Here is a 57,671-nt window from a genome sequence, read left to right on the forward strand (position 1 = left end):
AAATGACCCACACCAGCGGCGGCAAGATATTGACTTGCCGCACAGCCTAAACCGCCCAGACCGACAATTAACATTCGGCTGTCTTTCAGCTTTTCTTGCCCGTCAAAATCAACCGCTTTTAAGATGATTTGGCGGTTATAGCGTAGTTCTTCGTCGTAGCTTAATTCAGCCATTATTGCCCCAATAGGTGATTAAACGGTTCAATGGTAACGATTTCGCCTGCAGCCACATTGCCGCGATCTTTTTCGAGGCGAATAAAACAGTTACTTTTCACAAAAGAACTGAATAAATGCGAGCCTTGGAAACCCACTGGGTGTACTTCAAGTTGACCATTTTCATTAATTTGATAGAAACCACGTTGGAAATCTAAACGTCCCGGTGATTTTTTCAAATTGGTTTGGGCAATCGCTTGAAAGTGCGGTTGTTTTTTCGGGTGTTTTTTACCGCTTAATTTGGCAATAGCCAGTTGCACTAATTGATAGAATGTCACTAATGCAGAAACGGGATTGCCAGGTAAACCGCAGAACCAAGCATTTTCTAATTTACCGAAAGCAAATGGCTTGCCGGGTTTCATCGCAATTTTCCAGAAATTCACTTGGCCCACTTTTTCTAACACGGTTTTCGTAAAGTCAGCTTCACCCACCGAAACACCACCACTCGTGATAACAAGATCGGCCTGAGCTTGTGCTTTCACAAAAGCCGCTTCAAATTCTGCTTGGTTATCCGGCAGAATACCGAAGTCGAGCACGTCACAATTTAATTTTTCTAGCATTAATTTCACGGTGAAACGGTTGGTATCGTAGATTTGTCCCGCTTCTAATGGTTTGCCAACAGGCACTAATTCATCACCCGTTGAAAGCACAGCCACTTTTAATCGTGGGTAAGCTTTCACTTCAGCGATGCCTAATGATGCAAGTAAAGGTAAAGAAACGGCATTTAATTCATCCCCTTGATGTAATACCACATCACCTTTTTTCACATCCTCACCAATACGACGGATATTTTGATTGGCTTTTGGTAATGCGGAAAAAGTCACAGTTCCATCTTCATTAACCGTGACATCTTCTTGCATAACTACTGCATCAGCACCTTCTGGAATCATCGCACCCGTCATAATTCTGACCGCACTTTGTGCTATCCATTCCCCTTGAAACGGATTACCCGCAAAGGATTTTCCCGCAACAGAAAGTGTCATAGATTGCTGTAAATCGGCTAAACGAACCGCATAGCCATCCATCGCGGAATTATCAAAAGAAGGTACGTTAATCGGAGAAACCACATCTTCCGCACAGACACGATCAGCGGCTTCAGTTAAAGCAAGAGTTTCAGTTTTTGTTGGGAAGGGAAGTTGGTTGAGCATTTGCGCCAAGGCATCTTCAAGTGGCAACATAATGAATCCTTTGGGTTGAGCGAAATAAAAGTGGATATATTGTAGCCCGAAATACAATATGAAGGAAATTAATAAATTAGGGTGATTTTTCGCATTTTACGAATAATTCATCTTTTGCTAAAATGACGCATTATTTTTTTATAAATGGAAAGTGAATGAACGCTATTTCACCTGATGCGGAAAGTGTCCGCCGCGCCTTGGTAGCCAAAGGTATCGAAACACCAATGATTGATCCGACTCAATGTAAAGATGAGCGCCGTGCGGCGATTGCTTCGCATATGCGTGAAGTGATGAAATTGATTGGATTAGATCTGCGTGATGATAGCTTAGAAGAAACGCCAAATCGTTTAGCTAAAATGTTTATTGATGAAATTTTCAGTGGAATGGACTACGCCAATTTCCCGAAAATGACGAAAATCAAAAACCAAATGAAAGTGAGCGAAATGGTGCAAGTGAATGACATCACGTTGACCAGTACTTGCGAACACCATTTTGTGACAATTGATGGTAATGTTGCCGTCGCCTATTACCCGAAAGATTGGGTGATTGGCTTGTCTAAAATCAATCGCATTGTGGCGTTTTTTGCGCAACGCCCACAAGTACAAGAGCGTTTAACCGAACAGCTTTTAACGGCATTTCAAACCATTTTAGAAACCGATGATGTGGCAGTTTATGTGAAAGCGACACATTTCTGTGTGAAAGCTCGCGGAGTAAAAGATACCCATAGTTATACAGTGACATCAGCCTATGGCGGGGTCTTTTTAGAAGATCGCGAAACCCGCAAAGAATTTTTATCTTCCATTTAGAAGTAAAAAAAGCACCGAATGCTCGGTGCTTTTTGTTTAAGATTTAGTTTCTAACACTTAATTTCTCAAATTCATCGAAGAATGTTGGGAAGGTTTTAGCCGTACATTTCGGATCTAAAATCGTGACGGGGGTATCCGATAAAGCAATCAACGCAAAGCACATTGCCATACGGTGATCATTATAGGTCTCAATTTCGGCATGTTTAAATTGAGAAGAGGCAAGTGGTTGAATGCGAATGAAATCTTCACCTTCTTCAACTTCCGCACCGACTTTTCGTAACTCAGCAGCCATAGCTGAAAGGCGATCAGTTTCTTTCACTCGCCAGTTATAAATATTGCGAATAACGGTTTCACCCTTTGCAAATAAAGCGGTTGTCGCGATAGTCATGGCTGCATCAGGAATGTGGTTCATATCCATATCAATGCCATGGAGTTCAGCTTGTTCAGCTTCAATAAAATCTTCACCCCAAGTGATTTTGGCTCCCATTTTTTCTAGCACATCGGCAAATAGGCGGTCGCCTTGAATGGAATGCTTACCAATTCCTGTCACTTTTACATTGCCTTTAATCGCGGCGGCGGCAAGGAAATAAGAGGCAGATGAAGCATCACCTTCCACCATATATTTGCCAGGTGACAAATAGGATTGGTTACCTTTCACCTTAAACACTTGATAATGTTGATTTTCAACTGAAATACCAAAATCTTTCATCATAGCGAGGGTGATATCAATATAAGGTTTTGAAACTAAATCACCCACAATATGGATATCTAAATCGCCTTCAGCAAGAGGTGCTGCCATTAAAAGTGCGGTCAAAAATTGAGAAGAAATTGAACCGTCAATTGTAATCACTCCACCTTTAATCCCTTGATTACGAATCGCAACTGGTGGGTAACCGTCATTTTCTAAATAACGAACATTAGCCCCCGCTTGAAGAAGTGCATCAACTAAATGTTTGATCGGGCGTTCTTTCATTCGAGGCTCACCGGTCAAAATGACTTCGCCTTCAGTGTTACCTTTTAAACAAAGCGCAGCCGTTAAAGGACGCATGGCTGTACCGGCATTACCGAGAAACAGCGACAAGCCATTTTCAACCTGAAATGCGCCACCTAATCCTTCAACTTCATAGCAAGTTTTGTCTTCAGAAAGCTGGTAATTTACACCTAAAGCTTTAAGGGCGTTTAGCATATGACGAATGTCATCACTGTCTAACAAGTTAGTGACCGTTGTGGTGCCTTTAGCCAATGCCGCTAATAATAATGCACGGTTCGATAAACTTTTCGAACCCGGTAAGTTGATCTCACCTTCAATGCGAGAAATTGGCTCTAAAGTGATTGCTTTCATTACAAGACCACCGTTTTATTTTTATACACAAAAATACGATCATGTAAGGCAAGATCAAGCGCACGGCTTAATACTGTTTTTTCCACATCACGGCCTGCACGCATCATGGCATCGGCAGAGTAAGTGTGATCCACATTAATCACATTTTGCATAATGATCGGACCTTGATCCAATTCATTATTAATAAAGTGGGCCGTTGCACCAATAATTTTCACACCGCGTTCATAGGCTTGTTGATAAGGTTTTGCACCAATAAATGCCGGTAAGAATGAATGGTGAATATTAATCACACGATTTGGATAACGTGCTACGAATTCTGGATTTAATACACGCATATATTTTGCTAATACAATGTAATCAGGTACATATTCATCAATTTTTTCAGCCAGTAATTTATCATGTTCCACACGAGTGAGACCTTCATGACTGACACAATGGAATGGAACGTCAAAACGTTCAACTAATTCGCGTAAATTATCGTGATTTCCAATTACTGCCGCAATTTCTACATCTAACGCACCGTAGTAATTTTTCATTAAAATATCACCTAAGCAATGCGCTTCTTTGGTGACTAAAATCACGATACGTTTACGTTTTGCACTGATTAGACGACAGTTTGTCCCTTTCGGCAAACTATAATTTAAATCAGCCAACAAGGTTTCTTCATTAAAAATCCCTTCCAATTCGGTACGCATAAAGAAATGTTTCGTTTCAAAATCAACGAACTCATTGTTATGAAGGATATTTAATTGATGTTTGTAACAAATATTGGTGATTTTGGCGATTAAGCCTTTATCATCAGGACAATCGGTCAGTAATATTTTCTTTTCTAACATAATAAATATTTTGCAAGATAAATAAAAAAAGAGAACCCATAAAAATGGGTTCTACATTGTTAATGTGAAATTAGATTTCAAAAGAAGCTAAAGAGGCACCTTTATCTAAGGCCTTTTGAATCACACGAGGTGTACGGCCTTGACCTGTCCATGTTCTTTCTTGACCAGTTTCATCAGTATATTTGTATTTTGCCGGGCGAGGTTCACGTTTTTTACGAATTGAAGAAGGGGCAATACCGATAATTGCAGTTAATTCTTCCGAAGTGATACCTTCTTGTTTAATTAATTCTTTATATTTGGCAATACGAGCACGACGTTCTTGTTCAGCTTGTTCAATTTCAGCCGCTTGAGCACGTTTTTCTTCAACGGCAGCTTGTAATTTTAAAAGTGAGCTTTCGGCTTGCTCTAATGTTAAATCGCGTACAGCAGCACGTAAACTACGAAGGTTCGTTAAACCTTTTGTTAATTCGTTCATTATTACCCCTTTATATGTGTGAATGCTTAATTATTTTCTAGATATATATAATAGCGAAAATAATATATTTGGTAAATATTAATTCGCCTAATTTAAAGAATTAATTGGTCTGATCTCATTATACTCCATATTATGGAGTGACTTGTTTTCTATACTATTGCAATCTTTTAGTCATAAAATTGTGTAACAATGAATTAACAAATTAATACGTCATTTTTAATAAAAGAATAGATTTCACTGAAAGTGCAAGATTTTATTGGTAATTTTATTCATTTTAATGTAATCTCTCACCATCCTATACAACAGTAGAGATGCGGTCATTATAAGTATTTTCCTGGAGTGGATAGCGTTGAAGGGAAAGGAAAGGAATGATTGCCGAAATCGAATAGGCGTCATCTTATTCGGTTGGTCACGTCTTCGAAAGGAACGTGACTGTCATAGTTTTTGTGTATTAACTATGGAGCGCTACGGTTCGGTCAGGTCATGCTTGTATCTTTTCTTGCCGTTGTCTCCATTATTTTATAAGGTATAACTTAATGGAACTAGTCGATTATTCTTCATCTGCTTATTCAATTATACCCGCATTACTCGCGATCATTTTAGCGATTGCAACACGTCGGGTTTTGGTGTCCCTAAGCGCAGGGATTATTGTTGGTGCGTTAATGTTGGTTGATTTCAACCCATTGAATGCGCTTATTTATTTAAAAGATAATGTTGTTGCTCTCGTTTATAGTAGCGAGGAAGGCATGAATTCAAATATGAATATCGTGTTCTTCTTAGTATTACTTGGGGTATTAACTTCGCTTTTAACCGTGTCAGGCAGCAACCGAGCTTTTGCTGAATGGGCTCAAAATAAAATTAAAGGTCGTCGTGGTGCGAAATTATTAGCAGCATCTTTAGTGTTTGTGACCTTTATTGATGATTACTTCCACAGTCTTGCTGTAGGCGCTATTGCTCGTCCAGTCACCGATCGTTTCAAAGTGTCTCGTGCAAAATTAGCGTACATTCTTGATTCTACTGCTGCACCAATGTGTGTCATGATGCCGGTATCAAGCTGGGGTGCATACATTATTACTCTTGTGGCTGGTCTATTGGCGACTTACTCTATTACCTCTTATACCCCTATGGGTGCATTTGTCGCCATGAGTTCAATGAACTACTATGCGATCTTTTCATTATTGATGGTATTCTTTGTCGCTTATTTTTCATTTGATATTGCATCAATGGCGCGTCATGAAAAATTAGCCATGGAGCGCGATTATAAAGAAGAAGTCATTGAAGGTGTGAAAGGTAAAGTTCGCAACTTAATTTTACCGATTTTAGTCTTAATTACCGTCACTGTTTTCATGATGATTCATACGGGGAGTGAAGCCTTAGCGGCAGATGGAAAACCATTTAGTATCTTAGGCGCATTTGAAAATACAACCGTCGGTATTTCGCTTGTAGTTGGGGGTTCAAGTGCGGTTGCAATGTCAACATTATTGATTATTCTTGAGCGTCAAGTTTCTTTACAAGAATACGGAAAAGCGTGGATTGCCGGTATTAAATCCATGTTAGGTGCAATTGCGATCCTATTTTTTGCGTGGACAATCAATAAAGTGGTGGGGGATGCGCAAACCGGTAAATACTTATCTTCTTTAGTGAGTGGTAGCATTCCTGTTCAATTTTTACCTGTTCTTTTATTTATACTTGGTGCGGCAATGGCGTTCTCAACAGGGACAAGCTGGGGGACATTTGGCATTATGTTACCAATCGCAGCAGCAATGGCGACCAACTCTGCTCCAGAGTTATTACTTCCTTGCTTATCTGCAGTAATGGCTGGCGCGGTATGTGGCGACCACTGTTCGCCTGTTTCTGATACGACTATTTTGTCATCAACTGGGGCAAAATGTAACCATATGGATCACGTCACCACACAATTACCTTATGCGGCAACTGTTGCGACAGCAAGTGCTGTGGGCTACATTGTGGTTGGCTTTACAGAATCAGGTTTAGCTGGATTTGTGACAACAGCGGTTGTTTTAGTAGCTTTAGTGTTTATCGTGAAAAAACGTTAAGCATAAACGTGAAAAAGAAAGGGCGTACTGTGTAGTACGCCCTTTTTGTATTTATTGTGAAAATTAGAGTAATGGACTAAACAAGAAAAATAACCGTTCGATAATTCGATGATAGAAAGGTCGATTGAGCCATTCTTGCATATTGAGTTCAGATGAATTCGCCAAATAATTTTCGTGGAGTGTTGCAACTTCATTAGCAAAATTACGATCTTCGACAGCAATAGTGATTTCAAAATTAAGTAAAAAGCTACGCAAATCCATATTTACAGTGCCAACAAGTGCAAGTTTATTGTCAATCAGTATACTTTTTGTATGCAGAAGTCCCGCTTCAAAATGATAAATTTTGACACCAGCCTCGAGTAAATCATCAAAGAACGTCCGACTTGCCCAACGAACCATCAAGGAATCATTGTTTTTAGGTAAAATAAGCGTGATGTCAACACATCGGAATGCGGCAATACGTAATGCTTCAGCAATATTGTGACTTGGCACAAAGTAAGGTGAAGTGATCACAATACTTTCTTTTGCCGCATAAATGACAGTCGCAAGAGATTGAGCAATTAAATCATCTGGGAATGCGGGGCCACTCGCAATAACTTGCACAGAATGGGTGTCGTTATCGTCAATTTCCACAAGTGGACAATTGGGCAATAAAAGAGGTAATTCTTCCGTAGTTTCAATTTCCCAATCCCAAGCATGTAAGCTGTTTAAAATCGGTGAAACAGGACCGTTGATTCGCACCATCACGTCTATCCAATTGCCTACGTTGCTGTCTTGTTTGAAGAAATTTGGGTCCACCATGTTCATACTGCCTGTATAGGCAATTTGATTATCAATGATGATGATTTTACGATGTTGACGTAAATCAATTCGGCTGAAGAACATCCGGAATAAATTTACATGTAGCGCTTCGGTAATTTCAATGCCTTTTTCTCGCATTTCTTTACAAACAAGGCTTTTCAAAAAAGCATTACTGCCAACGGAATCGAGTAAAAGACAAACTTTAACTCCACGTTGCACGGCTTCTTCTAAGGCTTGTTTCACTTCATTAATCATGCCATCATTGCTCCAAATATAGAACACCATATTAATGGAATGATGTGCTTGTTGAATATCACGAATGATACTTCGAATGATGCTTTCTGGCGTGTCGAGAATATGTAATTCATTACCTCGAATGTTCGGAATACCTAAGCGGTGGTGGACTAGTTTAAATAAAGCACGATAACGAGGATCCTGGGAATGTGTAACCAGATCTTTTTGTTCTGACAGTTGCTGAAGCCATTGGGTATATTTAGGTTTTAACAATTGAAAGGCTTTGGCTCGGCGCGTACCTAGTTTAATCTCACCAAAAATTAAATAAGCAATGACGCCAATCAGTGGCACAAGGTAGATAATCATCAGCCATGACAACGTAGCAGAAACCGCTTGTTTTTTGACGAGTAAACGCAAGGTGACAGAAATAACTGCTACCCAAATTAACACGGGAATAATATAAACCAGTATAATATGTTCAAAACTCATTAATCTTTGACCGCACTTATGAAATTAGACATTATTTATCAGACAGATGATTTTATCATTATTTATAAGCCTTGTGGGATAAGTGTGCATAAAGATCAGAGTGAAATTGGTTTAACCACTTTGCTTGCTGAGCAGTTTGGCATGCCACAAGTCTGGCTTGTACATCGGTTAGATAAAGTGACATCAGGTTTACTCATTTTAGCATTGAACGCCGAAAGTGCGGCTGAATTTTTCCGACTTTTTTCTGAACACCATATTCAAAAAACTTATCTCGCCCTTAGCAATCAGAAACCCAAAAAGAAGCAAGGATTGATTGTCGGGGATATGCAAAAGGCCAGAAACGGCGCCTGGAAACTTTGCCAATCGAAAGAAAATCCCGCGATTACGCGTTTTGAAAGTGTAAGTTGTGAGCCTAATTTACGATTATTTATCTTAAAGCCACAAACAGGCAAAACCCATCAATTGCGTGTAGCAATGAAAAGCTTAGGTAGCCCGATTTTAGGCGATGCGCTTTATGCTAAAAACACTGAAAATATTGACCGCACTTATTTACATGCTGCAAGATTGAAATTTGAATTTAAAGGTCAGGCATTTGATGTATTTACTCTTCCTAAAGAAGGGGAGTGGTGGCATCGTGAGAAGGTTCAATCTCAGATTCAAAAATTTGGCTCAGCAAGTGCTGAGTCAACGGAACAGGAAAAGTGCGGTTAAGATTTCAATTATTTTGTATAATAGCCACAAATTTTCACATTAGGAACAAAAATGAAATTTATCTCTTTTAATATTAATGGTTTACGTGCCCGCCCTCATCAACTCGAAGCAATTATTGAAAAATACCAACCGGATGTGATTGGTTTACAAGAAATTAAAGTGGCAGATGAAGATTTTCCTTATGCAATTACTGAAAATCTAGGCTATCACGTTTTTCACCATGGGCAAAAAGGGCATTACGGTGTCGCACTGTTAACCAAACAAGAACCCAAAGTGGTGCGTCGTGGTTTTCCAACAGATAATGAAGATGCGCAAAAACGCATTATTATGGCAGATTTAGAAACCCCGTTTGGTTTGTTAACGGTAATTAATGGCTATTTTCCACAAGGCGAAAGCCGTGCTCATGAAACTAAGTTTCCAGCAAAAGAAAAATTTTATGCGGATCTTCAACGCTATTTAGAACAAAATCACGATAAAACCAATCCAGTTTTAATTATGGGGGATATGAATATTAGTCCAAGCGATTTAGATATTGGCATTGGCGATGAAAACCGCAAACGTTGGTTGCGTACTGGCAAATGTTCATTCTTACCGGAAGAGCGTGAATGGTATCAACGCTTATACGATTATGGATTGGAAGATACGTTCCGTAAATTAAACCCAACAGTCAATAACAAGTTCTCGTGGTTTGATTATCGATCAAAAGGTTTCGATGATAACCGTGGATTACGTATCGATCATATTTTAGTGAATCATCAATTAGCAGAGCGTTGCGTGGACGTCGGCATTGCATTGGATATTCGTGCGATGGAAAAACCGTCCGATCACGCACCAATCTGGGCAGAGTTTAAATAGGAAAGCAACATGGATATGGCAAATTGGCAGAATTACCGTTCCCAAGTGAATGGTATGCCTGCCGTGTTTACCGCAAATATTGAAGATTTAGATGTTTATCATGGTAAACATCTTAGTAAAGTTGTGCAATTTACTGTGCCTTATCAGGGAGATGAGGACGGTTTGCCGAATGAAGACGAATATGAAAAATTGATTAATCGTCTTTTTAAAATCCTTGCACAATTGACCGCACTTCCAAATGTTTTTTTTGCTGGGCACTTTATTTGCAACCATCAGGCAAAAATGCATTTCTATTGTGAACATGATGCTTTGCTTAAAGAAACCCTTCAGCAGCTTGATTTTGTTTCTGAGATTAATGTACAGGATGATCCCAATTGGGACACTTATTTCGATTTCTTATTGGCTTCACCATTGGAAATGAAATTAAATGCGACAGAAGAGATTTTGAGCATGCTGAATAGCAAAGGGCGTAATTTAAGTGACACTTATTTAATTGAGCATACTTTCCATTTTGATGAAGAAGAAAAAATGTTCCCCTTTATGGATGAACTAACACTTGGAAAAGTGTCGTTCAATACGTTGAAATATTCTAGCCAAGCCATTCAAACAGAAGAAGATGAAGCGCCTTACTTTATGGTGAAATTGGAGCAAGAGCTTTCGTTAGACAGTAATGAGATCTTCGAGTGGGTAGATCGCTTTGAAAAATTAGCCATGGAGTTTTCTGGCGACTATATTGGCTGGGAATGCGATAATTTAATGGATGACCGGTCATCATTAAATTAGTCTGATAACTCAGCAAATCAGTATAGATTAGATAAAAATAAAGCCCATCAACACGATGGGCTTAAATTCTTTTGGCTACAAATTTAGGATTCGTAAAAGGAGACAAACGAAAGCTAAACCAAAAGAGAAATTTGGCTCCTCCTGCGGGACTCGAACCTGCGACATATGGATTAACAGTCCACCGTTCTACCGACTGAACTAAGGAGGAATAAATTTGGTATCACAAAGAATAGGCGCGCATTTTAATGAGCGACCTGTCGCTTGTCAATACTCAAAATGAAAAAAATTGCAAAAAAATTTACCGTTTTTGCTATCCACAAAGCCTGTGGATAACTTTGTGGATTGTTTTTGTTTAAAATGGTCAACCACTGGTGCAGACTGGCTTTGTCTCAAATTGTTCATCTATTAGCCATTCGTTGATATTTATTTAAATATCAATATGTTATATAAAGTCCAGCAAAAAAAATAAAATATTTTTCAATTTTGAAGTGTTTAAGACTTGACACGCCTAAGTGTGTGTAAAACTTGGATTTTTATCGCTCAATTTGGAGTAATAAATGTGCTAAAATAGTCACACTTCTAAAACAGTAAAAAAATTGACCGCACTTATGGCAGAGAAAATTAATACTAAGCCTTTTATCCTTCACTCCGATTTTAAACCTTCCGGTGATCAACCCCAAGCAATCGAAAAATTAGTCGAAAATTTAGAGGATGGTTTGGCGCATCAAACCCTTCTCGGGGTAACGGGATCGGGTAAAACCTTTACCATTGCGAATGTCATTGCAACGTTAAATCGCCCTGCAATGTTACTTGCCCCAAATAAAACCCTTGCCGCTCAGCTTTATGCGGAAATGAAGGCGTTCTTTCCTGAAAACGCGGTGGAATATTTCGTTTCATACTATGATTATTATCAGCCAGAAGCTTATGTACCGAGTAGTGATACCTTTATCGAAAAAGATGCTTCTATTAATGATCAAATTGAACAGATGCGGCTTTCAGCTACCAAGTCGTTCTTAGAGCGTCGAGATACTATCGTAGTCGCATCTGTTTCGGCAATTTATGGTTTGGGTGATCCGGATAGCTATTTGCAAATGATGTTGCATTTACAACAAGGGGCAATTATCGATCAACGTCAGATTTTAGCGAAGTTGGCGGAATTACAATATACAAGAAACGATCAAGCTTTTCAGCGTGGTACATTCCGTGTGCGCGGTGAAGTGATTGATATTTTCCCTGCAGAATCAGACGATCGAGCGGTACGAATTGAATTATTTGATGATGAAATTGAACGTTTAAGTTTATTTGATCCTTTAACGGGTACTAGTTTCGGCGCTGTTCCACGTTTTACGGTGTATCCGAAAACCCACTATGTAACACCAAGAGAACGTATTTTAGATGCTATTGAAAAAATCAAAGCGGAGCTTGTGCAACGCCGTGAGTATTTCATCAAAGAGCATAAATTGTTGGAAGAGCAGCGTATTACCCAACGTACACAATTTGACATTGAGATGATGAACGAGCTCGGCTATTGCTCAGGCATCGAAAACTATTCACGCTATCTTTCTGGTCGAAATGAAGGCGAACCGCCTCCGACATTGTTTGATTATATGCCGTCTGATGCGATTTTGATTATTGATGAATCACACGTGACAGTACCGCAAATTGGTGGGATGTATCGTGGTGACCGTTCACGTAAAGAAACCTTGGTGGAATATGGTTTCCGTTTGCCTTCTGCATTGGATAACCGTCCATTACGCTTCGAAGAGTTCGAACGTCTAGCACCACAGACGATTTACGTTTCCGCAACACCAGGTCCTTATGAGTTGGAAAAATCAGGAAGTGAAATTGTCGATCAGGTGGTACGTCCAACGGGCTTACTTGATCCACAAATTGAAATTCGTCCAGTATCTATTCAAGTGGATGATTTACTGTCTGAAGCGCGTCAAAGAGCGGACAAAAATGAGCGTGTTTTAGTGACAACGCTGACGAAGAAAATGGCGGAAGATTTAACGGATTACTTAGATGAACATGGCATTCGTGTACGTTATTTGCATTCTGATATTGATACTGTTGAGCGTGTAGAGATTATTCGAGATTTACGTTTAGGCGAATTTGATGTATTGGTTGGTATCAACTTGTTACGTGAGGGCTTGGATATTCCAGAAGTTTCTCTTGTGGCGATTTTAGACGCGGATAAAGAAGGTTTCTTGCGTTCTGAACGTTCCTTAATCCAAACCATCGGTCGAGCTGCTCGAAACTTAAATGGTAAAGCAATTTTGTATGCTGATAGCATGACTAAATCTATGGAAAAAGCCATTACTGAGACGAATCGCCGTCGTGAAAAACAAATGAAATATAATGAAGAGCACGGTATTGTTCCACAGGCATTGAATAAGAAAGTCGGCGAGTTATTAGATATTGGTCAAGGTGCAAATCAAAAAGCCAAATCGAAACAGCGTGGAAAAACAGCTGCTGAACCGACCGCACTTTACAATGCGCCTAAATCAGCCAAAGAATTCCAACAACAAATTAAGAAATTGGAACAACAAATGTATAAATTTGCTCAAGATCTCGAATTTGAAAAAGCCGCCGCAGTACGCGATCAGCTTCATCAATTGAGAGAGCAGTTTATGATATCGGAATAAAGAAAAAGAGCGGTCAAATTGACCGCTCTTTTTATTTTATTGCACTAATAAGTAGAAGTTGTTTTTACCACGTAAGATATTGAGTGCAACAGCAGATGGTTTTTCATCTAGCGCTTTGCGTAAGTCTTGCGTGCTTTCAATTGGCTGACGGTTGATGCCGATGATGATATCACCCGATTTTAAACCACGTTGTGCCGCCATTGAATTTGGCTGTACTTTACTAATTTCTACACCTTTAACACCTTTTGCATCGTAGTTGTTTAAGGTTGCACCATCTAGTGCAGGAAGTTCTGTTTTACTTGCTGTTTGCGTACCATCGTCCGCTTGTAAGGTCACTTTTACGTTGTCAGTTTTGCCATCACGTAAGTAAGTGAGTTCAATTTCTTTACCTGCACCAGAGGTCGCAATCTTAGCTCGCATTTCGGCGAAGCTTGAGATTTTTTGACCATTCATTGCAGTGATCACATCACCCGCTTTCAAGCCAGCTTTTTCGGCAGCAGAATTTGGGATAACTTCACTCACAAATGCACCTTGTTGCGCACTGACATTAAAGGCTTTTGCTAAATCTGCATTTAATTCGCCACCTTTAATACCGAGTAAACCACGGCGTACTTCACCAAATTCTAAGATTTGTTGAACGAGATTATTGGCTTGGTTGCTTGGAATTGCAAAGGCAATCCCGGCGTTACCACCACTTGGAGAAATAATCGCGGTATTAATACCAATTAATTCACCTTGCAAGTTCAATAATGCGCCACCAGAGTTACCACGGTTTACCGCCGCATCCGTTTGGATATAGTTTTCATATGCACCGCTATCTGAACCAGTAGAACGACCAAGTGCTGAAACAATACCAGAAGTGACGGTTTGGCCTAAACCGAATGGGTTACCAATAGCAACGGTAAAATCACCAACACGTAATTTATCTGAATCAGCCATTTTGATCGCGGTGAGATTTGTTGGTTTTTCGATTTGCACTAAAGCGATATCAGATTGTTCATCTTTTCCAACAAGTTTGGCTTTGAATTCACGTCCGTCTTGTAATTTTACGGTAATTTTATCCGCACCATCTACCACGTGATTGTTAGTTAAAACATAGCCTTTATCTGCATTGATGATCACGCCAGAACCTAAACCTCGGAAGTTGCGTGATGCACCACGATCTCCACCAAATTGTTCGCCAAATTGATCACCAAAGAAAAATTTAAATTCTTCTGGAATATCATCAGGTGATGCTGAGCGGCTGTTTGCTTTTGCTTTGCCTTCAACAGAAAGGGTCACAACTGCTGCTTGTGCTTTTTCTAACATTGGCGCAAGGCTACCTTGTTCGACAATCTCATTGGGAATAGCCGCTTGAGCGGATAAAGAGGTTGCAAACACGCTTAAACCTAATGCTATACCGGTTAATACAAAATTTCTTTTCTTCATAGAGTTCTCCAAGTAAAAATAAATGATTGAATAAGTGTTCAATCAGACAAAAAAATGAGGGGGATGTTCAGTAAAAACAAGGGCATTGAAAAAATATTTTTAAAAAGTGCGATAGATGTTGAAATTGTTTTTTTTTTGCCCGCATTTATCTAAACCTCTTTGTTAATTTGAAGGATAAAAGAATCATTCTGTTTTAATAGGGCTGGTACAACCTATTTTTACGTCAAAAACCTTGCCAGCCAAGGCGGAAATATAGTTTAATAACGCCCTATTTTACTGCTTAGGTAGTATAAATTTTACGCAATCACATAATAATTGTGTAAGAATTCAAATGAACTAGTTTACTAGTACAAAAAATAGGTGTAGAGTAACGCCATTAGATTTAAGCACAACATTTAAGATTTAGAGAGTGACATATGGCGACGAAGAAAGAAGAAATCGAAGTAAAAGTTGCAAATGATGATACCCGAATTGAAAAAGTCGATCAGGTATTACCTCCAATTGCCTTATTAGAAAAATTTCCTGCAAGTCAAGAAGCGGCTGATTTAGTTCATAAAACCCGCTTGCACGCACACAATATTATTCATGGAAAAGATGACCGTTTACTTGTAGTAATTGGTCCTTGTTCTATTCATGATCCTAAAGCCGCATTAGATTACGCAAAACGTTTAAAAGTATTACGTGATAAATATAAAGATACACTTGAAGTAGTGATGCGCGTTTACTTTGAAAAACCGCGTACAACAGTGGGGTGGAAAGGCCTAATTAACGATCCTTATTTAAATGATACATATCGTTTAAATGATGGTTTGCGTATTGCACGTAAATTATTATCAGATATTAACAACTTAGGCGTACCATCAGCGGGTGAGTTCTTAGATATGATCACACCACAATATGTAGCGGATTTCATGAGCTGGGGCGCAATTGGTGCGAGAACAACTGAATCTCAAGTTCATCGTGAATTAGCGTCAGGCTTATCTTGTGCGGTAGGCTTTAAAAATGGCACAAACGGTGGCGTAAAAGTCGCCTTAGATGCAATGGGAGCGGCAGAAGCTTCGCATTACTTCTTATCTGTGACAAAATTTGGTCATTCGGCTATTGTTTCAACAAAAGGAAATGAAGACTGCCACATCATTTTACGTGGTGGGGATAAAGGCCCTAACTATAAAGCAGAAGATGTTGCAAAAGTTTGTGCAGAGATCGAAAAATCAGGTCGTATTCCACATGTAATGGTTGATTTCAGCCATGCAAATAGTAGCAAACAATTCAAAAAACAAATGGACGTTTGTGAAGATGTTTGCCAGCAAATCGCAGGTGGTTCAAAACAGATCTTTGGTGTCATGGTAGAAAGTCATATCGTTGAAGGTCGTCAAGATTTAGTCGATGGTAAAGCACAGACTTATGGACAAAGTATCACTGATGCTTGTATCGGTTGGGAAGATACAGAAATCGTGTTAAAACAGTTATCTGATGCTGTATTAGCACGTCGTCAAGTGAATGGCTAATCAGTTTAATTTTCAGATGATTAAAAGTGCGGTTGATTTGACCGCACTTTTTTTATGCGCTTTGAAAAAGAGGACGAAAAGGGGTATGCTAGCTCTAATGGAATAAGAAAGGAGATGTATGATGCAGGATATGATAAATGGCTTATTAATTGTCTTAATACCGATGGTGTTAGGTTATTTATTAAAGGTCAATAATAAATCCTATATTGCAAAAATAAATCATATCGTGATGTTTTTGCTTTACATTATTCTTTTCTTAATGGGGTATTTACTTGGCCAGTTAGATGATTTAGAGCATAAACTGCCGATTATTGGCACAACTGCAGTGACGCTATCTGCGATCATTTTGGGATCCAATATGATTGGCTTGATGCTTTATGACCGCTTTAACCCCGCTGAGCCACTTAAATCACAAGGTAAAATTGATTCTCGCTGGCACTCCTTAATTGACTCGCTCAAACTTTCCGGCACGGTAGTGATCGGCACCCTTTGTGGTTTCTTATTCAAATCCTATCTCATGTTGCCTACTGGAATTAATCTGTATGTATTGATCGTACTGATTTTCTTTGTGGGGATCCAACTAAGAAATAACGGTATTTCCTTAAAAGAGGCCCTTTTCAATAAACGAGGTTTCCAAACAGGGATGGTGTTTACGTTTACTTCATTACTAGGCGGTATCATTGCTGCTTTCGTTTTGGCGATGCCAATTACACAAGGGCTGGCGTTTGCCTCTGGAATGGGGTGGTATTCGTTATCCAGTGTGGTATTGACCAATGCATGGGGACCAGTGCAGGGCAGTATTGCCTTTTTTAATGACTTATCCCGTGAAATTGTCAGTTTATTTGTGATCCCATTATTTATGCGTCATTTCCGTTCGACGGCAATTGGGATTACGGGGGCGACAGCAATAGATTGCACCTTGCCAATTATTCAAAAAGCAGGAGGTATTGAAGTCACGCCAATTGCAATTTCATTCGGTTTTGTTACGAATATTCTGCCACCATTGTTATTGGTTTTCTTTTCTAGTATTCCGCTATAAAAAGATAAAAAAATAAATACAAAAACAAAAGAGTTAATCGTTATTTTTCGATTAACTCTTTTTCTTATATTTTAATATTAGGGAGTATCAGTTTTTATGCATGGCAATAACAGCCTGCCCTAAACTGAGTCCACCATCACCCATCGGTAGTTTATGCGCACTTAGTACATGGAATTCGCTCAAATTTTCTTTTAATAAGCGACGTAGCAGTTGGTTATGCATCACACCGCCGGATAATACGATGGTACTGCATTGGTGTTGGCGTGCTTGGTTTGCAGCAAGTTCAGCAAAACCTTGGGCAAGAGCATAATGAAAGGCAAAGGCTTTATCTTCAACAGAAGCATGATAATTCAACCAACTTTGCCAAAAGTAAGCCAAATCCAGTTTATTGCCGATAAGCGACATTTTTACTGGAATATTGGCCGCACTTTGTGCTTGGGTAGCCAAAGATGAGGTGTTTGCTAGCGCTTCGAGATGGCAAGCAGCTTCACCTTCCCAAGAAACAATGGTTGGTGCAATACCGAGATCATAAGCTACGGCATCAAATAAACGACCCGCAGATGATATAGGTGGACAATTGAGTCCGCGCTCAATGGCATTGACTAATATTTGCCAATTCGGTTCAGTGCAAGTTTTTGTGAGAATTTCTTGCCATTGTGGCACAAATTGATGCAGGTGAGCCAGCCAGTTGCGCCAAGGTTGTTTGGCAGCAAGATCGCCGCCTGGTAGAGCAACAGCAGGCAGACCACCTAAATATTGACTATGCTGATAATCAACGAGTAGGCATTCGCCCCCCCAAAGTTGTCCATTTTCGCCCATGCCGATACCGTCTAGAGCAAGACCAATTACAGGTTCATTACAATTCTGTTCAGCCATTACGCTGACAATATGAGCATGATGATGTAATACTTCTATTAGTGTGATTTGTTGCTGTTCGGCAAGTTTTTTACCAATCGAAGATGAAAAATAGCCAGGGTGAGCATCGACAGCGATAATGTCTGGTTTAAATTGATAAATATTTTGAAATAATTCAAGATTTTCACTTAATTGTGACCGCACTTGCTCATTTGCTGTATCGCCAATATGTTGGCTTAGTACGGCTTTATTGTGACGTAGTAAGCAGAATGTATTTTTCAGATCAGAACCTAACGCCAACACATTTTTTGTGCTTTGTGTTTCAAGTGGTATTTCATCGGGCACGTAGCCACGAGCACGACGTAGCGTTTCTAATCCATCAAAGGCAACACGAACAAGGCTATCATCGGCACGTTGTAAAATATCGCGATTGTGACAAAGATAAACATCAGCTAAGTCAGCTAATTGTTCTACAGCATGTTCATTTTTCAGTACGGGAGGTTGCCCGCTTGCGTTAGCAGAGGTCATGACTAGCGGACGATTAACTGTGCGTAACAACAAATGCTGCAGTGGGTTACTTGGAAGCATGACGCCGATTTCTTGCAAGTGAGGTGCGATGTTATCAGCAATATTGGGTACTTTATGTTTTGCTAGTAGTACAATCGGTGCAGCACTGCTTGTCAGCAATTCTGTTTCTTGAGGCGCTAAATCCTGTAAAAACTGCAAGTCAGGCACCATGATGGCTAATGGTTTTGTTGGACGATGTTTCCGTTGACGTAATAAATCAACAGTTTTTTGGTTATTCGCATCACAGGCTAGATGAAAACCACCTAAGCCTTTAACTGCAATGATATGACCTTGTTGCAATAAAAGTGCGGTCTGTTTTAGTGCCATTTCATGAGTGGCGAGTGTTTGTTCTCTATTTTGCAACCAGATATGGGGACCACAGACCGAACAAGCGTTAGGTTGAGCATGAAAACGACGATCAGCGGGATCTTTATATTCTTTTTCACATTGTGGACAAAGCGGAAAAACTGACATCGCTGTGTTTTTTCGGTCGTAAGGAATTGCCTTAATGATGGTGAAACGCGGGCCACAATGGGTACAATTGGTAAAGGGGTAGTGATAACGTCGATTGTTGGGATCGAATAAGTCGGCTAAACAATGTGGACAGGTCGCTGCATCGGGAATAATTTGCGTGTCCATTTGATTGTTTTCGCTTTCTCGGATAGTAAAGCCTGTTATTGCAGTTGCTTCTGGCCAATCAATGGCACGCTGAGTAATATCAGTAATTTGCGCTAGCGGTGGGAGTTTATTTTGTAAGTCGGATAAAAATTGCTCGAGTGTATCTGCTGGTGGAGAAGCAAAACGAATTAATACGCCTTGTCCATCATTATTGACATCGCCATTTAATCCATATTGATTTGCCAGAAGCCAAACAAAAGGGCGAAATCCCACGCCCTGAACTTTTCCTTTTATGCGTAATTCGATCCCTTGCATGACGCAATCCTGTTTATTTTTGATTGAGGCCAAGAAAATCGCCGACTTCGTGTTCTAGCTGGCTCATCGCAATTAAGGCTTCTTGCGTCTGTTTTGCTTCTTCTTCATCGATAATCGTCATGGCAAAACCCACATGCACGAGTACCCATTTACCGACGAGAGGTTTTGGGTCATCCTGACAAATTAATGAAATATTAACCTCTCTTTTAACTCCGCACACATCGACTACAGCAAGCTGTAATGCGCTGTCAGCTACTTGAATGATCTGTCCCGGAATACCTAAACACATAATCTGTCCTTAGTTAGAATGTTTATGAGATGAATTGTTTATTGTGAGGCAATAAACATATTGCGAAAAGGGAATTTTATCACGTAAGCATTTAAATTTGTATAGCGATATTTCAAATAGGACAATGTCTATTGTTGAAAATCCGTTCACATTTTTAACATAAAATTATTATGTTTCACTGTTATTTAACAGGGGCATCTCAGTAATAGAAAAACAATGGAAATCTTTTGATCTTAATCACAAATTTTTGAATTACTTCTTGAGCTTTACTTTTCGACGGGAGTATCCTTACTTCTAGAGTGGTTATTGTAGAAACGTTATTTACATACAAGGAGGGGAATGTATGAATCGTTTTGTAATCGGTGATCCGAAGGATTGCATTGGATGCAACACCTGTATGGCCGCTTGTAGCGAAGTGCATAAAGCTTTCGGATTACAATCTTTTCCACGCTTACAAGTCATGCGTAATGACGATGTAACCGTGCCAATTCTCTGTCGTCATTGTGATGATTCACCATGTGCTACCGTGTGTCCTGTACACGCCATTACACATATTGATGACACCATTCAACTTAACGAAAGTCTCTGTATCGGTTGTAAACTTTGTGGTATTGCTTGCCCATTCGGTGCAATTACCCAACATGGTTCAGCACCGATTGACGCACCAACCTATTATGAAGGATTTTCCTTCACTGATGCGGTAAAACGAGATATTCGTACTGCACCAGATAATACGGATTTACACAATATGTTGGCATGGCAACCTGGCGTAAAAGCCATTGCGGTGAAATGCGATCTTTGCTATTTCCGTGAAGATGGTCCGGCTTGTGTACAAACCTGTCCGACCAAAACGTTATTTATTATTAGTGATGAGAGTATCAAGCAGGCTAACGAAAGAAAACGTGAAATGGCAATGGTTTCTTCGCCTGCTATCCCAAGATAATTAGTGTGTTTAACTTGTAATCAATGGAGTGATATTATGAGTTTACCAATCAATTTACTCATCACGACCCTGTTGATTTATGTCGTAGGTGCGTTTATTTCGCTCGTAGTGAGACGAAACGAACAACTTTCAATCAATATATCCGGCGTGACCGGTGTACTTGCTGGAGTGTTAGGTATTGTTGCCTGCATCCCCGTTCTGATCAGCAGCGACACAGTCGTTGATGTTTTCAAAACCCCATTTGAATTTGCCTCGTTCTCCATCCGTATTGACGGATTGGCAGCCTTTATGGTGTGTGTCATTTCTTTATTAGTGATTGTGACCGCACTTTATTCTTTCTCTTATGTAAAAGAATATAAAGGTAAAGGCGCAGGTTCCATGGGCTTCTTTATGAATTTATTTATCGCTTCCATGGTTGCGTTAGTTACCAGCGATAATGCGTTCTACTTCCTTGTATTCTTTGAAATGATGTCATTGGCATCTTATTTCTTAGTGCTTACCGAACAAGATGACAATGCCGTCAATGCAGGCTTGCTTTATTTCTTTATTGCGCATGCCGGTTCGGTATTAATTATGATCGCCTTCTTCATTTTCTACTGCTATGCCGGTAGTTTTGAATTTAGCGCATTCCGTCAAACCACTTTACCGGCACCGCTTGCCTTTACCGCCTTTATTTTGGCATTTTTAGGTTTTGGCGCCAAGGCAGGGATGATTCCATTACACAGCTGGTTACCGAAAGCTCACCCGGCTGCACCTTCTCATGCATCCGCAATGATGTCTGGTGTGATGGTAAAAATTGGTATTTTCGGGATCATTAAAGTGGGTGTCGATCTTCTCGGCTCTACCAATGTTTGGTATGGCGTTATCGTGCTTGGTTTCGGTGCGGTATCTTCCGTACTCGGCGTACTTTATGCCTTGGCAGAACATGACATCAAAAAACTCTTGGCTTATCACACAGTAGAAAATATCGGCATCATTATGATGGGTGTTGGCGTTGGTATGATTGGTATCGCGACACATCATCCTGTATTGGCTACCGTAGGCTTACTTGGTGGGTTATACCACTTACTTAACCATGCCGTGTTCAAAGGCTTGTTATTCTTAGGTGCAGGTTCAGTAATGTATCGCTTGCATACTAAAGACATGGACTTAATGGGCGGCTTAGGCAAACTTATGCCTTACACTGCATTCTGTTTCTTAATCGGTACCATGGCGATTTCTGCATTGCCACCGTTTAATGGTTTTGTCAGTGAATGGTTTACTTATCAATCCTTATTCACCTTAAGCCAAAGTGATGATTTCGTCTTAAAACTTGCTGGTCCTATCGCCATCATTATGTTGGCATTGACGGGTGCGTTAGCAGCACTTTGTTTCGTGAAAGTATACGGTATCAGCTTTGGTGGTGCACCACGTAGTGAAAAAGCAGCTAATGCACGTGAAGTGCCAAAACCAATGGTCATTGCGATGGCTGTGTTGGCGTTATGTTGTGTGTTGTTAGGTGTGGGCGCATCAGTGGTAACCCCAATAATAGCAAAAATTTCGACCGCACTTGCTCATAGCGAACCACTCATGTTGGCTCAAAATGGAGTAGTGGTTGCACAAGCTGAACCGCATACAGCACTTTCAACACCGATGGTGACTATCATGTTATTGGCATTTTTCTTCTTGCCATTTAGTTTTTATGCGTTCACCAAAAATCAACGTTTATCCGATCGTGCAAAAGGCAATCCATGGGCTTGTGGTTATGCTTATGAACAAGATATGGCGGCTTCTGCGGGTAGTTTTACTCGTCCATTACGTACAATTTTCAAATCGCTTTATACCTTGCGCGAAGTGTTGGATCCTGCACCTTTAGGTGATAAAGGTATCCAAGCAGTAATTAAAGGCGCAACAAAAACAGAACCTTTCTGGGAAGAAAAAGTGACCATGCCGATCGCTCGTTTTATTCCTTGGTTAGGAACTAAAATTCAATGGTTGCAACAAGGTGACTTCCGTTTGTACTGCGTGTACTTCGTGATTGCCTTGGTGGCAATACTACTTTCCATTGCGTTGATGTAGGAGGTTGAAGATGATTACGTTACCTTCAGAAATTGCAACATCTGCCGGAATGTTTGTTTTTGCCATTGTGCAAGCCTTGATTTTACTTGCTCTTGCACCGTTATTTTCCGGTATTTCACGTATGATCCGTGCTCGCATTCAATCTCGTCGCGGTCCAGGCGTGTTACAAGATTATCGCGACATTGCGAAATTAATGAAACGTCAAAATATTTGGCCTGACAATGCGGGTTGGGTTTCTAAAGTGATGCCTTATGTGCTAATTAGCACTGTGATGGTAGTTGCCATGAGCTTACCTTTATTTACCCGTGTTGCACCGTTTGGCGCAGGCAGTGATTTAATCACCGTGATTTATTTATTCGCCTTGTTCCGTTTCTTCTTTTCAATTGCGGGTTTGGATTCAAACAGCACATTCTCAAGTTTAGGGGCAAGTCGTGAAGTGACATTGGGTGTTTTGGTAGAGCCAATTCTCATGTTGGCATTCCTTGTGATTGCTTTAATTGCCGGTTCAACCAATTTTGCGGTTATCGGTAATGCACTTTCCGAAAACACTTGGCAATATCCAATTGCGACAGTGATTGCTATCGCCGCAGCATTCTTCGCCGTATTTATTGAAATGGGTAAAATCCCATTCGATTTGGCGGAAGCGGAACAAGAATTACAAGAAGGTCCATTGACTGAATATTCTGGTCCAGCACTCGCCTTATTAAAAATCGGCTTAAGTTTAAAATCTATGGTTGTGGCATCTATCTTTGTGAGCGTGTTGCTTCCTTTCGGTATCCCGACAGAGATGAGCTTAAGTGCGGTCATTTTAGGCGGTGTTTTATTCTTCGTGAAATTATTAGTGGTGTTCGTATTGGCTTGTGTCTTTGAAAACACACTTTCTCGTACCCGCTTTATGTTAACAGGACGTTTAACCGTGGTCGGCTTCGGCATTTCTGTGTTGGCGTTTGTATTTTACTTCACTGGGTTGTAAGGAGGACAAATATGGAACGTTTAGCTCTGATTACAATCATTTTACCTTTCGTAGGGGCGTTTATTGTTGGTTTGAACAAAAAACACTTTGCTCAAATTGCCACTGTATTTGCAGCGCTTGCTACGTTAGGAACCATGTTAGTTGCTGGGCAATGGTTTGCTGATGGCCATCAAAGCGTCACTTATGACATTGTTGCTTTTGATAAAACCGCGATCTTTGGTGTTACTCTTGATGCAGTCAGTACATTAATTGCCTTTGCCGTTGTGGCCTTAGGTTTCTTAATCTGCTTATATTCTTGTGGTTACTTAACCGATAAAAACCGCGAACATCCACATAACGGGTTACCACGTTTTTATGCATTCTTGCTGATTTTTATCGGAGCCATGGCAGGCTTGGTGTATTCCTCAACTTTAGCAGGACAATTATTGTTCTTCGAAATTACTGGGGGATGTTCTTGGGCATTAATCAGTTATTACCAAACACCAAAAGCTCAAGCAGCCGCAATGAAAGCCTTGATTATCACCCACGTGGGAGCAATCGGGTTATATATTGCCGCAGCCTATTTATTCAGCCAATCAGGTACTTTCTCTATCACAGCATTAGAACATTTAGATCCGAGTGCGAAAACCATCGTGTTATTCGGTGTGATGTTTGCTGCGTGGGGTAAATCAGCGCAATTACCAATGCAAATTTGGTTGCCGAATGCGATGGAAGCACCAACACCGGTGAGTGCGTATTTGCACGCCGCATCAATGGTTAAAGTTGGGGTGTATATCTTCGCTCGTTCTGTTATGTCTGCTGGTGAGATTCCACATATTGTGGGTGAAGTCGGCATCATCATGGCGATGATTACCTTAATTTACGGCTTCTTAATGTACTTGCCACAAACTGACTTAAAACGTTTATTGGCGTATTCAACTATTACCCAACTGTCTTATATTTTCATTGGGATTTCTCTTGCTGCATTAGGTTCTAAATTGGCCTTTGTGGCAGCGATTAGCTACATCTTCAACCATGCTTTCGCGAAAAGCTTGTTCTTCTTGGTCGCTGGTTCATTAAGTTATGCGACTGGAACTCGTTCTATGCCATTACTACAAGGCATTATGCGTACAATGCCAGTGGTAGGGGCTGGATTTGGCGTAGCCGCGTTAGCGATTGCCGGGGTACCACCGTTTAACGGATTCTTCAGTAAATATCCATTATTTGCGGCCGGATTTGAATTAGGCCATGAATATGGCTGGATTACTTGGTTAATGGTGCTTGCTTTAGTTGAATCTACCGCGACATTCGTATGGTTGTTGTATAAATTCGGACAATGTGTCATCGGTAAACCGTCAGAAGCTGTTGCTGAAGCACAACCAATTACGCTTTCTATGAGTATTGTATTAGTGGTTCTCATGGTGATGTCTGTATGCTCTAGCTTCATTGCTGCATATTGGCTAGGTTTGGCGGGTTAGGTTAAGGAGGAATCTATGTTAATGATAAATGGACTTGCGTGTTTACTCATTATTACCTCTCTTTGCGTAATTATGGTTCGAACCGCCAAAAAAGCTGCGTTATTTTACAGTTTGCAATCATTGGTATTGGTATTACTGTTTGTTTATCTTGCTAATGAAATGCAAGCCCACGAACTTTACATGTGGTCAATTAGCGCATTTATTACTAAAGTGGTTTTGGTGCCAGCAATTTTAATCTATGCGATGAAAAAAGTTGATGAAAGTCAAACTCCAGCTGGAATAAATGTCGCTTGGTTGATCCCGATCACAGCAGTGATAGTTACATTGTGCTACTTTGTTGTTATCCCAATCGATTTACCGTTGGTTGCTCATCTTAAACCGGCATTATCAGTGTCATTAAGTCACTTTTTATTAGGTTTAGTATGCATTGTTAGCCAACGCAATATCGTAAAACAAGTATTCGGTTATTGTTTGATGGAAAACGGTTCTCATCTCACATTAGCCTTATTGGCAAATAAAGCACCTGAGTTAGTGGAAATCGGAATTGCCACAGATGCTATCTTTGCCGTCATCATAATGGTGGTGTTGGTAAACAAAATTTACCGTACATTCCATTCATTAGATGCAAAACAACTTATGAGTTTGAAGGGGTAACGCTATGTATGAACAATGGATAATCGCGTTATTAATCGCACCTTTAGCAATATCACTTGCCAGTTTCGCTTGTAGCGTGACAAAAGCACGGACAATTTGTACCGCACTTCATGTTACAGGTTTGATTTTGATGTTAGCATTTGCCTTACAAGTTATTAATGGCGTGCTAACTCAGGGGGAAATCAGTGCATTAAATAACTGGGTTTACATCGACAGTCTATCTGCTATTTTCTTAGGTCTTATCGCTATTGTCGGAACATTAGCCGGTATTTATTCTATCGGCTACATTGGTACGGAATATTGTGAAGGACATCTTGATTTGAAAACATATTGCAATTATTACGGCTTTTTGCATTTGTTTTTCTTCACCATGATTATTTCTGTGATCACCAATAATGTGATTTTGATGTGGGCAGCCATTGAAGCCACCACATTAAGTTCTGCATTTTTGGTCGGCACATACAAACAAAAAACCTCTCTTGAGGCAGCATGGAAATACATCATTATTTGTTCAGTTGGGGTGGCGTTTGGATTGTATGGCACAATTTTAACGTTCTCTAATGGAACAAATCTTTTAGCAGATCCAAGCCAAGCTATTTTCTGGACAGAAATCAATCAACAGGCAGCGGGTTTGAATCCAATGCTCATGTATCTTGCTTTCGCCTTTATTTTGGTTGGGTTTGGTACTAAATGCGGTCTATTTCCAATGCATACTTGGTTGTCTGATGCACACAGTGAGGCACCAAGTCCAGTGAGTGCGATTCTATCTGCTGTATTATTGAATTGTGCCATGTTGGTGGTATTGCGTTATTACATCTTAGTTTCTAAAGCAGTCGGTTCTACATACCCGCAAACCTTATTGTTGGTATTTGGTTTACTCTCTGTATTAGTGGCGGCGTTGTTTATTATCGTCCAATTCGACATCAAACGTTTATTGGCATATTCCAGTATTGAAAACATGGGGTTAATTAGCTTTGCCTTTGGTTTAGGTGGCCCAATCGGTGTATTTGCGGGTTTATTACATACCATCAACCATAGTTTAGCGAAAACCTTGTTATTCTGTGCTTCAGGTAACATATTATTAAAATATAAAACCCGTGATATGAACCAAGTACGTGGTTTATGGCGTGTCGCACCAATGACGGCGGTGTTATTTGCCGGTGGTGCGTTAGCACTAGGTGGTATCCCACCATTTAACGTGTTCGTCAGTGAATTTAGTATTGCTGTTGCCGGTATTTACGCAGGTAAAACTTGGTTAATGGTGTTCTGTTTAATTTTACTCACTATCGTGTTAGCTGGATTGTCTTTAATGGTATTAAAAACCGTATTAGGCAAACAACCGGATAATGTTGAAGTGGGGGATGTGAACAAAGTTTCACTCGTGGCGATGGCAATTTTATTGTTATTCATGTTTATTATGGGTATTCATATTGCCGAACCAATTTTGCAGTTATTAAAAAGTGCGGTCGGAATTGTACTCGGATCTGAACAAGTGTCTTTTGGTGAAATGTTAGTTTTACCTTGGCAAAGTTTAGCGCAATGATCGACAGGAGGGATAAATATATGGAATTAACTAAAAATACATCAGTCGATCCAGCCAAAATGATTGGCAAAAATTACATTGAAGCAGTCAATGCAAAATTTCCAAATACCATTTTGGATGAGGAGTGGTCAACACCAAATCAGGTTACACTTACCATTAAAACCAATATGTTACCTGATGTTGTTGAATACCTTTATTATCAACATGAAGGTTGGTTACCTTTGGTATTCGGGAATGATGAGCGTTCAATTCATGGCAACTATGCAGTGTACTACGTGCTTTCCATGGAAGGGGAAGTGAAAACTTTTATCACCATTAAAGCCTTAGTTGATCCTGTGAGCTTAGAATTTCCGTCAGTGACACCAAAAGTCAAAGCAGCTGTTTGGGGCGAACGTGAATTATTCGATATGTATGGTTTGAAAGCCGTTGGTTTACCTGACCAACGTCGCTTAGTGTTGCCAGATGATTGGCCGGATGATCTTTATCCATTACGTAAAGACTCAATGGACTATCGTTTACGTCCCGATCCGACAACCGCGACAGAAACATACGAATTTATTAACGAAAAAGGCGAAGCACGTATTGTTCCACTAGGCCCGTTACATATCACTTCGGATGAACCAGGACATTTCCGTTTATTCGTGGATGGGGAAGATATCATTGATGCGGACTATCGTTTGTTCTATGTGCACCGTGGTATGGAGAAATTGGCGGAAACCCGTATGGATTACGACCAAGTTAACTTCCTTGCTGACCGTGTGTGTGGAATTTGTGGTTTCACACATAGTGTGGCCTATGCTAATTCCGTAGAAAGCGCTTTGGGGATTCAAATTCCAAAACGTGCTGAATGGATCCGTGCGATTTTGTTAGAAGTAGAACGTTTACACAGTCACTTATTAAACTTAGGTCTATCTAGCCACTTTACCGGCTTTGATACCGGCTTTATGCAATTCTTCCGTGTTCGTGAGAAATCCATGACCTTGGCTGAAGTGCTAACTGGTGCACGTAAAACCTATGGTATTAACCTTATCGGTGGTGTGCGTCGCGACATGTTGAAACATCAACGTGAGCAATGTATCAAGCTTATCGGTGAAATGCGTGAAGAACTCAAAACCTTAACCGATATTTTATTAAATACACCGAATATGGAACAACGTACGGTCGGCGTTGGTGTCTTGGCAAAAGATATCGCTCGTGACTTCAGCCCGGTTGGTCCAATGATTCGTGGTTCTGGCTTTGCGCGTGATGTGCGTAAAGTACACCCATTCTCCGGTTATGGCGATATCCCTTTCAATCTCTTCACTGAAGCAAATGGTGATGTATTATCTCGTGTGAAAGTGCGGATTAATGAAGTGTTTGAGTCTATGAATATCATTGATTACATGGTGGACAATTTGCCGAGTGGTGAAATCTTAAAAGAAGGTTTCAATTATACGCCAGGACGTTTTGCTTTAGGGATTACGGAAGCGCCACGTGGTGAGGATATTCACTGGTCAATGCTAGGCGACAACCAAAAACTTTTCCGTTGGCGTTGTCGTGCTGCCACTTATGCTAACTGGCCAACCTTGCGCTATATGTTGCGTGGCAACACTGTGTCTGATGCGCCACTTATTATTGGTAGTCTTGACCCTTGCTATTCTTGTACCGACCGTGTCACCGTGGTGGATGTACGTAAACGCAAAGCGAAAACCGTGGATTATAAAGAGATTGAACGCTACGGTATCGAACGTAAAAATTCACCATTGAAATAGGGGAGGCGGAAAATGTTTAAATTACTAAAAACGGTATTTAAAGCCGGTGATGTTACCACCAAATATCCGTTCAAACCTTATGAAGTTGATGATGATTTTAGAGGAAAACCGGAACTCAATTCTGATCAATGTATAGTCTGCGCGGCTTGTACCATTGCCTGTCCAGCCAATGCGTTGACCATGAGAACGGATCCGGTGACAGGCGAACGTACCTGGTCATTATTCCTTGGTCGTTGTATTTTCTGTGGACGTTGCGAAGAAGTTTGCCCAACCAAAGCCATTCGCTTATCACAAGACTTTGAATTATCAGTGACCAATAAACAGGATCTTTTCCAAGAAACCACCTTTTCTACAGTGAGCTGTCAAGAGTGTGGTAAACCGTTTATCTCTTATAAAGAGCTGAATTACACCATTGATTTATTCAAACAAACTTTGGATAAACCAGAATTAGTGAAACAAAAATTGGCGGAGTTGCATACTTGTCCGGTTTGTAAACGTCAGCACAGCTTAGAAAAAACCGCGAATATGGAATCCAACATGCGGATGAAATTAATCGACTTTAAAGAGCCGGTTCGCTTGAATTTCAAAAAAGCACTCGAACAACGAGAACAAAGTGCGGTTGATGTACCTAACGTTTTAGCAGGAGGCGAAAGACGATGAACACACAAATTCCAATGCCGGTCAATGGCATATCAACACCGTTTAGTATTGATGAAAATATTGCCAAAATGAAACAAACGTTGCTGAAAGATATTCAACGTTCAGCTTACGTTTATCGTGTGGACTGCGGCGGTTGTAATGGGTGTGAAATCGAAATTTTCAGTACCATTACGCCAACATTCGATGCAGAACGTTTTGGTATTAAAGTGGTCGCTTCACCTCGTCATGCAGACATTTTATTATTCACCGGTGCGGTTACCCGTGCGATGCGCACACCAGCAATGCGTGCTTACCAAGCTGCGCCCGATCCTAAAATCTGTATTTCTTATGGTGCTTGCGGTTGCGGCGGCGGTATTTTCCACGATCTTTATTGCGTTTGGGGCGGTAGTGATCAAATTGTACCAATTGATGTGTACATCCCTGGCTGTCCTCCAACTCCAGCAGCGACCATTTATGGATTCGCAGTAGCACTTGGTTTGCTTGATCAAAAACTCAAAGGTAAACAAGAAAAAGCTGATCCTAACGCAGAAGCTAAATTGCGTTTCCCAACCATTCCGTTAGATTTGCGTATTAGTCTTGAACGTGAAGCACGTCGTCTTGCCGGTTATCGTCAAGGCGGCAACATCGCTAACCAATTTATGGCAATGATGACAGAAAATGATAAAGTGCCATTTGGTGTACGTTTAGGTGAATACCTAGAACGCGAAGCTGATCCGCGTTTAAGCGAAATCGTCAATCGTTTGCATGCGATTAGTATGCCGTTTTCGGGATAATTAATGATGGGGCAAGTGATTGCCCCTATAAAAATGGGAATGTTATGACAACGAAAGTCTTTTTCTATTTATTAAACGAGCGTTTCGTCGAAAATGATGAACAAGTGCCAGAGCAAGCAAAACAGGTGATGTATTACTCTTTGGCGATTGGTCACCATGTTGGCGTAATTGATTGTTTTAAAAAATTACTGGTTTGTGACTACGATGCTTATCAACGTTTTGTAGATAGCTTTCCAGAAGGGGATGCTAAACGTAAATTTTCCGGCTTAATGCGATTCGGTGAAATAGTGATTGATTCTAGCCATGTCAATTTATTGGCGAAAGCGATGGATGAAAACAAAGCCAATTTCACCCCAGAACATCAAGAGTGGGTCGAAATCCTCATGGATACGTTAGCATCAATTCAGCGTGAACCTGTGATGTATATTATGGTGAAACGTCGTGACGAATAATGTGATCTTAACCGTTGGCAACAGTATGATGGGGGATGACGGTGCGGGTCCTTATCTCTATCAGTTATTAAGTGAAAATCCATTGCCAAATTGGACCGCACTTGACGGCGGCTCAGCCCCCGAAAATGTTGCGCATATTGTGCGAGATATGAAACCCGATCTGCTTTTGATTTTTGATGCGGCTGATATGGAATTAGCACCGGGTAAAATCCGAATCATTGAAAAAGAGAGCATTGCGGAAATGTTTTTTATGAGCACGCATAATATGCCGCTCAATTACCTTATCGAGCAACTGGAACAAGATATTAAGCAAATTGTCTTCGTTGGTCTTCAACCGGATCTTGTTTCTTTTGGCTTTCCGATGACAGACGGCGTAAAAGAGTCTGTGCAATTTATGTATGATTTTTTAAAAGAGGGAAGATCGCTTGAAGAGATTCCTGTTTTGTAGAAAAAGTGAGGGGGATTTTCTAAACATATTTTAAAAATATTACGAAAACCTGTTTTATATCAATAAATCCATGTTTTTTGTAAGACTATGAACTGATTTTGGGTGTAATATATACCCAGAATTAATTATTCTAATTCTATCTCTAACCTCGTGTTGTATTAAAATAAGGACGTTACTATGGCTATTAAAAAAGTAATTACCGTATGTCCGTATTGTGCCTCAGGTTGTAAAATCCATCTTTTGGTGGAAAACAACAAAATTGTGGGTGCTGAAGGTGCAAACGGAAAAACAAACGAAGGGGAGTTATGCCTAAAAGGATATTATGGCTGGGATTTTGTGCATGACACAAAAATCCTGACTCCTCGCCTAACTCAACCGATGATCCGCTACAAACGTGGCGAACCATTCACACCAGTGAGCTGGGAAGAAGCGATTTCTTACACAGCAAAACGTCTTAGTGAAATCAAAGAAAAGTACGGTAACGAATCAATTATGGTAACGGGTTCTTCCCGTGGACCAGGTAACGAAGTGAACTTCGTGATGCAAAAATTCGCCCGTGCGGTATTAGGAAATAACAACATTGACTGTTGTGCGCGCGTGTGACACGGCCCTTCTGTAACAGGTCTGCTCAAATCGGTCGGTAACGGCGCAATGTCCAACTCAATTGTTGAGATTGAAGATACCAAATGCGTATTTATTTTTGGCTATAATGCCTCCACTTCACACCCTATTGTGGCGCGTCGGATTAACCACGCCAAAGCAAAAGGGGCGAAAGTCATTGTTTGTGACCCTCGTAAAATCGAAACAGCCCGTATTGCGGATATTTATGCACCGCTTGCTAACGGGTCTAACGTCGCATTCTTGAATGCGATGATGAATGTGATTTTGGAAGAAGGGTTACAAGATCAAAAATTTATTGATGAACACACCGAAAACTTCGATGCGTTCTATGAAACCGTGAAAGCTTATACACCGGAATCCACTCAACACATCACAGGTATTGAGCCTGAAATGTTGCGTGAAATTGCCCGCACTTATGCAAAAGCGGAAACCGCTACTATCTTATGGGGTATGGGCGTTTGCCAATTCCGTCAAGGTGTAGAAACCGTGCGTGCATTAGCAAGCTTGGCAATGCTTACCGGTAACTTAGGTAAACCAAATGTTGGGGTAAACCCAGTGCGTGGACAAAACAACGTACAGGGTGCGTGCGATATGGGCGCGTTATTCAACACATTACCAGGCTATCAAAGTTTTGCTGATCCAGAAATTAATGCAAAATTTGCGAAAGCTTGGGGCGTGCCATCTATTCCAACCAAACCAGGTGTGCCGTTGAGTGAAGTACCTAAAGCGATCATGGAAGATAAAATTAAAGCATTCTATATTATGGGTGAAGATACATTACAAACTGAGCCTGATATTAATGCTGTTAAAAAAGCCTTCGAGAAAGTTGAACTTCTTATCGTTCAAGATATCTTCATGACTCAAACAGCCGCAGAAGCAGATATTTTATTACCTGCGACTTCTTGTGCTGAACATGAAGGTGTGTATAGTGCCGCTGACCGCGGTTTCCAACGTTTCTATAAAGCCGTTGAGCCAACTGGCGATGTCAAGGATGACTGGGTAATCATTAGCGAACTTGCTACAGCAATGGGCTACCCAATGCACTATAACAATACCAAAGAAATTTGGGATGAACTTCGTTCACTTTGCCCAATTTACAAAGGGGCAACCTACGAAAAAATGGAAGGCATGGGTTATATCCAATGGCCATGTACTGATGAGGGCCCTGAAGATCAAGGTACAACATACTTGTATAAAGGCCAAATCTTCGACCGTCCAAACGGCAAAGCTGAGTTCTTTGCTTGCGACTGGGAACCACCAATGGAAGATCTCTCTGAAGAATTCCCATTGATACTTTCTACAGTACGTGAAGTTGGTCACTATTCTTGCCGTTCAATGACCGGTAACTGCCGTGCACTTGCGGCACTTGCGGATGAACCGGGATTCGTACAAATGAACGATCAAGACGCCAAAGAGTTGGGTATTAAAAACAACGACTTGGTTTGGATTGCTTCTTCTCGTGGTAGAGTTATTTCTCGTGCAGATGTGAGCACTCGTACAAACAAAGGCGCTTGTTATATGACCTATCAATGGTGGATCGGTAAATGTAACGAATTAACCGCTGAACATTTGAACCCGGGTTCTAGAACACCGGAATACAAATACAGTGCGGTTCGTATTGATAAAATCGAAGACCAAGCCTGGGCTGAACGCTATGTGGTAACTGAATACGCGAAATTAAAAAATCGTTTAAAAGAAACCGCACTTGTGGCTTGATTAGCGTTATAAATAGATTACGGGCGAACTTAATGGTTCGCCCGTTTTTTATTGAATTATTTTCTTACGCATTATGAATGCATTTAGCCATCATTATCTGTGGCTAAAGACAAACAGGAATCCGCAAGTGTTTCACTAAAGCGTAAATCATGCGAGGCAATAAGCATTGGCAACTGTAATTCGCGTAAAAGTGCGGTCAGTTTGGCAATATTTTTTACATCCAGTCCATTGGTTGGTTCATCTAACAGCAATACTTTTGGCTGCATCGCCAGAACACCGGCTAGCGCAGTAAAATTCTGTTCACCGCCAGATAAGGTATTTACTGAGCGATCTTTTAACCTAACAATATTCAGACGTTCTAGTTGCTGTAATGCAATTTGATAGGCTTCATTTCTGTTCAAGCCCTGATTAAGTGGACCAAACGCCACATCATCAAGTACGGTTGGACCAAAAAGTTGATCGCCCGCGTGTTGGAAACAGATGCCGACCTTTCCACGTAGTGGTACAAAATCTTTTTCTTGGCGGCAGGTGTTGTCGAACCAGCTAATTTCTCCTTGTTGGTATGGGATAAAGCCTAATAGACAGTGTAATAGGGTTGATTTCCCACAACCAATATCACCTTGTAAAAAAAGGCGATGACCTTCAGGGAGTTCAAAAGAAAGGTTATCAATAATCATGCGTTGGTCGCGCATGATCTGTAATTGTTTGACTTCGAGGACGTTCATCAAGATTTATCCTGTGTTTTTTTAATATCATTCAGTTGAAAGCCACGTGCTTTTAGCGCCATTTCTGTTTTTTCTGCTTTAACGAGTGCATGAATTAATAATAATGCCACACGTTGTGAGGCAATGAATAAGGTTCTACCGTTAAGTTTTGGCTGATATCCGCGTGCGCGCATCGCCATATCCATTTTTTTATGTACATCACCAAGTACAGAAATATAACGCACGGTCAGAACGAATAGGTGAAGTAGTTTTTCAGGCAATGGCAAACGACACAATGCTTGCAATAAAAGGCTCTCGTTCATATCAATTAACAAGAGGCGAGTTAAGCTTAAAATTAAATTGAAACGTAGCGTGATGAGTAGCGCGAGCTGAATACCCATTGGATTCAATGCTAAGCCTTGTTCAGTGATTTTCCAACTTAAGGTCAACCAAACAAGCAAAGTAAAGAAATTCAGTTTCAACCAATATTTAAAATAATCGGCGAGGGATTTTTGATATCGAATTAGCGTAATAAGTAACCCGCTGAATACGATCAGATTAAGGATAATAAGCATTGAAATATGTGTCATTGTGCTGACGATAAGTCCACACAAAAACACATAAATTAATCGCAAGTGCGGTTGAAAAATAGCAAGAAAATTCATTTCACCACACTGAGCGCTGTTGGATACATTTTGTTTAACAATAAGACCACCCCGACGCTGACGATACTGTCGATAATAAACACAGGAATATGTGATATTACCAGCAGCATGATCAGATCGCTGTAAGCTTTACCACCATCTAGAGCCAAGACTAAAGAGGCGAGCAAGGCTGAACCGCCAACGCCGATCACGCCAGCACCAATACCTGCAGTAATTTGAGTTCGACGGGAATTGTCATGCTCAAGTCTTTTTGCAAATAGCCAATGTACAAGAAGGGCAGGTAATGCCATTACGCATAAATTGACGCCTAATACAGCAAATCCACCGAAGGAAAAGAGCAGGGCTTGTAGGACTAATGCGATTAAAAAGGCAGGGAAAACGGCCCAGCCAAGAAATAGGCCGGCCATGCCGTTTAAGATGAGATGCACGCTACCAATGCCTACCGGTACATGAATGGTTCCAGCAACAAAAAAAGCAGCGGCAAACAATGCTGTTAGCGGTAATTGCTGCGAATTGAGTCGTTTAAGACCAATCATTACGCAGACTAATGCGACAGCTGCACCACCAAGCAATACGGGTGTATGCAACACACCTTCCGATAAATGCATATTATCTTTCCTTAGCCTTAGATTGCGACGCACGCGTCATCTTTGAGGCTCTAATCAATGCCCATAAGCCAAAAATACCAACAATATAGCCGATACCGCCAATAATATCGTGCAGGTAAATTTTGTCTTTTAATTTAGAAATATCTTCGCGGACCAACATCAATGCATTGTCACTATTATTAGTGGTTTGCGCAGATACTCTGTTGGCAACAATTGAGGCTCGATGTCCTTCTTCACCTTCTATCACTACTTTAATGGCACCTTCGGTAGTGGTATTGATCGGATAGGCAAATTGCCCATTGCGATCCGTTTTACCTTCCAATAGAGGGGAGTCCTGGCCAGCTTGCAAAATCTCCATATAGGTTTCTGCTGCTGGGGTCATATCGGAATAATAGGCTTTGCCAGAAACTGTGCGTCCATCATATTGTGCAAATACATGCAAACTATGAGCCAATGCTGATGGTGCGCACAGCCAGGTGAAAAGTGCGGTTAAAAATACAACTCTTTTCATTATTTCGCGTCAAAAGTTAGCATATATTCAACACTACGTTTGTTATAGTCAGGATTGTCTTTAACCGGTTCATCAAATTCAGCCCAGACTTTGTTATAGCCCACTTTAGGGGTGAATTGTGCAATACCTTTTTCATTGGTTAAGTTGAATGGGTGATCTTCGCCTAAACCCACTTTGATGCCTTGCACTGGTTTACCTTTTACTAACACGAGAATATCGAGTGGTTGTCCCGCTTTCGGTTCACTTTGTGGGATCAATTCATAATCCATGTTGTGTGATTTATTTGCTTGCGCATCCCAGTGTAAAATCGCTTTGCCAAATTTGACTGGATTAACACTAAGCACAGCATCAGGGGCCTGCTGTTTGGTTTTTTCGACATATTTACCGCTTGGCAATTTTGACCAAACGCCATTATCAAAGCGAATAAATGCGATGGCTGCATCAGGGGCAGCAAAGTGTGCTTCGCCTTCTTTAAAGTTTACTGTGGCATTTTGCAATTGGCCTTTAGCATCAAGTAGGCGTACCGCTTTTAATTTGCTTTGAGGATAGGTTTCAGTCTCCTCATGACCAAATTTAACCACATATTGCCCTTTTACATCCTTAACGGGCTCCAACCAAACATTATGTGCATTAGCGAGTGAAGCACCGAATAGTGCAGTGATAAGTAATGCTGTTTTTTTCATGGAAGTTCTCCTTTTCTAACATGTGAATACTGTGATAAAGTATAAAATATGAAGTAACTTCAGAGTCAAGTGTAATTTTTAAAAAATGAAAATTGGTCAGCTAGCCAACATTGTTGGCTGTACGGTGGAAGCTGTACGTTTCTATGAAAAACAAGGATTGATCGAACCAGCCAAGCGAACAAGTGGTAATTTTCGCGTTTATACGGAAGAGCATTTGAAACAACTTTCTTTTATTTGCTATTGCCGCAGTTTGGATATTTCACTGAAAGAAATCAAAATGTTGCTCAATCCTCAATGTGCCACTCAAGAGCAGGAAAGGGAAATTAATGAGTTGCTAGATCGACATATTCGAGAAGTATCAAAACGGATCCATGAATTGGCTCACTTGAGAATTCGCTTAATTCAGCTCAAAGGCAAATGTAGCCAGTTTGAACAAAATAATGATTTTATGAATACTTTATTGCAACATAGCGGCATTAATTTTGTGCCACTAAAATGATTTCTTGTACGAGTACCAGTAAAATTTTTCAAACAACGTTTAAATATCGAACAACGAAACACAGAAATGCTGAAAATAAACATCAAAAAAGAGTAAAATTGGAACAGACTGCTTTTTTATTTTAAGGAGAAAATCATGCATGAGATGTCTCTCTGTCAGAATATTATGGAAATTATTGATCAACAACAGAAAAAGCATGAAATCCATGAAGTGACAGATATTTGGCTAGAAATTGGGGCACTGTCTTGTGTCGAGCAAAGTGCGGTAGAATTTTGCTTTGAAATTATGCGCAAAGATACCGTTGCTGAAAACTGTCAGTTACATTTTATTCATTTACCTGCGATTGCATGGTGCTGGCAATGTCAAAAGGAAGTTGAGATTGAAGCCTATCAAGATTGCTGTCCACATTGTCACAGTGCATGTTTACAACGTCGAAGTGGCACCGAATTTAGAGTGAAAGAAATTGCCGTAAAATAGCAAGACGTCTAAATTGGCAAATTTAACCTGATCTTTTGAATATAAAATACGCTAACTACTTGATAGTATGTATTTATCTCTCTTCAAAGAATATATTTAAGATAGAGAATATGGTATTCTAACGCATGTGAATTACCATAGATTCTAAGTATTTACAGAATAAACGAAACATTATTGAGGTGACTTATGTGTACAACCTGTGGCTGTGGCCATCCAGACCAAGTCAGAATCGGAGAATTACCGCATGTTCATAATGATTCCAATGCGCAACATGCAACAAAACTACCTAATTTTTCTCACTCCGCCTTCCGCATGCCAGACTCTCCACAACAAGATGAAACCCAGCAACGATTACTGAAAGTAGAACAAGATATTCTCGGTGCGAATAACCAGTTAGCCGATATGAATCGTCGCTTTTTCGCGAATCAGCATATTTTGGCGCTTAATCTTGTTTCAAGTCCTGGCTCAGGCAAAACAACCTTGTTAACGACCACATTAAATGCATTAAAAAATGACTATCCTTGTTATGTGATCGAGGGCGATCAACAAACAGAAAACGATGCGGATCGTATTCGTCAAACCGGTGTGCCGGCAATTCAAGTCAATACAGGTAAAGGTTGTCACTTAGATGCACAAATGATTGGTAATGCATTGGTGAAATTGCAGCCACAGGAAAATAGTCTGATGTTTATTGAAAATGTCGGAAACCTAGTTTGTCCGTCAGAATTTGATTTGGGTGAGCACGCCAAAGTAGTGATTTTATCTGTAACAGAAGGCGAAGATAAACCACTCAAATATCCACATATGTTTGCGGCTTCGAAGTTAATGATTTTAAACAAAGTCGATTTACTGCCGTACTTAAATTTCGATGTGGAAAAATGTATTGCTTATGCGAAACAAGTGAATCCAACAATTGAGGTTATCCAGTTGTCTTCTCAAAGTGGAGAAGGGTTACAGCAATGGCTAGACTGGTTAAAAGCGCAAGAACGATAGGAGCATCAAATGCAGTTTGTTGATGAATTTCGTGATCCTGAACTGGCAAAAAGTCTGTTGCAGCGGTTACAAAAAATAATGGAAAACCAACCGCACTTTACGCCAGAAAATCCGTTATATTTGATGGAGGTCTGCGGCGGACATACTCATACCATTTTTAAATTTGGGCTGGATCGTTTATTACCAAAAAGTATTGAATTTATTCACGGTCCAGGCTGCCCGGTGTGTGTATTACCGATGGGACGAATTGATGTATGTATTGAGATTGCTCGTCGCCCAGAAGTAATTTTCTGCACTTTCGGTGATGCCATGCGAGTGCGTGGACGTTTAGGCTCATTATTAGAAGCTAAGGCACAGGGGGCTGATGTTCGAATCGTTTATTCACCGCTCGATGCATTGAATATCGCATCAAATAATCCTGATAAAAAAGTGGTATTCTTTTCACTTGGTTTTGAAACAACCATGCCAAGTGCCGCAATTACCTTGCAACAAGCGAAAAAACAGCAGGTAAAAAACTTTTTTGTGGTATGTCAAAATATCACTATCATCCCAACATTACACAGCTTATTGTCACAAGGACAAGTCAAAATTGACGGCTTTCTTGCACCAGGTCATGTCAGCATGGTGATTGGTTCTGAACCTTATCAGGAATTGTGTGATACCTACCATAAGCCTTTTGTAATCACTGGTTTTGAGCCTTTAGATATCCTACAAGCAATTTTAATGTTGGTGACACAGATTGTTGAAAAACGCTGTGAAGTGGAAAATCAGTATAAACGTATCGTACACCAACATGGCAATGAGTTAGCACAACAGGCAATCAGTGAAGTGTTCCGCTTGAAAGCCAGCAGCGAATGGCGAGGGTTGGGCGAAATTGCAGAATCTGGCGTAGAACTGACAGATGATTATCAATGCTTTGATGCAGAAGCGCATTTTGCTTGTCAGCCACACCAAGTTGCTGATGATCCGGATTCTCGCTGTGGTGATGTACTCATCGGAAAATGTAAGCCTGCGGATTGCCCATTATTTGCTAAAAAATGTAATCCTGACAATGCCTATGGTGCATTGATGGTGTCTTCCGAAGGGGCATGTGCGGCCTATTATCAATATAGACGGGAATAAAACAATGACTGATTTTATTACAATGGCACACGGAAATGGTGGTGCTACAATGCAAGAGTTGATCCGCGATTATTTTGTCGAGGCATTTGATAATCCAATACTTTCACAAGGCGAAGATCAGGCTCGCATTGCTTTACAAGAATTAAATGCTTTAGGTGGAACATTGTCATTTTCTACCGATAGTTTTGTGATTGATCCGATTTTTTTTCCTGGTGGAGATATTGGTAAACTCGCCGTTTGTGGTACCGCTAACGATGTCGCGGTATGCGGTGCTGTACCAAAATATTTATCCTGTGGGTTTATTTTGGAAGAAGGCTTACCACTAGAAACTTTAAAAAAATTGATCCAGTCTATGGCAAAAGCCTGTCAGTCAGCCGGTATTCAAGTGGTAACCGGTGATACCAAAGTAGTACAAAAAGGCGCGATAGATAAAGTGTTTATCAATACGGCAGGTATTGGCGTGATTCCAAACGGACTGGACTGGGGCGTACATCGCATTCAGCCAGGTGATCAGATTATCGTGAGTGGTACTTTAGGTGATCATGGTGCAACCATTTTGAATTTACGAGAAAACCTCGGTATTCAAACGGATTTACGCAGTGATTGTGCTGTGCTTGCACCGCTCATTGATTGCATTCGTCCAATTGAAGGGGTGAAAGCTGTACGCGATGCGACCCGTGGTGGTGTGAATGCAGTACTTCATGAATTTGCACAGGCACAGAAAGTGGGGATTCAAATTGATGAAACGGTATTACCAATTCGTCAGGAAGTACGTGGTATTTGCGAATTACTCGGTTTGGATGCATTAAATTTTGCTAATGAAGGCAAATTGGTGATTGTGTCGGCTAAAGAAAAAACAGCTGAAATTCTGACCGCACTTCGTCGCCATCCATTAGGTGAAAATGCAGCCGTAATCGGCGAGGTAACGACTGATGGCAAAGTTCGTGCAGTTGGTCTTTTCGGTCAAAGTCGTTTATTAGACTTACCACGCAACGAACCTTTACCACGCATTTGTTAAGCAAAAACCGGTTTAATGTTAAATTAAACCGGTTTTAGTTTGTAAATTGATATGTGTGAGAAGGGGGCTATTTTTTCCAAATAACGTGGAATTCACGATCTTCTTCTCGGTGTGAAATTAAGAATTTTGCAAACACATCATCCATTTCATCTTTCTCATTCACTAAACCCACCCACACTTCAGCAAAAGCGTCAGGATCGATTAACACCCCAATTTCTTGTTCCCAATCGTCTGCTGTTTCGACAAACTCGACCGCACCACGATCTTCAAATTGCAGATTGAATAGCATAATATCAGCGGGATCGAGATTTTCGCCTGCCATCTCTAAGAAAATATCATAAGCAAGATCAATCGCTGCATCGGGATCGAGTTTTTGGATATCAGTTGTCATTGGGTTTTCCTTTATCAAGTAAATTGTGCGTATGATACCGCAAGAAATAGAAAACAAAAAGTGCGGTCAAATTTATCATTATTTTTGACCGCACTTATTTTTAGTTGCCGTAACTAGCCGGTATTTCGCATACCAGCTGCAATACCAGTGATGGTAATCATCAAGGCTTGCTCCACATCAGGGCTTGGGTTTTCAGGCGATTCACGGAAACGACGGAGCAATTCCACTTGAAGTAGATTGAGTGGATCCGTATAAACATTACGTAACGCAATAGAATCGGCGATCCACGGCAAGTCCGCCATTAATTCATCTTTGTGAGAAAGCGAAAGCACGGTTTTAATATCCGCATTGAGTTGATTACGCAGATTTTCACCTAAGTACCAAAGCTCTTTTTTCACTAAGTTATGATCATATTGTTCAGAAAGCCAAGTATCGGTTTTACTGAATACCATTTCCAACATGCCCACACGAGTCGAGAAGAATGGCCAAGCTTTACACATTTCTTCAATAATATGACCTTTGCCTTCATCTACAATTTTTTGAATTGCCGCACCCGCACCAAGCCATGCCGGTAGCATTAAGCGGTTTTGCATCCAAGCAAAAATCCATGGAATGGCACGCAAGCTTTCTACGCCACCATTTGGATTACGTTTTGCAGGGCGAGATCCAAGTGGCAGTTTAGACAGTTCTTGTTCCGGTGTGGCACTGCGGAAATAAGGCACGAAGTCTTTATCACCACGAATAACACTACGGTAAATGTCACATGAAGTAGCGGAAAGCTCATCCATGACGGTACGCCATTCTGCTTTAGGTTCTGGCGGTGGGAGTAAGTTTGCTTCTAAAATCGCGCTCGCGTAAAGATCAAAGGTTTCAACCGCAACTTCAGGTAAACCAAGTTTAAAGCGGATCATTTCCCCTTGTTCAGTCACACGTAAACCATTTTTGAGTGAACGTGGAGGTTGAGAAAGTAATGCCGCATGTGCAGGCGCACCACCTCGACCGATTGTACCACCACGACCATGGAATAACGTGAGTTCAATACCCAGTTCTTCGGTTAAATTGACTAACGCTTCTTGTGCACGATATTGTGCCCATGAAGCTGCCATCATTCCCGCATCTTTAGCTGAATCAGAATAACCAATCATCACCATTTGATGATTATTAATCACCCCACGATACCAACCAATATTAAACAATTGACGCATAACCCCTTCAGAAGCATCTAAGTCATCTAAGGTTTCAAAAAGTGGCACAACAGGAATGTGATAAGGCACACCTGCTTCTTTTAATAATAAATGCACAGCAAGCACGTCAGAGGCACTTCTTGCCATGGAAATAATATAGCAAGCAATCACGCCTTGTTTTTGTTGAGCAATGACTTTACAAGTCTCTAAAATTTCTTGGGTTTCTGCAGACGGCTCCCAATGGGTTGGAATTAATGGACGGCGAGAATTTAATTCACGCACTAAGAAAGATTGTTTCTCAGCTTCGCTCCATTGTGCATAATCGCCAATACCAAGATAACGGGTAATTTCTGCGATAGCATCCGTATGACGCGTGCTTTCTTGACGGATATCCATTTGTGAAAGGGTAACCCCAAAACAGCGAATGCGATGCAAAATATCTAATAAAGATCCATTGGCAATAATCCGCATGCCACACGCCATTAATGATTGATAGCAATCATAGAGTGGTTCCCAAAGTTGATTATCTTCCATGATGATATCCGCTTGGCTTACGCGTGGAGGACGATTTGCCATGCAATCATCAAAGTAATCAAGGGTCGCGATAAGTTTCGAACGAAGTTCTTTGACTACAAAACGATAAGGCTCTAAATGTTCACCATATTTTGCGGTAAATTCTGGTGTGCATTTCACCATGGATAATTCATCGGCAAGGGATTTGATGTCATTTAAGAATAAATCTGCTGCTTTCCAACGAGCAAGATAGAGGACTTGTTGAGTAATTTTTGAAGTCACAAATGGGTTACCATCACGGTCCCCCCCCATCCAAGAAGAAATTCTGACAGGACGTAAGCCCACAGGTAAATCGTAGCCTAAGAATTCACGAGCATGTTCATTTAATTGACGTAAGAATTCCGGTACACCTTGCCATAGGCTATTTTCAATCATAGCATAGCCCCATTTTGCTTCATCGAATGGGGTAGGGCGAACAGTACGGATTTCATTAGTATGCCAAGCTTCAGCAATTAAACGAAGCAACAGACGTTCAATAATGCCGCGTTCTTTCAGTGTTAAGTCATCGTGCTCTAATTTGCTTAAACATTTATTAATCTCAACGTGTTTATGGACTAAAGAACGACGCGTGGTTTCGGTTGGGTGTGCCGTTAATACAAGCTCAATAAGCAAGTTTTCAACGGTTTTGTAAACCTCTTCTTTTGAGGCATTTTGTGCTTTTAAACGTTGAAATAAAGCACTTAATGAACGATTAGAAGATTGTAAATCTTTATGTTGGCGAGAGACCGTTTGGTATTGTTCAGCGATATTCGTCAAATTAAGAAAGTGGCTGAATGCTCGCGCAACGGGAATAATGTTTTCATTTGAAATGGTGGAAAGGGTATCCAACAATGTTCTACGTGCTTGGCTATCGCCCGCTCGAGATTGTTTGGACAATTGGCGAACATTTTCAATCAAGGTAAGAATGTCTTCGCCTTGTGCATCATTGATGGTTTCTCCAAGAAAACGCCCTAACATATTAATATTATGGCGGAGAGTGCGATACTCATCAGTCATATAAACTCCGATAAAGAAAAAATAAAACCAGGAGAGATATAATCAAAAATATGTATCGGGATCAAATGCTATACGTCGAAAACTTGTATTAAATCAAAAAAGCTGAAAATAAGTAAAAAAATGACCGCACTTTTTTAGATAAAATTCAAAGTGCGGTCAAAAAATTTAATGTTTATTTAAGGTCGCGAACAGATTTGCGAATGACGAGTTCAGGATGGATCGCAATGCGGTGTTTTTCGTGATTCTCGTTATCTTTATTCGCAATACGCTCAAATAAAAGATTAACCGCTTGTGCACCTAGACGAGATTTCGATTGGTGAATCGTGGTGAGTGGCGGTGCATAGAAACGTGATGAGTGAATATTATCATAGCCAATAATCGAGATATCATCAGGTACGCGCAAACCTTTTTCCGTAATAGCAGAAATTGCCCCTAATGCCATCACATCATTACAACAGAATACGGCAGTAGGCAGGTTATCTTGTACGAGAATTTTATTCATACACTCATAACCGTCTTCAGGCTCGAAGAAACCTTCCATAATCCAATTTTCATGGATTGGTAGATTGGCTTCATTCATGGCTTTCACAAAACCTTCATAACGCGTTCTTGCAGTCGTTTTATCTAATTCACCTGCAATAAGACCGATCTCTTTATGACCACAATCAATTAAATGTTTAGTGGCAAGGTAACCACCCGTAAAACTGTTATCTTCAATGATATCGGTATCTGTATTTGGCCCCCAATCCATTACCACCATTGGAACAGACGAGAAACTAGAAAGTACATCGAGTGAATGTTGTGTGTATTCAGAACACATTACCAATAAACCATCTACGCGTTTTTTGGTAAGCATTTCGACGTGGTTTTTAATTTTTTCAGGATCATTTTGTGTATTACACAAAAAAAGTGAATAGCCTTGACGATAACAATGATCTTCAACAGCATGAATGATTTCAGCAAAATAAGGGGACTCACTGGTGGTCACAATCATCCCAATGGATTTTGTCGTGTTTACTTTCAAACTCCGAGCAACAGCACTTGGTGAGTACTTCAAGCTTTTAATGGCTTGCATCACCGCCTCTTCGGTTTCTTTTGCTACAAAACGGGTTTTATTAATTACGTGTGAAACAGTGGTGGTGGAAACACCAGCCATTTTTGCGACATCTTTAATTGTTGCCATAATTTTGCCTCTAGAGAATTTTTCCTATTATAAAGACTGTCACCAAATAGGTTAAGTAAATTATAAAAAATTTTTGAAAAAACGTGCTTTATTGTTAGAATGGGTTATCTTTAACTAAACAAGTGGGAAATTAAAATGAGTGATTTTGGTTACGCAATGTTAGCTGTAGTGCTTTCTTTAAGTGTTGTAGTCGGTTTAGCGACTGCAATTTTCTAATTGAAAGAAATAACATATTAATCCATTTAAAATAGACCGCGCTTTAAGCATTTAAAGTGCGGTTATTTTTTTAAGGCTTTTTAAAGTTGTGTTAAAAGCCATGCCATAGGACTATTTCTTTAGTATAATTTGCAACTATTTCCGTTTGTTGTAATCAAAATACTGCAAAAACCAAATTTGAGATAATTATGAATAAATATTTGATTTCACTAGATAAAGATGTTCAGCGTCGTGAGCTGTTTTTTGCTCAACCGGATACAGCAGATTTCGTTGTATTTTCAGCGATTAATACCATGCAAAAAGAGTGGAATGAATTGGCAGAAGTATTCAATCCAACAAAATTTGAACAGCATTATGGACGCAACGTCACAAAAGGCGAAATTGGTTGTACATTAAGTCATTTAGCAGTGTATCGTCAGATCGTAGAAGATCAAAATGTGACGGAAAATGACTATGCATTGGTGTGTGAAGATGACGCTTTATTCAATTCAAATTTATCACCAAAAACAATCGCACTCTTAACCGAAAAATGTGATGCGGATATTGTATTAATCGGGCAGTCAAAAATTGCTGAATTTAATGATGTGGAATTAGAGATCAATTATCCAACCACTTTTTCATTCTTGCGCCAAACTATTGGTGATGTCACCGTGGCTTATCCATATAAAAGTTATTTTGCAGGTACGGTGGCATACTTAATCAAAAAATCAGCGGCACGTGCATTTTTGAAACAACTCGAACAAGAAAAACCGTTTTGGCTTGCTGATGATTTCTTATTATTTGAAACCCAATTCCAGATTAATAACAATGTGGTTCGTCCGCTTGTAGCCATTGAAAATCCACAATTAGTGAGTAATTTGGAAGCGATTCGTGGTTCAAAATCTAATAATTTAGTGAAGAAATTAATGAAATATCCACTCAAAAAAATCTTAGCAGTGAAAAAGAATTTAGGAAAATAACGTAAAAATGACCGCACTTTTTAATCTTTTTTATCTTTACGATCCTTGGCTGTTTCATGTCGTACGAATGTCATTTGTCACAGGTTTAGCGGCATTGGTTGTATTGGCTTATCAGTATTTTAAAAAGCAGAAACCACAAGGTATCACTGTGCCAGTAGATAGTTTAGCCGTTATCATTGGGCTGATTGCATTTAGCGTGATTCCACTTTTAGTCAATGGTACGCGAGATTTTTCGGTCATCACCATGTATGTGAAAGAGCTGATTTTATTTATCTTCGGCGTGGGACTTTATAATGCCTTCTATGCCAATGTAAATGGTCAACAGAAAGTCGTTCGTGATTTACAACTTGGTGTGGTGGTGCAGTTTGTCGTGGGCGTGATTGGCTTACTCGGTGCATCATTTATGATTGATTTCTTGCTTTCAACCAATGCGGTGTTGCCCGCACGTTTTTATGGTTCAGAGCAGGAATATCGCTTATATAACATCACCGCAACCGCCTTTTTCCAATTGAGTTTATTCTATTTGATGCTGTTACATTTCTTACTGGCTTACAACGCTAAACATAATACGCTTCCAAGTATTTTAGTGTTTTTTATGCTATGCATTGGGTTGATTTCAGGACGTACATTCCTTCTGTTATCGGTTGTGAGCATTTTAGTGTATTTCAAATGGCGTTATGTGCCATCACTCATTGCATTTGCTGTTTTGGTATTATTATTGGCCTATTTCTTACCTGAAAATCCTTATGTAGCACATGCTTTAGAACCCGTGATTAATTTATTACATGGTGCAGGATTTGTCAGTTCGTCAACGGACACCTTGATGAAAAACCACCTCTTTATGCCAACACTCAAGCAGTTCATTTATGGCGATGGTATGTATATGACAGGTGAGTTAGAAGTTGGTCGTTATTATGGTCATACGGACTCTGGTTTCTTACGCCAAATTCTTTATGGTGGCGTGTCTTATGCTTTAGTGTGTTTTGCCGTGACATTCTATTTTGTACGCAAAGTCGCCTTAAACTGGTTTGATGGCAGCTGGAAATTTATTCTTTCTGCCTTTGTGATTTTAGCGTTCTGTAACATCAAAGCGGATACCTTTGCTTTCCCAGGCATTATGTTTGTCATGCTGATGTTCTTATCGCTTTTTGGCACTCACGGTAAACAACTTATTTTATTTAAACAACAGGAGCAGAAAGATGTTTAGTATCATCGTGCCTTCTTATAATCGGAAAGAAGAAATTCCTGCCTTATTGGAAAGTTTAACTAAGCAAACCACTTATAATTTTGATGTGGTGATTGTGGATGATTGTTCAAAAGAACCCGTTGAAGTCACACAAGCATATCCATTTGCAGTTAAAGTCATTCGTAACGAAACTAATCAAGGTGCCGCAGAAAGCCGTAATATCGGAGCAAGAAATGCCGATAATGATTGGTTATTATTCCTTGATGACGATGATCGTTTTGCAAATGATAAATGTCAGAAATTAGCCGATGTGATTGCCGAGCATCCCGATGTTAACTTTGTTTATCATCCAGCTAAATGTGAAATGGTCAATGAAGGTTTTAGCTATGTGACTAACCCAATTGAGCCACAAGAGATTAGCGTAGAGCGAATTTTACTGGCGAATAAAATCGGTGGTATGCCGATGATTGGAGTGAAAAAAGATCTGTTTTTAAAAATCGGTGGATTATCGACCGCACTTCGTTCATTGGAAGACTATGATTTCTTGCTGAAGCTTGTACAAGATCCAACGTTTAAAGCGTACAAAGTGGCAGAACCATTAACTTATTGTACCTTCCATACCAAGCGTTCTAGCGTATCAACAGATACCACTAATACGCAAAAAGCGATTGATTATATCCGTGAACATTATGTGAAAACGGCAGAACAAGAAAAGAATTTTGCCATCAACGCACAATATATGTTGGCTTACCCACATATTATGAATTTATCCCGTAAAGCGGCTTTTTACTATTTTGAAATTTTTAAATTAACGAAAAGTATTAAGCAGCTAGTCATTGCCTTTGTAGTTTTAATTTCACCTAAATTGGCAATTAATTTGAAACGGTTTATGTAGATAACTTATTTAGATAGAGAAGTATGAAATTTTCAGTTTTAATGTCCTTATATATTAAGGAAAATCCACAATATTTAAGAGAATGTTTTGAAAGTCTAGTGGCTCAAACTCATCCGGCAGATGAGATTGTGTTAGTGTTTGATGGTGCTGTCACACCAGAATTGGGAGCCGTGGTTGCTGAATTCGAAACAAAATTACCCTTAAACTTAGTGAAATTGCCAAAAAATTTAGGTTTAGGTAAAGCGCTTAATGAAGGATTGAAACATTGTTCACACGATTGGGTATTCCGTATGGATACCGATGATATTTGTGTGCCAGAACGTTTTGCAAAACAAGTGGCGTTTATTGAGCAACATCCGGATACGATTATTTTCGGTGGACAGATTGCTGAGTTTGGCGAAAATATTCAAGACATCGTGGCATATCGTAATGTACCGACTGATGCACAAGATATCGTTAAATTTACACAAAAACGTTGTCCGTTCAATCACATGACGGTAGCGTATCAAAAAAGTGCGGTCATTAATTGTGGTGGATATGAGGATTTACAGGAAGATTATTACCTGTGGATTAAACTCGTAGCACAAGGACAAAAAGTGGCAAACTTGCCGGACATTTTAGTTTATGCCCGCGTGGGGAATGGCATGGTAGGGCGTCGTCGTGGTTTAAACCAAGCGAAAGCAGAATGGCGTTTATTTAAATTGAAACATCGCTTAGGTATTCAAGGCTTATTTTCAGGCTTATTCACTTTTGCCTTGCGCTCAGGTTCTCGCTTATTACCAACCTCATTATTGAAAGCTGTTTATAACCAATTTTTACGCAAATAATGCGATATTTTGATCATTAAAAAAGGAAAAGAAATGAATTTAATCTCAACGTTAAAAATGACTGCATTATCGACCGCACTTTTATTGGTGGGTTGTTCAAGTAATACGACAACAACGACAACGTCATCCACCAAAAGTATTCCGTCAGTAAGCAGTAATGCTGTTTACAGCAAACCAAGAACCTTAGATAACTTTAATGACTATGTACAGTTCTTAAAAGGCAAAGCGGCTGCTGAAGGCGTATCATTGTCAGTATTGAATGCACAAAATAATATTCAATATATGCAAAAGGCTGTAGATTTGGATCGTGCACAAGCGGGGAGAAGTCAGCGTAATGCGGATCAACCACAGTTACCAAATCCAAACGGTACAACGAATTATCTGAATAAAGTGCTGACCCAAAACAAAGTGGATATTGCCGAAGAGCGTTATTGGGAAGTCCAAGCTCCATTACAACAAGCAAGCCAACGCTATGGTGTACAGCAAGAATATATCCTTGCTTTATGGGGTATGGAAAGTAGTTTTGGTTATTATCAAGGTAGCTATGATGTGCTTTCAGCTTTAGCCACATTATCCTTTGATGGCAGACGTGAAGCCTTATTCAGTAAAGAATTTGTGAATGCGATGAAAATGTTAGAACGTGATCATATTCAACGTCACAGAATGTTAGGTTCTTGGGCGGGCGCAATGGGGCAAACTCAATTTATGCCAAGCGCATTCTTAAATTATGCCGCAGATGGTAATAATGATGGCGTGAAGGATATTTGGACGAACCAATTTGATGCGTTTGCTTCAATTGCAAATTATCTTCACACTGTTGGTTGGGATAATAAATTGCCTTGGGGTGTAGAAGTCACATTAAATCAACCATTAGATTTATCGCTTTCAGGCATTGAGAAGAACAAAGCGCGTTCACTCAGCGACTGGCAGTCTAAAGGTGTCACTTTAGCGAGTTTCAGCCAGCAAGAACAAGATAAACTTGCCGCGCTTTCTCAAGCCGATCTTTGGCTAGTTCGCCCTGATAAAGAAGTTGGTCGCGCATTCTTGGTCTCCAATAACTATCGCACGCTTTTAGATTGGAACAAATCAAATTACTTCGGCGTGAGCATCGGTATGTTTGCTGATCGCATTAAGATGGCCACTGGCTTGTAGAAAATTATTTTCCTTTTATAATCCAACAAAGCTTTGTTGGATTATTTTTTTATCTGTAATTTGAATATTTGGAGAACACGATGCAAAAAAAATGGCTTTCTATTTTATTGTTTGCACCTTTGATGCAGAGTAATTATGCCTTAGCTGATCAAGCTAAAGGAAAAGAATTGAATTATCAAGGATTGGGCGAAGTTCTGTTTTTTGATAAATCGCTTTCTTTTAATAAAACACAAAGCTGTTCAACTTGTCACAACCCTGGAACTGCTTTTGTGGATCAACGTAAAAATTCGGCAAATCAAATGGTTTCAGAAGGGGATAATCCTCATCTTTATGGTAATCGCAATGCCAATACGGCGCTTTATGCGATGTTTTCACCAGATTTTCATTTTGATGAAAAAATTCAAGATTATGTGGGCGGACAATTCTGGGATGGGCGTGCAAAAGATTTAGCCGAGCAAGCAGGTGGTCCACCAGTTAATCCTGTAGAAATGGGCATGCCAGATAAAAAATCGATTGTCGAACGTCTAAAAGCGAATGCAATTTATTACAAGGCAATTACGAATATTTATGGCGAAAGAATTTGGGAAGATACAGACAAAATCTATGCCATTATGGAAAAAGCCATTGCGGAGTTCGAAAAGCATGAATTATTTGCGCAATTTTCTTCAAAATATGATCGTGCATTAAAAAATGAAGCGGAATTGACCGCACTTGAAGCGGAAGGTAAGGCATTATTTTTCGATAAAACACGAACAAACTGCAGTAACTGCCATCAATCAAGTGACGCGAACTCAGCAAAAGAAACCTTTACGAATTATCGCTATTACAATATCGGCGTGCCAAGTAACCAAGCGTTAATTAAGTTAAATAAACTTGCGGCTGATTATGTGGACAATGGATTGTTGGATAATCCGATGGTGAAAGGCGATGAAAAGCAAAAAGGTAAATTTAAAGTGCCAACATTGCGTAACATTGGTGTCACAGCACCTTATATGCATAACGGCGTTTTCCGTGATTTAAAAACCGTCTTATTATTTAAAGATAGTTTTAATAATCCTAATCGTAAAATTAATCCTGAAACAGGAAAAGCATGGGATAAAGCCGAATATGCTCAAACTATTAATCCTGATGTTTTAAAAGCCAAACCGCTTACAGATGAAGAGATTAATGCGTTAGAGGCATTCTTAAAAACATTAACTGACGAAGCTTACGAAGAATAATTAAACGCCTGAGTTGAATTTAGCAATCGTTTTCGGTATTATGCACAACGATAATTATTATCATTTAAGTTGTTTAATTTTACTCAGGAGATTTTTCTTATGAAAAGACGTTTTTCAACTTTAGCGATTGCTACTATTCTTGGTTTAAGTGCAGGTTTTGCCAATGCGGATCCCGTGAAAGTAAAAGATATACTTGATCGTGAAGTCACTGTAGATTTACCGGCAAAACGCGTGGTACTTGGTTTCTATTACCAAGATTATATGGCAGTCGGTGGTGACAAAGCGTTAGATAACGTTGTCGGTTTTTCTAAGAAAGTATGGTCTTCTTGGGCGCCAGCAAGCTGGGAGTTATTCAGCAAGGCGGTGCCAAAATTAAATCAATTAGATGATGTGGGTGAAGTAGAAGAAGGCACGTTCTCTGTGGAAAAAGTGCTTTCATTAAAACCGGATCTTTTAGTCTTAGCTGATTGGCAGTACGAAATGCTAGGATCTGATTTAGATGCTATCAATGAAGCGGGTATTCCAATTGTTGTATTAGATTACAACGCTCAAACCTTAGATAAGCACATTAAATCTACTGAAATTATTGGCGAATTAACAGGTCAGAAAGATCGTGCCGCAAAAATTGCGAAAGAATACAAAGACATTGTAGAGCATATTCAAACGACGGTTAAAAATGTAAAATTAGCAAAACAACCGAAAGTGTATGTGGAGTTTGGGCGTGGTGGCCCAGCTGAACAAGGGATGACCTTCTTCTCTAGCATGTGGGGCTCTATGATTAGCCTTGTAGGTGCAGAAAACGTGGCGCCTGCAGAAATTGGTAAATGGGGTACATTGGCTGCAGAGAAAGTGTTAGCCGCGAAACCAGATGCAATTATTATTACAGGCCGTGAAACTGAATTGAAGAAAAATCAAGACGGTATGGTAATGGGCTTTGGTATTGAAAAAGCGGAAGCGGAACGTCGTTTAAACGCATTTAAACATCGTGCAGGTTGGGCTGAATTACCGGCAGTGAAAAACAACCGTGTTTACGCAGCCTATCATGCGAACTCTCGTACTCTATCAGACAGTGCTTCAGTTCAGTTTGTAGCTAAAGCCGCTTATCCTGATCTGTTTAAAGATTTAGATCCGCAACAAACTTACTTAAACTTCTATAAAAACTACTTACCGGTTACCCCGGAAGGTACGATTTATCTTTTCCCTGAAACCAAATAAAGGAAACGTTAATTAATGAAAAACAATTCTGTTGTAGCAGATATTGTGGCTAACCAGCGTAAGCTTGAACGCAAACGCTGGTTTGTTATTTTATCTTTTCTTGTGATTGGCGTGGTCAGTCTTATTCTCGACGTGATGACAGGCCCAGCGATGCTATCGGTATCTGAAGTTGTGAATGCGTTATTCGGTATCGGTGAAGTCGATAAAATGACTAACAATATTGTGCATAATTTACGTTTACCGATGGCAGTGATGGCGCTTGTAGTCGGGGCAACACTGGCTGTAGGTGGGGCAGAGATCCAAACCTTATTAAATAACCCCATGGCAAGTCCTTATACATTAGGACTCGCTGCAGCAGCAGGTTTTGGGGCTTCTGTTGTAATTGCTTTCGGAAGTTTTGGTTTACCGGTACAAGTTGCAGTGCCAATTGGTGCGTTTGTCATGACCATGCTCGCGTCAGGGATTCTTTTCTTGTTCGCGTCTAAACGTCGTTTTAATTCTGAAATGCTCGTACTGGTAGGGATTGCATTGCTCTTTATTTTCCAATCCTTACTCTCATTAGTACAATTTATTTCGGCTCCCGAAGTCTCGCAACAAATTCTGTTTTGGCTATTCGGTAGCTTAAATAAAGCTACGTGGCAAAGTTTAATCATCATTATTGTCGTTACCACAATTTGTGTCGCATTACTTTCCAAAGAGCTTTGGAAATTGACCGCACTTCGTTTAGGTGAAGATCGTGCAGCGAGTCTTGGTATCAATTTGCAAGTATTACGTATTAAGGTTTTAGTTCTTGTCGCAATGATGACGGCGACAGCAATTAGTTTCGTTGGCGTGATTGGCTTTATCGGCTTAGTTGCACCACATGTTGCTCGCATGTTACTTGGTGAAGATCAACGTTTCTTCTTACCGGGCGCAATGTTAGTCGGTGCAGCATTCTTATCCCTTTCTTCGGTATTGTCCAAAGTTATTATCCCTGGAGCATTGTTCCCAGTGGGGATTGTCACCTCGTTTATTGGGGTGCCTTTCTTCTTTTGGATTATTTTAAATAACAAGAGGGGACAATAATGTTAGAATTAAAGAATCTTACGGTAAAACGAGGTGATCTCACCGTTGCTGATCACATTAATGTCCGTTTTGAAGAAGGTAAAGTTTACACGGTGCTTGGGCCAAACGGCACGGGAAAATCCTCCATGCTGAAAACCATTTTTGGTGAATTACCACATGAAGGAATGATTACCTATCAAGGCAAACAGCTAGAACGGACGAAGTTAGCAGATTGGCGTAAACCAATTGGCTATATGCCTCAAGATAGCCGAGTAGATGCAAGCTTGACCGCACTTGAAGTTGTCCTTTTGGGACGAATGGATAGTCTAACGATGCGAGTGAGCGATGAGCTTCTCACTGAAGCAGCAAGTATTATGGCACAATTAGGCATTGGTCATTTAGCCCATCGTGATATTCTGAATCTCAGTGGTGGACAACGTCAAATGGTGATGTTTGCCCAGGTTTTATTACGTGAGCCACAAATTTTAATGTTGGACGAGCCGGTGAGTGCGTTAGATATGCATCATCAGCTTAATCTATTAGAAGAAGTTTACACCTATACGAAACAGAAAAATCTGATTACTATAATGGTATTACATGATTTAAGTCTTGCCGCTCAATTTTCAGATGAGTTGATTTTACTCGGCGAAGGTAAAGTGCAAGGCGTGGGCGATGCTCATCATGTTTTACAAGTCGAAACCATTAATCGTTTATATCGTGTAAACGTTGAATTATTACAATGTAGCGCAGGTTTGCCAGTGATTCGTCCACAGCGTAAATCAGCACATTCTTAAGAAGGAAATGAAAATGAAGAAAATCGCACTTGCAGCATTATTAGGTTTAAGCTTTGCTGCTCAAGCCGCTCATCATGACATCAAAATGTTGAATTCAAGCAGTGAAGGCTCAATGGTTTTTGAACCCGGTTATTTAAAAGTACAACCAGGTGATACGGTGACATTCCGTCCAGAAAATAAAAGTCACTTTGTGCACAGCAAAGCGATTCCTGAAGGTGCACAAAAATTCCAATCTGAAGAAGATCAGGAACTCACGATCACTTTAGATAAAGAAGGTGTTTATGTTTATACTTGCCCAGTACACCGTTCAATGAATATGAATGGTGTGATTCAAGTGGGTGATAATCTACCAAACAAAGAACAAGCAGAGAAAGTGGTGAAAGACCTTGAGAAGAAATCTATGACGAACAAAGGTCGTCTTGAAAAATATTTTGCTCAAGTAAAATAATTATTGAAATCGATGCGCCAGTTTAATGATTGGCGCATCTTCTTTATGCTTAAACCAGTCATTATTTACTATGCTTACGATTACCACTTGCAAAACTTATCCTTCAGCTCCTCAAAATCTTATTCCTGTACAAGCACAACTTTCTAATCAAGGTATTCCGACTCAATTTTTGCCTTGGCAAGAAACATTACAAAGTCATTTTATTCTGCCTTTAGCGGCATGGGATTACGCAAATTTCTACAATGAATTTACTCAATGGATTAAACTGCATAAGAATGCATTCATAAATCCTGCGGAATTAATGTTATGGAATAGCCATAAAGGCTATTTATGTGATTTACAGAATTGGGGCATCAATGTTATTCCAACTATTATTTGCTCAACAAAAACATCTGAAATTTTGACCGCACTTGAACGCCAAGATTGGCCAGAATTTGTGATTAAACCTGCTGTAGGACAGAGTGGTAATTTGGTAACAAAATTAAAACAAGGTGAAGCATTACCCGATCTTTCTGCGTATGGTGAGCAAGTTGTGTTACAGCCGTTTATTCCTGAAGTGGCCACAAATGGTGAAACCAGTTTGATTTTTTTCAATGGTGTATTTAGTCATGCTATTCGCCGACAGCCGCCTCAAAATGAATGGAGAGCGAATTCACAATATAAAGTTGAAATTATTCCTGTAGAGGTTGATGATCATATTATTGAAACAGCATACCATGTTTTACATAAATTGCCTGAAATGCCCGTCTATGCACGCGTAGATGGAACGATTATTCACAATCAATTTCTATTGAATGAATTAGAATTGATTGAACCTGCGTTATATTTAGATCGTTGGGAAGGGGCGACGGAGCGATTTGTGGATGTGTTGAAAAGTAGAATATTAAAATAAGAGAATAAAAAAACCTTACTTGTTACAGTAAGGTTTTTTATCTTTAACGATTAATTATTTTGCAGCTGGAGCAGCTGGTGCTGCAGGCGCAAATTTTTGTGCTAAATCAGCACCGTCTTTTTGTAATTTAGCTACTGCAGCTTGTAGTTTTTCAACTTTAGCTTGGTAAGCTTTAGTTTGTTCTTCAGTTGGCGCTTTAGTTGCTAAGTTTAATTGATCAACTAATAATTCGCTTGATAATGCAAGCACTTCTTTATTTTGATCTTTAATGTTTTTCACTGAAGGCGCAGTAATATCTAATTTATCTAAGCTTGCAATAGTATCTTCAACAGTTTTGTTGAAAGTTTTGATTGCTTCTTCAATTTTCTTATCATCTTTTGCTTGAACAGCAGCAGTTAAATCAGATTGAAGTTTTTGTTGTGCAGCCATTTGAGCTTGAGCTTGGCTTGCATTCCATTCAAGTAATTTGTTGTAGTCAGCTTGCTCTTGAGCTGGAGTTGCTTCAGCTGGTTTAGCCGCTTCAGCCGGTTTTGCTGCTTCTTGTTTAGCTTCTGGAGCTGGCTGAGTTGTTTCAGGTTTTGCCGGAGCTGGTTTATCTGCTGGTTTATCACAAGCAGTTAAGAATAATGCAAATAATGCAGTTGCACTGATTTTAGTAAATTTGTTCATAAACAATCCTTTATTGATATATAAAAATTTCTTAGCTTATAAAAACTAAGCCTCTTCTAAGACCTTATATTTTAAAATTAGTTTAAAAAAATTTCAAAAACTATTTTAATGTTTGAATATATTCACTTAAATTATGAATGTCTTGCTCACTTAAACGTTGTTTTGCAGGGCTTCCTGCACTAGGAATATTTCCTGCTTTTCGTTCTGAAAGTGCGGTTGAAATTTCTTCTGGTTTTAGTTGATTAATAATTTTAGACTCACCCATTGCTGGTTTTTCGCCTTGTTTCCCATGACAAGTTGCACAAGAGCGTTTATATACCTTTTCTGCTTTCACTAAATCAGCTTCGGCAGAAAGCGCAGGTGTGGCAAATAAAAAACCTAAAACGGGTAAAAGTGCAGAGAGTAAGTAAATTCGTTTTTGCATTTTGGCTAGCCTTTAAATAATTTATCTAAAT

General features: G+C 40.0%; 56 protein-coding genes, 1 tRNA gene and 1 riboswitch (2 of these 58 cut by a window edge). Of the genes, 36 read left to right on the plus strand and 21 right to left on the minus strand.

The genetic code is table 11. From position 1 onward, the window contains the following. On the minus strand, nucleotides 1–173 hold the 5' end (the start) of the coding sequence (gene moeB, locus DPV85_RS07645) for a molybdopterin-synthase adenylyltransferase MoeB (protein WP_111327611.1). The gene continues 550 nt to the left of window position 1, outside the view; the window shows 173 of its 723 coding nt (coding positions 1–173); it begins with the start codon at nucleotides 171–173; the stop codon falls past the left edge of the window. Further along, nucleotides 173–1,390 (minus strand): molybdopterin molybdotransferase MoeA, encoded by a 1,218-nt coding sequence (gene moeA / locus DPV85_RS07650; RefSeq protein WP_111327612.1) that lies wholly within the window; start codon nucleotides 1,388–1,390, stop codon nucleotides 173–175. Before moeA ends, moeB begins: the two co-directional genes overlap by 1 nt. Before the next feature lie 155 nt (nucleotides 1,391–1,545). On the opposite strand from moeA, the gene folE reads away from it, so the two are divergent. Further along, complete coding sequence (gene folE / locus DPV85_RS07655; RefSeq protein WP_111327613.1) at nucleotides 1,546–2,196, plus strand: GTP cyclohydrolase I FolE; 651 nt, start codon at nucleotides 1,546–1,548, stop codon at nucleotides 2,194–2,196. A gap of 43 nt (nucleotides 2,197–2,239) precedes the next feature. On the opposite strand, the gene aroA is transcribed toward folE, so the two are convergent. The 3 genes from aroA to DPV85_RS07670 all read right to left on the minus strand — a co-directional run bounded on the left by aroA (nucleotide 2,240) and on the right by DPV85_RS07670 (nucleotide 4,849). Beyond that, complete coding sequence (gene aroA, locus DPV85_RS07660) at nucleotides 2,240–3,538, minus strand: 3-phosphoshikimate 1-carboxyvinyltransferase (RefSeq protein WP_111327614.1); 1,299 nt, start codon at nucleotides 3,536–3,538, stop codon at nucleotides 2,240–2,242. Next, nucleotides 3,538–4,374 (minus strand): formyltetrahydrofolate deformylase, encoded by an 837-nt coding sequence (purU, locus tag DPV85_RS07665; RefSeq protein ID WP_111327615.1) that lies wholly within the window; start codon nucleotides 4,372–4,374, stop codon nucleotides 3,538–3,540. The genes aroA and purU overlap by 1 nt, the downstream gene beginning before the upstream one ends. Before the next feature lie 70 nt (nucleotides 4,375–4,444). Beyond that, nucleotides 4,445–4,849, minus strand: coding sequence for an H-NS family histone-like protein (locus DPV85_RS07670; protein WP_111327616.1), 405 nt, complete (start codon nucleotides 4,847–4,849; stop codon nucleotides 4,445–4,447). A 298-nt stretch (nucleotides 4,850–5,147) separates the two neighbouring features. After that, a riboswitch (Lysine riboswitch) is annotated at nucleotides 5,148–5,325 on the plus strand. Between the two features lie 60 nt (nucleotides 5,326–5,385). Between DPV85_RS07670 and DPV85_RS07675 the strand changes: the two genes are divergently transcribed. Then, nucleotides 5,386–6,906 (plus strand): Na+/H+ antiporter NhaC family protein, encoded by a 1,521-nt coding sequence (locus DPV85_RS07675; protein WP_111327617.1) that lies wholly within the window; start codon nucleotides 5,386–5,388, stop codon nucleotides 6,904–6,906. 63 nt (nucleotides 6,907–6,969) lie between these two features. Here DPV85_RS07675 and cls read toward each other — a convergent pair whose 3' ends face one another. Next, nucleotides 6,970–8,430: a cardiolipin synthase gene (gene cls / locus DPV85_RS07680; RefSeq protein ID WP_111327618.1), complete on the minus strand. Its 1,461-nt coding sequence runs from the start codon at nucleotides 8,428–8,430 to the stop codon at nucleotides 6,970–6,972. Nucleotides 8,431–8,448: 18 nt separating this feature from the next. Here cls and DPV85_RS07685 point away from each other — a divergent pair, with 18 nt between their 5' ends. From DPV85_RS07685 to DPV85_RS07695, 3 genes are read left to right on the plus strand one after another with little or no spacing between them, the layout of a single operon-like run. Continuing rightward, entirely contained in the window at nucleotides 8,449–9,141 is a 693-nt protein-coding gene (locus DPV85_RS07685; RefSeq protein WP_111327619.1) for a TIGR01621 family pseudouridine synthase, read from the plus strand. A gap of 51 nt (nucleotides 9,142–9,192) precedes the next feature. After that, on the plus strand, nucleotides 9,193–9,996 hold the full coding sequence (gene xthA, locus DPV85_RS07690; RefSeq protein ID WP_111327620.1) for an exodeoxyribonuclease III: 804 nt from the start codon (nucleotides 9,193–9,195) through the stop codon (nucleotides 9,994–9,996). 9 nt (nucleotides 9,997–10,005) lie between these two features. Further along, on the plus strand, nucleotides 10,006–10,779 hold the full coding sequence (locus DPV85_RS07695) for a TIGR01619 family protein (protein WP_111327621.1): 774 nt from the start codon (nucleotides 10,006–10,008) through the stop codon (nucleotides 10,777–10,779). A gap of 132 nt (nucleotides 10,780–10,911) precedes the next feature. Here the strand turns inward: DPV85_RS07695 and DPV85_RS07700 are convergent. Continuing rightward, nucleotides 10,912–10,987: transfer RNA gene (locus tag DPV85_RS07700), tRNA-Asn, on the minus strand. 400 nt (nucleotides 10,988–11,387) lie between these two features. On the opposite strand from DPV85_RS07700, the gene uvrB reads away from it, so the two are divergent. Beyond that, a complete protein-coding gene (gene uvrB, locus DPV85_RS07705; protein ID WP_111327622.1) occupies nucleotides 11,388–13,424 on the plus strand; it encodes an excinuclease ABC subunit UvrB in 2,037 nt (678 codons plus the stop codon). A 36-nt stretch (nucleotides 13,425–13,460) separates the two neighbouring features. On the opposite strand, the gene DPV85_RS07710 is transcribed toward uvrB, so the two are convergent. Continuing rightward, nucleotides 13,461–14,852 (minus strand): DegQ family serine endoprotease, encoded by a 1,392-nt coding sequence (locus DPV85_RS07710; protein ID WP_049385140.1) that lies wholly within the window; start codon nucleotides 14,850–14,852, stop codon nucleotides 13,461–13,463. 416 nt (nucleotides 14,853–15,268) lie between these two features. Between DPV85_RS07710 and aroG the strand changes: the two genes are divergently transcribed. Both aroG and DPV85_RS07720 read left to right on the plus strand, forming a co-directional pair. Continuing rightward, nucleotides 15,269–16,360 (plus strand): 3-deoxy-7-phosphoheptulonate synthase AroG, encoded by a 1,092-nt coding sequence (aroG, locus tag DPV85_RS07715; protein ID WP_111327623.1) that lies wholly within the window; start codon nucleotides 15,269–15,271, stop codon nucleotides 16,358–16,360. 121 nt (nucleotides 16,361–16,481) lie between these two features. Beyond that, a complete protein-coding gene (locus tag DPV85_RS07720) occupies nucleotides 16,482–17,399 on the plus strand; it encodes a LysO family transporter (RefSeq protein ID WP_176747776.1) in 918 nt (305 codons plus the stop codon). 87 nt (nucleotides 17,400–17,486) lie between these two features. Here the strand turns inward: DPV85_RS07720 and hypF are convergent, their stop codons facing one another. Further along, on the minus strand, nucleotides 17,487–19,754 hold the full coding sequence (hypF, locus tag DPV85_RS07725; protein ID WP_111327624.1) for a carbamoyltransferase HypF: 2,268 nt from the start codon (nucleotides 19,752–19,754) through the stop codon (nucleotides 17,487–17,489). A gap of 13 nt (nucleotides 19,755–19,767) precedes the next feature. Next, the gene (gene hybG, locus DPV85_RS07730; RefSeq protein WP_005696275.1) at nucleotides 19,768–20,043 is read right to left on the minus strand and encodes a hydrogenase maturation factor HybG; all 276 of its coding nucleotides are present in this window, start codon (nucleotides 20,041–20,043) and stop codon (nucleotides 19,768–19,770) included. A gap of 343 nt (nucleotides 20,044–20,386) precedes the next feature. Between hybG and DPV85_RS07735 the strand changes: the two genes are divergently transcribed. From DPV85_RS07735 to fdhF, 12 genes are all read left to right on the plus strand, one after another. Next, entirely contained in the window at nucleotides 20,387–20,986 is a 600-nt protein-coding gene (locus tag DPV85_RS07735) for a 4Fe-4S dicluster domain-containing protein (protein WP_049357467.1), read from the plus strand. 36 nt (nucleotides 20,987–21,022) lie between these two features. Next, nucleotides 21,023–23,044 carry a hydrogenase 4 subunit B gene (gene hyfB / locus DPV85_RS07740; RefSeq protein ID WP_111327625.1) on the plus strand — a complete coding sequence of 674 codons (2,022 nt, stop codon included), beginning with the start codon at nucleotides 21,023–21,025 and terminating at the stop codon, nucleotides 23,042–23,044. Between the two features lie 10 nt (nucleotides 23,045–23,054). After that, entirely contained in the window at nucleotides 23,055–24,017 is a 963-nt protein-coding gene (locus tag DPV85_RS07745; RefSeq protein ID WP_111327626.1) for a respiratory chain complex I subunit 1 family protein, read from the plus strand. 11 nt (nucleotides 24,018–24,028) lie between these two features. Continuing rightward, complete coding sequence (locus tag DPV85_RS07750) at nucleotides 24,029–25,474, plus strand: hydrogenase 4 subunit D (RefSeq protein WP_111327627.1); 1,446 nt, start codon at nucleotides 24,029–24,031, stop codon at nucleotides 25,472–25,474. Between the two features lie 15 nt (nucleotides 25,475–25,489). Beyond that, complete coding sequence (gene hyfE, locus DPV85_RS07755; protein ID WP_111327628.1) at nucleotides 25,490–26,128, plus strand: hydrogenase 4 membrane subunit; 639 nt, start codon at nucleotides 25,490–25,492, stop codon at nucleotides 26,126–26,128. Between the two features lie 4 nt (nucleotides 26,129–26,132). Next, a complete protein-coding gene (locus DPV85_RS07760; RefSeq protein ID WP_111327629.1) occupies nucleotides 26,133–27,671 on the plus strand; it encodes a hydrogenase 4 subunit F in 1,539 nt (512 codons plus the stop codon). Between the two features lie 20 nt (nucleotides 27,672–27,691). Then, nucleotides 27,692–29,422 (plus strand): hydrogenase large subunit, encoded by a 1,731-nt coding sequence (locus DPV85_RS07765; RefSeq protein WP_049365604.1) that lies wholly within the window; start codon nucleotides 27,692–27,694, stop codon nucleotides 29,420–29,422. 12 nt (nucleotides 29,423–29,434) lie between these two features. Continuing rightward, nucleotides 29,435–30,082, plus strand: a complete 648-nt coding sequence (locus tag DPV85_RS07770; RefSeq protein ID WP_111327630.1) for a formate hydrogenlyase complex iron-sulfur subunit — start codon at nucleotides 29,435–29,437, stop codon at nucleotides 30,080–30,082. Further along, nucleotides 30,079–30,855, plus strand: a complete 777-nt coding sequence (locus DPV85_RS07775) for an NADH-quinone oxidoreductase subunit B family protein (RefSeq protein WP_070590791.1) — start codon at nucleotides 30,079–30,081, stop codon at nucleotides 30,853–30,855. Before DPV85_RS07770 ends, DPV85_RS07775 begins: the two co-directional genes overlap by 4 nt. Nucleotides 30,856–30,899: 44 nt before the next feature. Further along, the gene (locus DPV85_RS07780; protein WP_070590789.1) at nucleotides 30,900–31,307 is read left to right on the plus strand and encodes a formate hydrogenlyase maturation HycH family protein; all 408 of its coding nucleotides are present in this window, start codon (nucleotides 30,900–30,902) and stop codon (nucleotides 31,305–31,307) included. Then, nucleotides 31,297–31,755, plus strand: coding sequence for a hydrogenase maturation peptidase HycI (hycI, locus tag DPV85_RS07785; protein WP_083304333.1), 459 nt, complete (start codon nucleotides 31,297–31,299; stop codon nucleotides 31,753–31,755). Before DPV85_RS07780 ends, hycI begins: the two co-directional genes overlap by 11 nt. A 177-nt stretch (nucleotides 31,756–31,932) precedes the next feature. Then, nucleotides 31,933–34,092: a formate dehydrogenase subunit alpha gene (fdhF, locus tag DPV85_RS07790; RefSeq protein WP_243584677.1), complete on the plus strand. Its 2,160-nt coding sequence runs from the start codon at nucleotides 31,933–31,935 to the stop codon at nucleotides 34,090–34,092. A gap of 83 nt (nucleotides 34,093–34,175) precedes the next feature. Here the strand turns inward: fdhF and DPV85_RS07795 are convergent, their stop codons facing one another. The 5 genes from DPV85_RS07795 to DPV85_RS07815 are packed head-to-tail and all read right to left on the minus strand — an operon-like array spanning nucleotide 34,176 to nucleotide 37,263. Next, entirely contained in the window at nucleotides 34,176–34,817 is a 642-nt protein-coding gene (locus DPV85_RS07795; protein ID WP_070590783.1) for an energy-coupling factor ABC transporter ATP-binding protein, read from the minus strand. Further along, the gene (locus DPV85_RS07800) at nucleotides 34,817–35,461 is read right to left on the minus strand and encodes an energy-coupling factor transporter transmembrane component T family protein (RefSeq protein WP_070590779.1); all 645 of its coding nucleotides are present in this window, start codon (nucleotides 35,459–35,461) and stop codon (nucleotides 34,817–34,819) included. The genes DPV85_RS07795 and DPV85_RS07800 overlap by 1 nt, the downstream gene beginning before the upstream one ends. After that, complete coding sequence (gene cbiM, locus DPV85_RS07805) at nucleotides 35,458–36,069, minus strand: cobalt transporter CbiM (protein ID WP_111327631.1); 612 nt, start codon at nucleotides 36,067–36,069, stop codon at nucleotides 35,458–35,460. Before cbiM ends, DPV85_RS07800 begins: the two co-directional genes overlap by 4 nt. 1 nt (nucleotide 36,070) lies before the next feature. Then, a complete protein-coding gene (locus tag DPV85_RS07810; RefSeq protein ID WP_111327632.1) occupies nucleotides 36,071–36,580 on the minus strand; it encodes an HI_1622 family ECF transport-associated protein in 510 nt (169 codons plus the stop codon). Further along, complete coding sequence (locus DPV85_RS07815; protein ID WP_111327633.1) at nucleotides 36,580–37,263, minus strand: DUF4198 domain-containing protein; 684 nt, start codon at nucleotides 37,261–37,263, stop codon at nucleotides 36,580–36,582. Before DPV85_RS07815 ends, DPV85_RS07810 begins: the two co-directional genes overlap by 1 nt. A gap of 85 nt (nucleotides 37,264–37,348) precedes the next feature. Between DPV85_RS07815 and DPV85_RS07820 the strand changes: the two genes are divergently transcribed. The 5 genes from DPV85_RS07820 (at nucleotide 37,349) to hypE (ending at nucleotide 41,372) form a co-directional block, all read left to right on the plus strand. Next, nucleotides 37,349–37,762 (plus strand): MerR family transcriptional regulator, encoded by a 414-nt coding sequence (locus DPV85_RS07820; RefSeq protein ID WP_111327634.1) that lies wholly within the window; start codon nucleotides 37,349–37,351, stop codon nucleotides 37,760–37,762. A 135-nt stretch (nucleotides 37,763–37,897) separates the two neighbouring features. After that, nucleotides 37,898–38,239 carry a hydrogenase maturation nickel metallochaperone HypA gene (gene hypA / locus DPV85_RS07825; protein ID WP_049367967.1) on the plus strand — a complete coding sequence of 114 codons (342 nt, stop codon included), beginning with the start codon at nucleotides 37,898–37,900 and terminating at the stop codon, nucleotides 38,237–38,239. Between the two features lie 186 nt (nucleotides 38,240–38,425). After that, nucleotides 38,426–39,232 carry a hydrogenase nickel incorporation protein HypB gene (gene hypB, locus DPV85_RS07830; RefSeq protein WP_049367968.1) on the plus strand — a complete coding sequence of 269 codons (807 nt, stop codon included), beginning with the start codon at nucleotides 38,426–38,428 and terminating at the stop codon, nucleotides 39,230–39,232. Nucleotides 39,233–39,241: 9 nt separating this feature from the next. After that, the gene (gene hypD, locus DPV85_RS07835) at nucleotides 39,242–40,354 is read left to right on the plus strand and encodes a hydrogenase formation protein HypD (protein ID WP_005697602.1); all 1,113 of its coding nucleotides are present in this window, start codon (nucleotides 39,242–39,244) and stop codon (nucleotides 40,352–40,354) included. A gap of 4 nt (nucleotides 40,355–40,358) precedes the next feature. Beyond that, complete coding sequence (gene hypE, locus DPV85_RS07840; protein ID WP_111327635.1) at nucleotides 40,359–41,372, plus strand: hydrogenase expression/formation protein HypE; 1,014 nt, start codon at nucleotides 40,359–40,361, stop codon at nucleotides 41,370–41,372. A gap of 67 nt (nucleotides 41,373–41,439) precedes the next feature. On the opposite strand, the gene DPV85_RS07845 is transcribed toward hypE, so the two are convergent. The 3 genes from DPV85_RS07845 to purR form a co-directional block, all read right to left on the minus strand. Further along, the gene (locus DPV85_RS07845; RefSeq protein WP_049357433.1) at nucleotides 41,440–41,763 is read right to left on the minus strand and encodes an HI1450 family dsDNA-mimic protein; all 324 of its coding nucleotides are present in this window, start codon (nucleotides 41,761–41,763) and stop codon (nucleotides 41,440–41,442) included. Nucleotides 41,764–41,876: 113 nt separating this feature from the next. Beyond that, nucleotides 41,877–44,516, minus strand: a complete 2,640-nt coding sequence (gene ppc / locus DPV85_RS07850) for a phosphoenolpyruvate carboxylase (RefSeq protein WP_111327636.1) — start codon at nucleotides 44,514–44,516, stop codon at nucleotides 41,877–41,879. Between the two features lie 172 nt (nucleotides 44,517–44,688). Next, the gene (gene purR, locus DPV85_RS07855; protein WP_111327637.1) at nucleotides 44,689–45,699 is read right to left on the minus strand and encodes an HTH-type transcriptional repressor PurR; all 1,011 of its coding nucleotides are present in this window, start codon (nucleotides 45,697–45,699) and stop codon (nucleotides 44,689–44,691) included. A 404-nt stretch (nucleotides 45,700–46,103) separates the two neighbouring features. Between purR and DPV85_RS07860 the strand changes: the two genes are divergently transcribed. The 11 genes from DPV85_RS07860 (at nucleotide 46,104) to DPV85_RS07910 (ending at nucleotide 56,547) form a co-directional block, all read left to right on the plus strand. Then, nucleotides 46,104–46,874, plus strand: a complete 771-nt coding sequence (locus tag DPV85_RS07860) for a glycosyltransferase family 25 protein (protein ID WP_111327638.1) — start codon at nucleotides 46,104–46,106, stop codon at nucleotides 46,872–46,874. 7 nt (nucleotides 46,875–46,881) lie between these two features. Then, nucleotides 46,882–48,081: a hypothetical protein gene (locus DPV85_RS07865; protein ID WP_070853205.1), complete on the plus strand. Its 1,200-nt coding sequence runs from the start codon at nucleotides 46,882–46,884 to the stop codon at nucleotides 48,079–48,081. Next, on the plus strand, nucleotides 48,074–48,955 hold the full coding sequence (locus DPV85_RS07870; RefSeq protein WP_111327639.1) for a glycosyltransferase family 2 protein: 882 nt from the start codon (nucleotides 48,074–48,076) through the stop codon (nucleotides 48,953–48,955). Before DPV85_RS07865 ends, DPV85_RS07870 begins: the two co-directional genes overlap by 8 nt. 23 nt (nucleotides 48,956–48,978) lie before the next feature. Beyond that, on the plus strand, nucleotides 48,979–49,782 hold the full coding sequence (locus DPV85_RS07875; RefSeq protein WP_165816491.1) for a glycosyltransferase family 2 protein: 804 nt from the start codon (nucleotides 48,979–48,981) through the stop codon (nucleotides 49,780–49,782). Between the two features lie 33 nt (nucleotides 49,783–49,815). Next, the gene (locus DPV85_RS07880; protein ID WP_111327640.1) at nucleotides 49,816–50,934 is read left to right on the plus strand and encodes a lytic murein transglycosylase; all 1,119 of its coding nucleotides are present in this window, start codon (nucleotides 49,816–49,818) and stop codon (nucleotides 50,932–50,934) included. Nucleotides 50,935–51,014: 80 nt separating this feature from the next. Then, nucleotides 51,015–52,154, plus strand: coding sequence for a cytochrome-c peroxidase (locus DPV85_RS07885; protein ID WP_111327641.1), 1,140 nt, complete (start codon nucleotides 51,015–51,017; stop codon nucleotides 52,152–52,154). Between the two features lie 99 nt (nucleotides 52,155–52,253). Then, nucleotides 52,254–53,369 carry an ABC transporter substrate-binding protein gene (locus DPV85_RS07890; RefSeq protein ID WP_111327642.1) on the plus strand — a complete coding sequence of 372 codons (1,116 nt, stop codon included), beginning with the start codon at nucleotides 52,254–52,256 and terminating at the stop codon, nucleotides 53,367–53,369. Nucleotides 53,370–53,384: 15 nt separating this feature from the next. Then, complete coding sequence (locus DPV85_RS07895) at nucleotides 53,385–54,434, plus strand: FecCD family ABC transporter permease (protein WP_111327643.1); 1,050 nt, start codon at nucleotides 53,385–53,387, stop codon at nucleotides 54,432–54,434. Beyond that, a complete protein-coding gene (locus DPV85_RS07900) occupies nucleotides 54,434–55,207 on the plus strand; it encodes an ABC transporter ATP-binding protein (protein WP_111327644.1) in 774 nt (257 codons plus the stop codon). Before DPV85_RS07895 ends, DPV85_RS07900 begins: the two co-directional genes overlap by 1 nt. A gap of 13 nt (nucleotides 55,208–55,220) precedes the next feature. Then, a complete protein-coding gene (locus tag DPV85_RS07905) occupies nucleotides 55,221–55,655 on the plus strand; it encodes a pseudoazurin (RefSeq protein ID WP_054418921.1) in 435 nt (144 codons plus the stop codon). A 70-nt stretch (nucleotides 55,656–55,725) separates the two neighbouring features. Beyond that, the gene (locus DPV85_RS07910) at nucleotides 55,726–56,547 is read left to right on the plus strand and encodes an ATP-grasp domain-containing protein (protein WP_111327662.1); all 822 of its coding nucleotides are present in this window, start codon (nucleotides 55,726–55,728) and stop codon (nucleotides 56,545–56,547) included. 54 nt (nucleotides 56,548–56,601) lie between these two features. Here the strand turns inward: DPV85_RS07910 and DPV85_RS07915 are convergent, their stop codons facing one another. The 3 genes from DPV85_RS07915 to DPV85_RS07925 all read right to left on the minus strand — a co-directional run. Then, nucleotides 56,602–57,216: a PM1805 family lipoprotein gene (locus tag DPV85_RS07915; protein WP_111327645.1), complete on the minus strand. Its 615-nt coding sequence runs from the start codon at nucleotides 57,214–57,216 to the stop codon at nucleotides 56,602–56,604. A 100-nt stretch (nucleotides 57,217–57,316) separates the two neighbouring features. Further along, complete coding sequence (locus DPV85_RS07920) at nucleotides 57,317–57,640, minus strand: c-type cytochrome (protein WP_111327646.1); 324 nt, start codon at nucleotides 57,638–57,640, stop codon at nucleotides 57,317–57,319. Between the two features lie 5 nt (nucleotides 57,641–57,645). Beyond that, nucleotides 57,646–57,671, minus strand: partial view of a TlpA family protein disulfide reductase gene (locus tag DPV85_RS07925; protein ID WP_111327647.1) — the 3' portion only. It continues 454 nt past the right edge of the window; only the last 26 of its 480 coding nucleotides appear in the window; its start codon lies off the right edge, out of view; the stop codon is at nucleotides 57,646–57,648.

The organism is Haemophilus parainfluenzae (assembly GCF_003252725.1).
GTDB lineage: Bacteria > Pseudomonadota > Gammaproteobacteria > Enterobacterales > Pasteurellaceae > Haemophilus_D > Haemophilus_D parainfluenzae_L.

Excerpts from the sequence above, each read along its gene's own strand:
- DPV85_RS07875 (WP_165816491.1), top strand. The coding sequence starts at position 48,979 with ATGAAATTTTCAGTTTTAATGTCCTTATATATTAAGGAAAATCCACAA.
- DPV85_RS07860 (WP_111327638.1), top strand. The coding sequence starts at position 46,104 with ATGAATAAATATTTGATTTCACTAGATAAAGATGTTCAGCGTCGTGAG.
- DPV85_RS07920 (WP_111327646.1), bottom strand. The coding sequence starts at position 57,640 with ATGCAAAAACGAATTTACTTACTCTCTGCACTTTTACCCGTTTTAGGT.
- DPV85_RS07820 (WP_111327634.1), top strand. The coding sequence starts at position 37,349 with ATGAAAATTGGTCAGCTAGCCAACATTGTTGGCTGTACGGTGGAAGCT.
- DPV85_RS07775 (WP_070590791.1), top strand. The coding sequence starts at position 30,079 with ATGAACACACAAATTCCAATGCCGGTCAATGGCATATCAACACCGTTT.
- purU (WP_111327615.1), bottom strand. The coding sequence starts at position 4,374 with ATGTTAGAAAAGAAAATATTACTGACCGATTGTCCTGATGATAAAGGC.
- hypA (WP_049367967.1), top strand. The coding sequence starts at position 37,898 with ATGCATGAGATGTCTCTCTGTCAGAATATTATGGAAATTATTGATCAA.
- DPV85_RS07905 (WP_054418921.1), top strand. The coding sequence starts at position 55,221 with ATGAAGAAAATCGCACTTGCAGCATTATTAGGTTTAAGCTTTGCTGCT.
- hypF (WP_111327624.1), bottom strand. The coding sequence starts at position 19,754 with ATGCAAGGGATCGAATTACGCATAAAAGGAAAAGTTCAGGGCGTGGGA.
- DPV85_RS07880 (WP_111327640.1), top strand. The coding sequence starts at position 49,816 with ATGAATTTAATCTCAACGTTAAAAATGACTGCATTATCGACCGCACTT.
- hybG (WP_005696275.1), bottom strand. The coding sequence starts at position 20,043 with ATGTGTTTAGGTATTCCGGGACAGATCATTCAAGTAGCTGACAGCGCA.
- aroG (WP_111327623.1), top strand. The coding sequence starts at position 15,269 with ATGGCGACGAAGAAAGAAGAAATCGAAGTAAAAGTTGCAAATGATGAT.
- cls (WP_111327618.1), bottom strand. The coding sequence starts at position 8,430 with ATGAGTTTTGAACATATTATACTGGTTTATATTATTCCCGTGTTAATT.
- DPV85_RS07890 (WP_111327642.1), top strand. The coding sequence starts at position 52,254 with ATGAAAAGACGTTTTTCAACTTTAGCGATTGCTACTATTCTTGGTTTA.
- purR (WP_111327637.1), bottom strand. The coding sequence starts at position 45,699 with ATGGCAACAATTAAAGATGTCGCAAAAATGGCTGGTGTTTCCACCACC.
- hyfE (WP_111327628.1), top strand. The coding sequence starts at position 25,490 with ATGTTAATGATAAATGGACTTGCGTGTTTACTCATTATTACCTCTCTT.
- DPV85_RS07670 (WP_111327616.1), bottom strand. The coding sequence starts at position 4,849 with ATGAACGAATTAACAAAAGGTTTAACGAACCTTCGTAGTTTACGTGCT.
- DPV85_RS07795 (WP_070590783.1), bottom strand. The coding sequence starts at position 34,817 with ATGAACGTCCTCGAAGTCAAACAATTACAGATCATGCGCGACCAACGC.
- DPV85_RS07910 (WP_111327662.1), top strand. The coding sequence starts at position 55,726 with ATGCTTACGATTACCACTTGCAAAACTTATCCTTCAGCTCCTCAAAAT.
- hypE (WP_111327635.1), top strand. The coding sequence starts at position 40,359 with ATGACTGATTTTATTACAATGGCACACGGAAATGGTGGTGCTACAATG.
- hypB (WP_049367968.1), top strand. The coding sequence starts at position 38,426 with ATGTGTACAACCTGTGGCTGTGGCCATCCAGACCAAGTCAGAATCGGA.
- DPV85_RS07750 (WP_111327627.1), top strand. The coding sequence starts at position 24,029 with ATGGAACGTTTAGCTCTGATTACAATCATTTTACCTTTCGTAGGGGCG.
- DPV85_RS07845 (WP_049357433.1), bottom strand. The coding sequence starts at position 41,763 with ATGACAACTGATATCCAAAAACTCGATCCCGATGCAGCGATTGATCTT.
- DPV85_RS07770 (WP_111327630.1), top strand. The coding sequence starts at position 29,435 with ATGTTTAAATTACTAAAAACGGTATTTAAAGCCGGTGATGTTACCACC.
- aroA (WP_111327614.1), bottom strand. The coding sequence starts at position 3,538 with ATGAAAGCAATCACTTTAGAGCCAATTTCTCGCATTGAAGGTGAGATC.
- DPV85_RS07900 (WP_111327644.1), top strand. The coding sequence starts at position 54,434 with ATGTTAGAATTAAAGAATCTTACGGTAAAACGAGGTGATCTCACCGTT.
- DPV85_RS07915 (WP_111327645.1), bottom strand. The coding sequence starts at position 57,216 with ATGAACAAATTTACTAAAATCAGTGCAACTGCATTATTTGCATTATTC.
- cbiM (WP_111327631.1), bottom strand. The coding sequence starts at position 36,069 with ATGCATTTATCGGAAGGTGTGTTGCATACACCCGTATTGCTTGGTGGT.
- DPV85_RS07765 (WP_049365604.1), top strand. The coding sequence starts at position 27,692 with ATGGAATTAACTAAAAATACATCAGTCGATCCAGCCAAAATGATTGGC.
- hypD (WP_005697602.1), top strand. The coding sequence starts at position 39,242 with ATGCAGTTTGTTGATGAATTTCGTGATCCTGAACTGGCAAAAAGTCTG.
- DPV85_RS07745 (WP_111327626.1), top strand. The coding sequence starts at position 23,055 with ATGATTACGTTACCTTCAGAAATTGCAACATCTGCCGGAATGTTTGTT.
- DPV85_RS07695 (WP_111327621.1), top strand. The coding sequence starts at position 10,006 with ATGGATATGGCAAATTGGCAGAATTACCGTTCCCAAGTGAATGGTATG.
- DPV85_RS07710 (WP_049385140.1), bottom strand. The coding sequence starts at position 14,852 with ATGAAGAAAAGAAATTTTGTATTAACCGGTATAGCATTAGGTTTAAGC.
- DPV85_RS07815 (WP_111327633.1), bottom strand. The coding sequence starts at position 37,263 with ATGAAAAAAACAGCATTACTTATCACTGCACTATTCGGTGCTTCACTC.
- DPV85_RS07810 (WP_111327632.1), bottom strand. The coding sequence starts at position 36,580 with ATGAAAAGAGTTGTATTTTTAACCGCACTTTTCACCTGGCTGTGCGCA.
- uvrB (WP_111327622.1), top strand. The coding sequence starts at position 11,388 with ATGGCAGAGAAAATTAATACTAAGCCTTTTATCCTTCACTCCGATTTT.
- DPV85_RS07895 (WP_111327643.1), top strand. The coding sequence starts at position 53,385 with ATGAAAAACAATTCTGTTGTAGCAGATATTGTGGCTAACCAGCGTAAG.
- hyfB (WP_111327625.1), top strand. The coding sequence starts at position 21,023 with ATGAGTTTACCAATCAATTTACTCATCACGACCCTGTTGATTTATGTC.
- moeA (WP_111327612.1), bottom strand. The coding sequence starts at position 1,390 with ATGTTGCCACTTGAAGATGCCTTGGCGCAAATGCTCAACCAACTTCCC.
- ppc (WP_111327636.1), bottom strand. The coding sequence starts at position 44,516 with ATGACTGATGAGTATCGCACTCTCCGCCATAATATTAATATGTTAGGG.
- DPV85_RS07870 (WP_111327639.1), top strand. The coding sequence starts at position 48,074 with ATGTTTAGTATCATCGTGCCTTCTTATAATCGGAAAGAAGAAATTCCT.
- DPV85_RS07685 (WP_111327619.1), top strand. The coding sequence starts at position 8,449 with ATGAAATTAGACATTATTTATCAGACAGATGATTTTATCATTATTTAT.
- DPV85_RS07865 (WP_070853205.1), top strand. The coding sequence starts at position 46,882 with ATGACCGCACTTTTTAATCTTTTTTATCTTTACGATCCTTGGCTGTTT.
- xthA (WP_111327620.1), top strand. The coding sequence starts at position 9,193 with ATGAAATTTATCTCTTTTAATATTAATGGTTTACGTGCCCGCCCTCAT.
- DPV85_RS07800 (WP_070590779.1), bottom strand. The coding sequence starts at position 35,461 with ATGAATTTTCTTGCTATTTTTCAACCGCACTTGCGATTAATTTATGTG.
- DPV85_RS07760 (WP_111327629.1), top strand. The coding sequence starts at position 26,133 with ATGTATGAACAATGGATAATCGCGTTATTAATCGCACCTTTAGCAATA.
- DPV85_RS07675 (WP_111327617.1), top strand. The coding sequence starts at position 5,386 with ATGGAACTAGTCGATTATTCTTCATCTGCTTATTCAATTATACCCGCA.
- DPV85_RS07885 (WP_111327641.1), top strand. The coding sequence starts at position 51,015 with ATGCAAAAAAAATGGCTTTCTATTTTATTGTTTGCACCTTTGATGCAG.
- DPV85_RS07780 (WP_070590789.1), top strand. The coding sequence starts at position 30,900 with ATGACAACGAAAGTCTTTTTCTATTTATTAAACGAGCGTTTCGTCGAA.
- DPV85_RS07720 (WP_176747776.1), top strand. The coding sequence starts at position 16,482 with ATGCAGGATATGATAAATGGCTTATTAATTGTCTTAATACCGATGGTG.
- DPV85_RS07735 (WP_049357467.1), top strand. The coding sequence starts at position 20,387 with ATGAATCGTTTTGTAATCGGTGATCCGAAGGATTGCATTGGATGCAAC.
- folE (WP_111327613.1), top strand. The coding sequence starts at position 1,546 with ATGAACGCTATTTCACCTGATGCGGAAAGTGTCCGCCGCGCCTTGGTA.